This is a genomic window from Stenotrophomonas sp. YJH_SMC_29 (assembly GCF_059371235.1).
The window spans coordinates 56,734-113,899 of record NZ_JCAFUK010000001.1; the positions used below are offsets into that span (position 1 = coordinate 56,734).

At 67.4% G+C, this 57,166-nt stretch carries 50 protein-coding genes and 1 pseudogene (2 of these 51 running past the window's edge); 21 read left to right on the forward strand and 30 right to left on the reverse strand.

Features of this window, described 5'->3' with window-relative positions; translation table 11 throughout:
• Positions 1-565, forward strand: the 3' portion of a protein-coding gene (locus AC5P9I_RS00275) for a serine hydrolase domain-containing protein (protein WP_495217329.1). Its footprint begins 872 nt before the window's first position; only the last 565 of its 1,437 coding nucleotides appear in the window; its start codon lies off the left edge, out of view; it ends in the stop codon at positions 563-565.
• 193 nt (positions 566-758) lie between these two features.
• Positions 759-2,867, forward strand: a complete 2,109-nt coding sequence (locus AC5P9I_RS00280; RefSeq protein WP_049469003.1) for a TonB-dependent receptor family protein — start codon at positions 759-761, stop codon at positions 2,865-2,867.
• 48 nt (positions 2,868-2,915) lie between these two features.
• On the opposite strand, the gene AC5P9I_RS00285 is transcribed toward AC5P9I_RS00280, so the two are convergent.
• Both AC5P9I_RS00285 and AC5P9I_RS00290 read right to left on the reverse strand, forming a co-directional pair.
• Positions 2,916-3,434 carry a hypothetical protein gene (locus tag AC5P9I_RS00285; RefSeq protein ID WP_088475934.1) on the reverse strand — a complete coding sequence of 173 codons (519 nt, stop codon included), beginning with the start codon at positions 3,432-3,434 and terminating at the stop codon, positions 2,916-2,918.
• A 425-nt stretch (positions 3,435-3,859) separates the two neighbouring features.
• Positions 3,860-4,435, reverse strand: a complete 576-nt coding sequence (locus AC5P9I_RS00290) for a TetR/AcrR family transcriptional regulator (RefSeq protein WP_049469007.1) — start codon at positions 4,433-4,435, stop codon at positions 3,860-3,862.
• Positions 4,436-4,504: 69 nt separating this feature from the next.
• Here AC5P9I_RS00290 and AC5P9I_RS00295 point away from each other — a divergent pair, with 69 nt between their 5' ends.
• Complete coding sequence (locus tag AC5P9I_RS00295; protein ID WP_049469009.1) at positions 4,505-5,050, forward strand: thioesterase family protein; 546 nt, start codon at positions 4,505-4,507, stop codon at positions 5,048-5,050.
• Positions 5,051-5,053: 3 nt separating this feature from the next.
• Here the strand turns inward: AC5P9I_RS00295 and AC5P9I_RS00300 are convergent, their stop codons facing one another.
• The 3 genes from AC5P9I_RS00300 to AC5P9I_RS00310 form a co-directional block, all read right to left on the reverse strand.
• Positions 5,054-5,776 carry a hypothetical protein gene (locus AC5P9I_RS00300; protein ID WP_231353103.1) on the reverse strand — a complete coding sequence of 241 codons (723 nt, stop codon included), beginning with the start codon at positions 5,774-5,776 and terminating at the stop codon, positions 5,054-5,056.
• A gap of 96 nt (positions 5,777-5,872) precedes the next feature.
• Positions 5,873-6,661: an SGNH/GDSL hydrolase family protein gene (locus AC5P9I_RS00305; protein WP_049465883.1), complete on the reverse strand. Its 789-nt coding sequence runs from the start codon at positions 6,659-6,661 to the stop codon at positions 5,873-5,875.
• A 47-nt stretch (positions 6,662-6,708) separates the two neighbouring features.
• The gene (locus tag AC5P9I_RS00310) at positions 6,709-7,674 is read right to left on the reverse strand and encodes a DUF2268 domain-containing putative Zn-dependent protease (protein ID WP_049465882.1); all 966 of its coding nucleotides are present in this window, start codon (positions 7,672-7,674) and stop codon (positions 6,709-6,711) included.
• A gap of 138 nt (positions 7,675-7,812) precedes the next feature.
• Between AC5P9I_RS00310 and AC5P9I_RS00315 the strand changes: the two genes are divergently transcribed.
• On the forward strand, positions 7,813-8,796 hold the full coding sequence (locus AC5P9I_RS00315; RefSeq protein ID WP_049465891.1) for a membrane protein: 984 nt from the start codon (positions 7,813-7,815) through the stop codon (positions 8,794-8,796).
• Between the two features lie 15 nt (positions 8,797-8,811).
• On the opposite strand, the gene AC5P9I_RS00320 is transcribed toward AC5P9I_RS00315, so the two are convergent.
• The 5 genes from AC5P9I_RS00320 to AC5P9I_RS00340 all read right to left on the reverse strand — a co-directional run bounded on the left by AC5P9I_RS00320 (position 8,812) and on the right by AC5P9I_RS00340 (position 14,699).
• The gene (locus AC5P9I_RS00320; protein WP_049465880.1) at positions 8,812-9,132 is read right to left on the reverse strand and encodes a hypothetical protein; all 321 of its coding nucleotides are present in this window, start codon (positions 9,130-9,132) and stop codon (positions 8,812-8,814) included.
• 79 nt (positions 9,133-9,211) lie between these two features.
• Positions 9,212-9,712 (reverse strand): hypothetical protein, encoded by a 501-nt coding sequence (locus AC5P9I_RS00325; protein WP_130767896.1) that lies wholly within the window; start codon positions 9,710-9,712, stop codon positions 9,212-9,214.
• Between the two features lie 34 nt (positions 9,713-9,746).
• Positions 9,747-11,579 (reverse strand): M3 family metallopeptidase, encoded by a 1,833-nt coding sequence (locus tag AC5P9I_RS00330; protein WP_088475932.1) that lies wholly within the window; start codon positions 11,577-11,579, stop codon positions 9,747-9,749.
• A gap of 164 nt (positions 11,580-11,743) precedes the next feature.
• Positions 11,744-14,206, reverse strand: a complete 2,463-nt coding sequence (locus tag AC5P9I_RS00335) for a S9 family peptidase (RefSeq protein WP_049465875.1) — start codon at positions 14,204-14,206, stop codon at positions 11,744-11,746.
• Positions 14,207-14,369: 163 nt separating this feature from the next.
• Complete coding sequence (locus AC5P9I_RS00340; protein WP_049465874.1) at positions 14,370-14,699, reverse strand: hypothetical protein; 330 nt, start codon at positions 14,697-14,699, stop codon at positions 14,370-14,372.
• Positions 14,700-14,937: 238 nt separating this feature from the next.
• On the opposite strand from AC5P9I_RS00340, the gene AC5P9I_RS00345 reads away from it, so the two are divergent.
• Together AC5P9I_RS00345 and AC5P9I_RS00350 are read left to right on the forward strand one after the other, a co-directional pair.
• The gene (locus AC5P9I_RS00345; RefSeq protein ID WP_049465873.1) at positions 14,938-15,714 is read left to right on the forward strand and encodes a HipA family kinase; all 777 of its coding nucleotides are present in this window, start codon (positions 14,938-14,940) and stop codon (positions 15,712-15,714) included.
• Positions 15,692-16,093: a DUF3037 domain-containing protein gene (locus AC5P9I_RS00350; RefSeq protein ID WP_049465870.1), complete on the forward strand. Its 402-nt coding sequence runs from the start codon at positions 15,692-15,694 to the stop codon at positions 16,091-16,093. The genes AC5P9I_RS00345 and AC5P9I_RS00350 overlap by 23 nt, the downstream gene beginning before the upstream one ends.
• A 124-nt stretch (positions 16,094-16,217) precedes the next feature.
• Here AC5P9I_RS00350 and AC5P9I_RS00355 read toward each other — a convergent pair.
• Together AC5P9I_RS00355 and AC5P9I_RS00360 are read right to left on the reverse strand one after the other, a co-directional pair.
• A pseudogene (locus AC5P9I_RS00355) lies at positions 16,218-17,647 on the reverse strand (serine hydrolase domain-containing protein).
• A gap of 130 nt (positions 17,648-17,777) precedes the next feature.
• Positions 17,778-18,683 (reverse strand): LysR family transcriptional regulator, encoded by a 906-nt coding sequence (locus tag AC5P9I_RS00360; RefSeq protein ID WP_053460798.1) that lies wholly within the window; start codon positions 18,681-18,683, stop codon positions 17,778-17,780.
• Positions 18,684-18,801: 118 nt separating this feature from the next.
• Here AC5P9I_RS00360 and AC5P9I_RS00365 point away from each other — a divergent pair, with 118 nt between their 5' ends.
• On the forward strand, positions 18,802-19,092 hold the full coding sequence (locus AC5P9I_RS00365; RefSeq protein ID WP_231353105.1) for an alcohol dehydrogenase catalytic domain-containing protein: 291 nt from the start codon (positions 18,802-18,804) through the stop codon (positions 19,090-19,092).
• 24 nt (positions 19,093-19,116) lie between these two features.
• Positions 19,117-19,791, forward strand: coding sequence for a zinc-dependent alcohol dehydrogenase family protein (locus AC5P9I_RS00370; protein ID WP_231353106.1), 675 nt, complete (start codon positions 19,117-19,119; stop codon positions 19,789-19,791).
• A 51-nt stretch (positions 19,792-19,842) separates the two neighbouring features.
• Here AC5P9I_RS00370 and AC5P9I_RS00375 read toward each other — a convergent pair whose 3' ends face one another.
• The 9 genes from AC5P9I_RS00375 to ligA form a co-directional block, all read right to left on the reverse strand.
• Complete coding sequence (locus AC5P9I_RS00375; RefSeq protein WP_049465867.1) at positions 19,843-21,474, reverse strand: peptidoglycan-binding protein; 1,632 nt, start codon at positions 21,472-21,474, stop codon at positions 19,843-19,845.
• Positions 21,475-21,521: 47 nt separating this feature from the next.
• On the reverse strand, positions 21,522-22,610 hold the full coding sequence (locus AC5P9I_RS00380) for a lysozyme inhibitor LprI family protein (RefSeq protein WP_049465865.1): 1,089 nt from the start codon (positions 22,608-22,610) through the stop codon (positions 21,522-21,524).
• Between the two features lie 123 nt (positions 22,611-22,733).
• On the reverse strand, positions 22,734-25,262 hold the full coding sequence (locus AC5P9I_RS00385; protein ID WP_495217325.1) for a membrane-bound PQQ-dependent dehydrogenase, glucose/quinate/shikimate family: 2,529 nt from the start codon (positions 25,260-25,262) through the stop codon (positions 22,734-22,736).
• A 131-nt stretch (positions 25,263-25,393) separates the two neighbouring features.
• Complete coding sequence (gene gyrA, locus AC5P9I_RS00390) at positions 25,394-28,108, reverse strand: DNA gyrase subunit A (protein ID WP_049465861.1); 2,715 nt, start codon at positions 28,106-28,108, stop codon at positions 25,394-25,396.
• 215 nt (positions 28,109-28,323) lie between these two features.
• Positions 28,324-29,388, reverse strand: a complete 1,065-nt coding sequence (mtnA, locus tag AC5P9I_RS00395) for an S-methyl-5-thioribose-1-phosphate isomerase (RefSeq protein ID WP_049465858.1) — start codon at positions 29,386-29,388, stop codon at positions 28,324-28,326.
• Between the two features lie 47 nt (positions 29,389-29,435).
• Complete coding sequence (locus AC5P9I_RS00400; protein ID WP_049465856.1) at positions 29,436-30,167, reverse strand: DUF3011 domain-containing protein; 732 nt, start codon at positions 30,165-30,167, stop codon at positions 29,436-29,438.
• Positions 30,168-30,305: 138 nt separating this feature from the next.
• Positions 30,306-31,262 carry an EF-P lysine aminoacylase EpmA gene (epmA, locus tag AC5P9I_RS00405; protein ID WP_049465854.1) on the reverse strand — a complete coding sequence of 319 codons (957 nt, stop codon included), beginning with the start codon at positions 31,260-31,262 and terminating at the stop codon, positions 30,306-30,308.
• On the reverse strand, positions 31,259-31,744 hold the full coding sequence (locus tag AC5P9I_RS00410; RefSeq protein WP_040007425.1) for a GNAT family N-acetyltransferase: 486 nt from the start codon (positions 31,742-31,744) through the stop codon (positions 31,259-31,261). Before AC5P9I_RS00410 ends, epmA begins: the two co-directional genes overlap by 4 nt.
• Positions 31,745-31,794: 50 nt before the next feature.
• On the reverse strand, positions 31,795-34,266 hold the full coding sequence (gene ligA / locus AC5P9I_RS00415; protein ID WP_176422006.1) for an NAD-dependent DNA ligase LigA: 2,472 nt from the start codon (positions 34,264-34,266) through the stop codon (positions 31,795-31,797).
• 132 nt (positions 34,267-34,398) lie between these two features.
• On the opposite strand from ligA, the gene AC5P9I_RS00420 reads away from it, so the two are divergent.
• Positions 34,399-35,523: a pyridoxal phosphate-dependent aminotransferase gene (locus tag AC5P9I_RS00420; RefSeq protein ID WP_049465848.1), complete on the forward strand. Its 1,125-nt coding sequence runs from the start codon at positions 34,399-34,401 to the stop codon at positions 35,521-35,523.
• Between the two features lie 102 nt (positions 35,524-35,625).
• On the opposite strand, the gene zipA is transcribed toward AC5P9I_RS00420, so the two are convergent.
• The 6 genes from zipA to AC5P9I_RS00450 all read right to left on the reverse strand — a co-directional run bounded on the left by zipA (position 35,626) and on the right by AC5P9I_RS00450 (position 41,947).
• A complete protein-coding gene (gene zipA / locus AC5P9I_RS00425) occupies positions 35,626-36,366 on the reverse strand; it encodes a cell division protein ZipA (protein ID WP_049465847.1) in 741 nt (246 codons plus the stop codon).
• Positions 36,367-36,412: 46 nt separating this feature from the next.
• Positions 36,413-39,916, reverse strand: a complete 3,504-nt coding sequence (gene smc, locus AC5P9I_RS00430; protein ID WP_049465845.1) for a chromosome segregation protein SMC — start codon at positions 39,914-39,916, stop codon at positions 36,413-36,415.
• Positions 39,917-40,175: 259 nt separating this feature from the next.
• The gene (gene rplI, locus AC5P9I_RS00435; RefSeq protein ID WP_043398478.1) at positions 40,176-40,625 is read right to left on the reverse strand and encodes a 50S ribosomal protein L9; all 450 of its coding nucleotides are present in this window, start codon (positions 40,623-40,625) and stop codon (positions 40,176-40,178) included.
• 105 nt (positions 40,626-40,730) lie between these two features.
• Positions 40,731-40,961 (reverse strand): 30S ribosomal protein S18, encoded by a 231-nt coding sequence (gene rpsR / locus AC5P9I_RS00440; protein WP_002804494.1) that lies wholly within the window; start codon positions 40,959-40,961, stop codon positions 40,731-40,733.
• 11 nt (positions 40,962-40,972) lie between these two features.
• Positions 40,973-41,410: a 30S ribosomal protein S6 gene (gene rpsF / locus AC5P9I_RS00445; protein WP_006452997.1), complete on the reverse strand. Its 438-nt coding sequence runs from the start codon at positions 41,408-41,410 to the stop codon at positions 40,973-40,975.
• Positions 41,411-41,608: 198 nt separating this feature from the next.
• Positions 41,609-41,947 (reverse strand): HesB/IscA family protein, encoded by a 339-nt coding sequence (locus AC5P9I_RS00450; protein ID WP_049428383.1) that lies wholly within the window; start codon positions 41,945-41,947, stop codon positions 41,609-41,611.
• 129 nt (positions 41,948-42,076) lie between these two features.
• On the opposite strand from AC5P9I_RS00450, the gene asnS reads away from it, so the two are divergent.
• From asnS to AC5P9I_RS00510, 12 genes are all read left to right on the forward strand, one after another.
• Positions 42,077-43,471, forward strand: coding sequence for an asparagine--tRNA ligase (gene asnS, locus AC5P9I_RS00455; protein ID WP_049465844.1), 1,395 nt, complete (start codon positions 42,077-42,079; stop codon positions 43,469-43,471).
• A 30-nt stretch (positions 43,472-43,501) separates the two neighbouring features.
• Positions 43,502-43,801 carry a hypothetical protein gene (locus AC5P9I_RS00460; protein WP_005417403.1) on the forward strand — a complete coding sequence of 100 codons (300 nt, stop codon included), beginning with the start codon at positions 43,502-43,504 and terminating at the stop codon, positions 43,799-43,801.
• A 7-nt stretch (positions 43,802-43,808) separates the two neighbouring features.
• On the forward strand, positions 43,809-44,123 hold the full coding sequence (locus tag AC5P9I_RS00465; protein WP_049465843.1) for a hypothetical protein: 315 nt from the start codon (positions 43,809-43,811) through the stop codon (positions 44,121-44,123).
• Between the two features lie 7 nt (positions 44,124-44,130).
• Positions 44,131-44,769, forward strand: coding sequence for an FMN-binding negative transcriptional regulator (locus tag AC5P9I_RS00470; protein ID WP_049465841.1), 639 nt, complete (start codon positions 44,131-44,133; stop codon positions 44,767-44,769).
• Positions 44,770-44,843: 74 nt separating this feature from the next.
• The gene (can, locus tag AC5P9I_RS00475) at positions 44,844-45,506 is read left to right on the forward strand and encodes a carbonate dehydratase (protein WP_049465839.1); all 663 of its coding nucleotides are present in this window, start codon (positions 44,844-44,846) and stop codon (positions 45,504-45,506) included.
• A gap of 19 nt (positions 45,507-45,525) precedes the next feature.
• Positions 45,526-46,047, forward strand: a complete 522-nt coding sequence (locus AC5P9I_RS00480; protein ID WP_049465838.1) for a 3-hydroxyanthranilate 3,4-dioxygenase — start codon at positions 45,526-45,528, stop codon at positions 46,045-46,047.
• A gap of 162 nt (positions 46,048-46,209) precedes the next feature.
• Complete coding sequence (gene kynU, locus AC5P9I_RS00485; protein WP_049465834.1) at positions 46,210-47,484, forward strand: kynureninase; 1,275 nt, start codon at positions 46,210-46,212, stop codon at positions 47,482-47,484.
• Positions 47,485-47,515: 31 nt separating this feature from the next.
• Positions 47,516-48,883, forward strand: a complete 1,368-nt coding sequence (locus tag AC5P9I_RS00490; protein WP_049465833.1) for an FAD-dependent oxidoreductase — start codon at positions 47,516-47,518, stop codon at positions 48,881-48,883.
• Positions 48,883-50,322 carry an exodeoxyribonuclease I gene (gene sbcB, locus AC5P9I_RS00495; RefSeq protein WP_049465831.1) on the forward strand — a complete coding sequence of 480 codons (1,440 nt, stop codon included), beginning with the start codon at positions 48,883-48,885 and terminating at the stop codon, positions 50,320-50,322. Before AC5P9I_RS00490 ends, sbcB begins: the two co-directional genes overlap by 1 nt.
• A complete protein-coding gene (locus tag AC5P9I_RS00500) occupies positions 50,319-51,005 on the forward strand; it encodes a DUF2461 domain-containing protein (RefSeq protein ID WP_049408575.1) in 687 nt (228 codons plus the stop codon). The genes sbcB and AC5P9I_RS00500 overlap by 4 nt, the downstream gene beginning before the upstream one ends.
• Positions 51,005-51,997 (forward strand): aldo/keto reductase, encoded by a 993-nt coding sequence (locus AC5P9I_RS00505; protein ID WP_049465829.1) that lies wholly within the window; start codon positions 51,005-51,007, stop codon positions 51,995-51,997. The genes AC5P9I_RS00500 and AC5P9I_RS00505 overlap by 1 nt, the downstream gene beginning before the upstream one ends.
• 42 nt (positions 51,998-52,039) lie before the next feature.
• Positions 52,040-52,591 carry a DUF2939 domain-containing protein gene (locus tag AC5P9I_RS00510; protein ID WP_235644261.1) on the forward strand — a complete coding sequence of 184 codons (552 nt, stop codon included), beginning with the start codon at positions 52,040-52,042 and terminating at the stop codon, positions 52,589-52,591.
• A gap of 51 nt (positions 52,592-52,642) precedes the next feature.
• On the opposite strand, the gene AC5P9I_RS00515 is transcribed toward AC5P9I_RS00510, so the two are convergent.
• The 3 genes from AC5P9I_RS00515 to AC5P9I_RS00525 form a co-directional block, all read right to left on the reverse strand.
• Positions 52,643-53,587 carry a 5'-nucleotidase gene (locus AC5P9I_RS00515; protein ID WP_019660382.1) on the reverse strand — a complete coding sequence of 315 codons (945 nt, stop codon included), beginning with the start codon at positions 53,585-53,587 and terminating at the stop codon, positions 52,643-52,645.
• Positions 53,588-53,634: 47 nt separating this feature from the next.
• Entirely contained in the window at positions 53,635-54,408 is a 774-nt protein-coding gene (locus AC5P9I_RS00520) for an NAD kinase (RefSeq protein ID WP_049465824.1), read from the reverse strand.
• Between the two features lie 191 nt (positions 54,409-54,599).
• Positions 54,600-57,166 carry the 3' portion of an NAD-glutamate dehydrogenase gene (locus AC5P9I_RS00525; RefSeq protein WP_049465822.1) on the reverse strand. Its footprint extends 2,410 nt past the window's final position, so 2,567 of the gene's 4,977 nt are visible here — the last part of the coding sequence; the start codon falls outside the window, past its right edge; it ends in the stop codon at positions 54,600-54,602.

Consider the following 57,166-nt stretch of genomic DNA (forward strand, 5'->3'; position numbering starts at 1 on the left):
GAAACTGAGCGGTGGCGGCAGCAATTTCTTCTCCACTGGCTGGGACACCACCCGCAGCGACGGCTACACCCAGGTCGGCCACGATGGGGGCACCCGCGTCAGGGCGCGGCTGGCCTACAAGGACACGCTGGCCAGCGGTTATTGGGTGTTCGTGTACCTGACCAACGGCAGTGCCCGCAACGTCTGGTCCAGCACGCTGGCGGAGAGCACGATGGCTGTGGCTGCGCCGAAGACGTTTCCGCATGCGGTGCTGTCCGAACGTTTGATCGCTTACGCGCTGGATGATGACGCAGCCGCTGCGCAGGCGATGCGCGCCTGGTTGCGCGACGACAGCCGGGTGACGGGCGACGGGTTGGAACGTGCGATCAACGCCGGTGGTTATGCCATCCGCGAGAGTCTGGGGGCCGGCAGGGCGCTGAAGGTGTTCACGCTCAACACCGAGCTGTATCCGGATTCGGCCAACGCGTGGGACAGCCTGGCCGAATGCCATGCGGCATTGGGTGAGAAGGAAACTGCCGAGCGGCTGTATGCGAAGTCGAGGACGCTTGCGAAGCCTTCGCGATAGCCCGTTCTGTAGAGCCGCGCCCATGCTCGGCTGCTCTTCGTCGCGATGGCAGACAACCCGCGCTGCGCGCGATAGCCGAGCGTGGGCTCGGCTCTACAGGAACACGGCGGGCGGCCATACGCCGTCGGTGGGTGACGTGGCGCCGCCGACCTGTTAACTTGCGCGCCAATTTCTTGGTTTACAGCACTTCTGCATGTCGCTCTCGCCGTACCGCCCCACCCCGTCGCTGCTGTTCCTGGCCGTCTGCCTCGGCCTCGCTTCCACCGCCGCGGCCGCGCCGCAGGCCACCACGCTGGATGCCGTGCAGGTCACTGCTGCCGATGCCAGCGCGCAGGCGCGCGAGGCGTTGAAGCGCGTACCCGGCGCCAGCAACGTCATCGACGTGGCCAAGGCCGACAGCCGACTGTCCACCAGTGCGGATGTGCTGGCCTACCAACCGGGCATCAGCGCGCAGTCGCCGGGCAACGAGGGCACCAAGGTCTCGATCCGTGGCTCGGGCATCAACCGGGGCCCGGGCGCGCATGCCTCGGGCATCGCCGTGTCGATCGACGGGCTGCCACTGACCGGCCCGGGCGGCACGCCCTACGAGCTGCTGGAACCGCTGTGGCTGTCGCGCGTGGAAGTCCTGCGCGGCGCCAACGGTTTCGAGCGTGGCGCGCTCGCGCTGGGCGGTGCCATCGACTACGTCAGCCGTAGCGGTCGCGATTCGGCGGGCGTGCAACTGCATTACGAAGCCGGTAGCCGTGGCTACCAGAAGCGCGGCGTCAGCTGGGGCGGCGTGAGCGGCGATGTCGATTACTTCGTGGCCTACACCGATACCGAGTTCGACGGCTATCAGCGCCATGCGCGTGGCGATGGCAAGGGTGCGATGGCGAACGTCGGCTGGCAGATCACGCCCGACCTGCAGACGCGCTTCTTCGTGCGCTACCGCGAGACCAATCACGAAACGCCCGGTCGCTTGACCCGCGATCAGATCCGCAACGATCCACATGCCGCGAATGCCGCCAACCTGGCCATCGATGCGCGCCGCCCGCAGCCGGGCAGCACCTGGGTGGGCAATGTCACCACGCTGCAGCTCGATGAGGGCTCCTCGCTCCAGGCCGGGCTGGTCTACCACACGTACCCGATGGACTTGAACGAGAGCCTGTACCGGCAGCAGCTGGACTACGCCAACCTCAATGCCACGCTGGACTACCGCCATCGCCACCAGCTGTTCGGCCTGGACAGCGAAACCACGGTCGGCCTGCGCGTCACCCATGACCTGGATGCCGATGTGCGCGAGTCGCTGCGCTTTGCCAGCAACGGCTATGCCGCCGGCACGCGCACGCGTGACTTCCGCCACCATGGCACCGACAGCACGCTGCACGTCGGTAACACCCTCGCCTTCAACGACCGCCTGCGCATGCAGACCTCGCTGGCATTGATCAACACCCGCCGCGATGTTCAGGTGACCTGGCCAAGCAGCGGCGGCCGCCTGCGCGATCACGACTGGGACTATGCTCCGCGACTGGGCTTCACCTGGCGCCACAGCGCCCAGACCCAGTGGTTCGGCAACCTCAGCCGCTCGGTGGAGGCGCCGCATCCATGGTCGATGATCTGGGGCTCGAACCAGTACTTCGGGCCAGGCAATGGCCCGTCTACCGGCCGCCAGCGCGCGCCGGTGCCGATGCAGAACCAGACCGCCACCACGCTGGAAATGGGTGCGCGCGGTGATGCGGCGCTAGGTCGCTGGGAACTGACCGGCTACTACGCGCACGTGAACCACGAACTGCTGAGCGTCGAACTGCAACCGGTGCCGAACCTGTTCATCGCCGAGAACAATGCCAGCCCCACGGTTCACCGCGGCATTGAAGCCGGATTGGACAGCACGCTGTGGCAGGCAGCATCGGGCCGTCTGTCGCTGCGCCAGGCCTACACCTTCAGCGACTTCCGCTACCGCCACGATGCACGCTTCGGCAGCAACCGCCTGCCCGGCCTGCCCCGCCACGCGTATCAGGCCGAGCTGCGCTTCGATCACGCCTCGGGCCTGTACGCCGCGCTCAATACCGAATACGCCTCGCGCATTGCCGTGGACTACGCCAACAGTTACTGGGCTGACAGCCATGTGATCTTCGGCAGCCGCATCGGCTTCGACGCACCCGGTGGCCGCTGGCAGGCCTGGGCGGAGATGCGCAACCTCGGCAACCGCCACTATGCCGCCACGGTCACGCCGGGCTATGACGATGCCGGCAGGGATGTGGCCCGTTCGACACCCGGCGAAGGCCGTGGCGTCTACGCAGGTGTGCGCTGGCGATTTGACTGATTCCCGCAGGCGGCGCCGGGTGTAATCCGGCGCCGTCGCTCCCCGGGGTCAGCCGATTCGCCAGACCGGCAGGCGCTCGCTGCGCTTCCAGATGGCAGGCGCAACGCCGATCAATACCAGTGCCGCCAACCACTTCGGTGAGGTATTGAGCAGGGTCGAGGTGAGCGAGCCATCGACGGGGGCGGCCACTTCCTGCCACGGGTTGTAGCCCAGGTAGAGGATGCTGCCGGCCCACCACAGCAACGCTGCGCTGATACCGAGCAGCAGCAGGGCCAGGGCGCGACAGGTCCAGCGCTGCGAGGTGGTACCCCATTCCCGCGACGCCGCGACCAGCAGGCCCACCACCAGCAGCGATACCAGGGCCACCAGGCCGATATCGACCTTGTGCCCGATACGCTCGTAGGTGCAGGCGCGGCATCGCGCCTCTTCCGCGGCAGTGGCGGCTTCGGCGCCGTCGGCCTGCCCGGCTGCGGGCTGTGCCAGTGCTGCAAACGGCAACAACACCGCCAGCAACGTCACCATGATCCAACGAAACAGCGTCCTGTTCCTGCGTGCAGCGACATCCATGCGCTTGTCCTTGTCAGGGTTGGTTGAAGCCGGGCCACGTTCCGGGGCCCCTGCGCCGATCATAGCGCAGGGCCGGGGAGGAACGAAAACCGCGAAGAGGGCCGTGGGCGTTTTCCGAACCGGCCAGAGCCACGATCAGCGCCATCTGCAGGCGTGGCCACCTGCGCCGCTGCAGGTGCCGGCGCGCACGCACGGCTTCGCTGCCGCGGTTCATCGGCAATGCCAGTGGGCTGGGTGAAAAGCGGCACGAGCGCTTCATGCAGCCGCCAGGGGGCGGGAGGCATTGCGGCCAGGAACGCCGGGAACCTGATACTGCATGCGGACATCCTTGCCGGGCACGCGTAGGTGGTGATGGGCGGAGTCTAGCGCGATGGTAATGATCTTCCGCTGACCTGCTGCGCGTCTCCCGCACGCGGATAGCCGGATCAAGGACGCGCCGCCGCCTTCAGCAGCTGCGCGGCCACCTGGTCGAACGGGCCGATGTCCTGCACTGCACGGCACATCGCCACCGCACCCTCCACGCTGGCGATCACCAGGCTGGCCAGCTCACCCGCCGCTGCCGGGGCATGGCCTTCGGCGACGAACGCCGAGGCGAGGTGGCCGTGCCAGCGCGCGAACACCTCGGCGGCCGCGGCACGCGGTTGGCTGGCCGTGGACTCCACCGGCTCTTCCACGGCAGCGGCCAGCACCGGGCAGCCGGCGCGGAACTCTGAGCGCAGCAGACGCTCGCGCCACATCGCCAGGAACTGCTGCAGGCCCTGCGCCGCCCCACCCTCCAGCAGCGCCACCAGCAGCGCCTCGACCTTGTCGCCGGCCATGTGGGTGGCGCGCGCCAGCAGCTCCTGCTTGCCGCCGGGAAAGTGGTGGTAGGTGGAGCCCAGCGGCGCGTCGGCCAGCTTGGTCACTTCACGGATGCTGGTGGCATTGAGACCCACCCGTGCCAGCATCTGTGCCGCAGCATCCATCACGCGTTGGGGCGCATCAGAGGGTCGCGGGCTCACGGCGGGCTCCTTGCTAAGACAGTCGTCATAGACTAGCGTACCGGCCGTTCTATAACAGTCGTCATAGCCATGAATCTCTGGTTCCGCCTGCTCCATCTGCTGCTGCGCAGCCTGTTCCGGCCGAAGCTGGAGGCCCCGTTCGGGGTCTCGCGCCTGCAGTTCCGGGTACTGCCCAACGATCTGGACAGCAACCTGCACATGACCAACGGCCGCTACTGGAACATCTTCGACCTGGGCCGGCTGGACCTGATCCTGCGCATGGGCCTGGGCCGGGTGGCGCTGCGCGAGAAGTGGGCACCGATCGTCGGTGCCGGCACCATCCAGTTCCGCCGCGAGCTCAAACCGTTCCAGCGCTTCACTCTGGAAACGCGCCTGGTGGGCTGGGTCGGCTCCCGCGGCATCATGGAGCAGCGCGTGCTGATCGGCGCCGAGCAGAAGATCGCCACCCGTGCACTGCTGGTCACCGGCATCTACGACCGTCGCGCTCGCCAGTTCCTGGGCATGCCGAAGATGATGGAAGCGATCGGCGTGGTCGCGCCGCCGTCGCCGCCGCTCAGTGCGGCCGCCGAGGCACTGCTGGCCGCCGATGCGGCGTTGAAGCAGGACGACGCCTGAGCCTCAGGGAGCTGCCACCGGCATCGTGCGTTGTCCGCGCGATACCACCTGGGTGCGCCCTCCCACGTGCAGCACGTACTCGAAGGACTGCCGCATGCGACTGTACGCGCCGCCCTCCGGTACGCCGTAGTTGGCGCCCACGCTGAGGGTATGCCGGCCCGGCGGCAACGGCTTGAGCATCACCCAGTAGCCGTCAGCGGCGGCCAGCCGTGAGTGTTCGTCATCGGCATCCATGCGGAAGCAGCCTTCGCTGCGGACCCGATGCCTGCGCATGTCGCCCAATGGCTGGCCATCCAGCAGCACCACCGCGCTGATCAGGTAATCGTTGTTGACCGCCGCCCCGGCCTGCAGCTCCTTGCAGGACACACGCTCATCCATCTGGTAGTGCGCCATGTTGATGATCGGCAGCAACAGGTACTTGCCCGCCGGCACCACGCATTCGCGGTGTGGACGGAAACGGCCATTGGTGCCGGCCAGGTTCCAGACCGGTCCTTCCTGGCCCAGGTCACACACACGGCCATCCGGGTCGAGGTAAGGCGCGCCACCCTGGCCGTCGGCCCACCGCCACCAGCGGGCAGTCCATTCGGCCAATGAAACACCGGCCACGGGTTCACGCGTCAGCGGCGAAGGCGCCGCCGTGTCTGCACTGAACGCCGGCACGGCGGCCAGCAGCAAGGCCATCGTTGCGCCGCTGCGGCGCAGCCACCCCTGGAATTCCTTCCGCATCACCCACCCCATCGTCCCTGGCGGCCACGCTGCGTGGCCGGCTTCGGCGCCACTGTACCTTGGCGGGCTGGATCCTGTGCAGTGCGGGTGCTGTGCCTACTCCAGCGCCATTGCGCGCTTGATTGCCGCCTCCGCCAGCGGCGCCATCACTGCATAGCCCTTCGCAGTGGGATGCACGCCATCCGCGGCCAGCGGCGGATCGAGGCCACCGGCCACGTTGGCCATCGGCGCGTAGTAGTCCAGATAGACCAGATGCTGTGCATCGGCATAGCGCTTCAACGCGGAGTTCAATGCACGCACCTTGGGCGCAGGCGTGATCCCCGGCATCCAAGGGTACTCGCTGACCGGCAGCACCGACGCCAGCACCACGCGAATGCCGTGCGCGCGTGCCAGGTCCACCATCGCGTGCAGGTTGTCTTCGATCATCGCCTGCGTGGCCGGACCGGTGTTGCCGGCAATGTCGTTGGTACCGGCCAGGATCACCACCACCTGCGGCTTCAGGGCCAGCACGTCCTGTGGGAAACGCACCAGCATCTGCGCCGTGGTCTGGCCGCTGATGCCGCGGTTGAGCCACCCCTTGCCGGGGAAGAACGCGGCACTGCCTTCCCTGCCCCAGCCTTCGGTGATCGAGTCACCGAAGAACACTACACGCGGTTGCCCCGGCACAGCGGGGGGCACGCGTGCGTTGGCGTCGCGATACCGCTGCAGCTGCGGCCAATCAGCCAGGCGCTGCTGCATGAAACGAATCTCGTCAGGTTGCAGCTGCGCTACCGGCTTGAGCAGCAACGGATTGACCGCGCTCGCTTCAGCGGCCACGGCCGGACCGGTCACGCCGATCCCCAGGGCAAGGGCGAACGTTCTGGCAAGCACGACAGGATTACGCATGCAGACTCTCCCGATTCACGCTGACAGTCTAGCGCTTCGACCTGCGATCAACGTGCCGCTGAACGTGCCGCCACGCCGGTCACCTTGGCCGGCATCCACATGCCGGGCGTCCAGCCGCTGGCGGCCAGGATCGCCTTTGGATTGTCCTGCTGGATCAGCGCACGCACCGCATCGCGCTTGTCCTTGGCCTGCAGGTAATAGGCCTTGGCAATGCGGTAGCCCACCCAATAGCCCAGGTCATAGGGCTCCTGCGAACCCGGCTTGTAGTTGTACAGCCACGGCGACAGATCGGTGCTGTCCACATCCAGCGCAAAGGCGCTTTCAACATGCACCTCGCGGCCGCGCGTCCACGCCGCATGGCGACTGTTGCCGACGTTGCCGGAAATCAGCTCGGCGATGAACTCGGCGATGCCTTCGCCCAGCGACACCCGCAGCACCGTCGCGCGCGGATCGCCCGGCTCGAAGTCGGTGAGGCCGGTCTGCTGGATATGGACGTACTCGTGCGCGATCACGTGCACGAACCGATCCTGCACATCGGGATTCATGAAATCCGCCGCGCACAGCGCTTCCAGGCCGATGATCACCCCGCTCTTCGAGGTCAACCCGACCGGCCGGCCACGGCCGACCGCGATGGTCACGGGCGGAAACGCGGCCTGCGGATAGATGGCCTGCAGGTTGCCAAACACCTGCACCAGGCGCTGCTTCACCGCTGGCAGCTCCGCCAGGCAACTGCGGCCGTGCGCATACACCTCGGGCTGGCTGGCAATGGCTTCGGCAATACGCTCGGGCGTGACCCGGCGCGCCTTTGCCAGTTCATCCAGGCCCGTACTGCCGTCGGCCAGGTAGCCGGCCAGCTGGGCGACACTGGGCCTGCCGCTAGTGCTGTCGTAGAGCGCGTAGAAGCGGCTGGCATCGGTGGTGAGGATCTGCGGCCCCGGCGGGGTATCCGCCTCTGCCATGCCGACCGCCCCGGCACAGGCCAGGGCAAGCAGGCAACGCAGGAAACTGGACATCGCTCCGTCCTTGGTGGAGTGCATGCGAAGCGCGCAATCTACCACTCCGCCCGCGCCTCCGCAGCGGGCACATGCAGGCCCTGCGGGGCTGTGCCAGACTGAATCTGGCACCTGCCATGGATGATGGAGCACCGCACGATGATGATCGTTCCCGCGTACTGGGCCGAAGCCCGCCTGCAGGCCCGTTTTCGTGGCCGGCCGGTGGTCGTGCGCCGCTTCGGCTGGTCCGACGAGGGCCCTGCAGAGGCGCAGGCGCATGCCGACCGCCGCGCCAACGAGGCACTCAACGCGATCCTCGCCGGTCAGGCGCTGCCGCGACGCGAAATCCGCAGCAACTACGGCGTGGAGGGCGTACCGATCCGCGAGCAGATCGTGCAGCGCGATGGCGATGCCATCATCACCCGCAACAGCTACGGCGCACTGTGCCTCAACAGCCCCGACGTGCTGTTCGCCGATATCGATCATGCGCAGCCACCGGCCGGTTGCGTGATACCGGCGATCGTCGCTGCGGTCGTGCTGCTTGCCGGTGCGGTCATCGGCACCCTGCTCTGGCACTGGCTGGTGGGCCTGGTCCTGGGCGTGGCGGCAGTGCTGCTGGTCAACGCGGCAGTGCTGATGCGGCGGAAGCAACGCCTGGCCGCCGCCGGCGGCGTTGAAGGACTTGCGTTGAAGCGTGTGGAGGCCTTCAGCGCACAGCACCCTGATTGGCACCTGCGCGCCTACCGCACGCCGGCCGGGCTGCGCGTGCTGGCGATGCATGCCACGTTCTCACCCGAAGACACGCTGCCGCAGGATTTCTTCAGGGCGCTGGGTACCGATCCGCTGTACGCGCGCATGTGCCGGTTGCAACATTGCTTCCGTGCACGGCTGACACCGAAGCCGTGGCGCGTCGGTCTGCGTTATCGCATCCGGCCGCCAGTGGCCGCGTGGTCAGCCGAACAGGCCAACAACCCGGACCGCTTGGCCTGGATTGCCGACTATGAAAAGAAGAGTGCCGGCTTTGCCGCGTGCACCTACCTGCGCAGCTTCGGCGACACTGCCCGCGTGCACGCCAAGGCCGAGCATGTGCGTGACCTGCATGATCGGCTGTCACGCGCGCAGGACCGGTTACCGCTTGCCTGAGCGCAACGGGCGCGCTCAGTCCGCGCCCTGCACGAACGGCTGCCCTGCCAGGGTGGTGCCCAGCCGCACCGCGACCTCTTGACCGTCCTTTCTGAAGGTCGTCGCACACTGCCTTCCGCCCTTCTGGCATCCGACTTCCGGAAAGCCTTCGAGCGACTCAGGCGCGTCCTGAACCGGACCCGCCTGCCACCCTGCCGCATCCATCAGGCGCTTGGCCTTGGCGTAGGGCATGCCGGCGACGATGCCCAGCTGCGCCAGTTCGGAGGGGAGCGACTGAGCATGCAGGCTCGGCGTCATCACCAGCGCCAACACCGCGGCAACACGTTTGGATTTCATTGGTGAAACCCATGGCAGACAACGAAGGCCTGCAGCGTATCGCAGCTTCCGCACGCCTTGGCACCCGCATCACATACGGTTACGCAATCGCAACGGCCAATGACACGAGGTCACCCTTCGGATCAGTCAGGTGCTGTTGAGAACGGCCACGGGGGCCTTGCGCGCCGCCCGTCGCGCCGGCACTCAGGCAGCCAGCTGCGCCAGGGCGACTGCCAGCCCGCTCCCTGCCGTGTCCTGGGCCCTGCACCGGCACGTTGGTAAAACCGACGGTTAAGTTGTGCTGGCTCAGCGGCAGCGACTCGGCCGCAACCACGGCCTGGACCCGGGCCACATTGCGCAGCACCTGCATGTCTGCCTTGACCGCGGCGGCGGCATTTGCAGCTGCGCTGCCGACGAACTCGGTTTCGATGATGCCAAGCCCCTGCTCCTGCAACCCGGTGGCGTAGGCAAGTGTCTCCAGGCGCTGCGCAAGCAGAAAGGCGATACTGGTGACGCAGGCGGTGGCGACGATCACCTGCAGCAACAGGATGCCGGCCACCAGCCGGTTCTTCTTCATCGCACGAGCAAAACGCAGATGCATCGCATTCTGTGAAGCCTGCGCCTCTCTCGCTTGTTCAGCGACCGCGCTGGCGCTCGATTTCCGCGTGCAGTCCCTGCAGCTGCGCCAGGTACCGCTGGAAAACGCCCAGATCCTCCTCGACCAGGCGTGACCAGTCGGGCTTCGCATTCAGCAACTGCTCGACCTGCTGCTGCGGCGGGCGATCAAACCCCTCGCCCAGGACTGCCAGGTAGCGCTCCCTGAATCCCTCCGGATCCTGCTGGTCCTGTGCGAAGAGCTGCACCGCAATCAGTCCGGCATGCAGGTAATTGGCCAGGTAAAGCGGATCCTCATACATCAGCCGCTTGGATACCCAGGTGCTGCGCAGCTCGGGATACTGCTCCGATGCGCCCCCGTACCTGCCCAGTACCTTCATCGTCAGCGCATCAAGCGCGTCTGCGTTACCAACCTCATCGGCGGCCACTTCCTGATAGATGGACTGTTCCAGATCGGCCTCTTCAGACGATACGAACAGCTGCAGGATGATGTCATCGAGCAACGACTTCAGGTAATACGCCTTGGCACGTGGATCACTGGCCTGCCGGTAGAGCTGATCGCGGAACTTCAGCTCGTTGTAGATGGCGAAGGCCTCGGTCAACCACTTGTTGCCGTTGCGCTGGAATGATGATGCGCCGCCGCGCTGCATCCACTGGCCATGCATGGCATGGCCGGCTTCGTGAGCGATCTGGACATCCCCCTCCAGATCGCCTTGGCGATGGCCGACGAACAGCAACGAAGGCACGCCGGGGGCGCTGATCGAAAACGCATCCATCGCGCGCCGCCCTGCCGATCCGCCCAGATCCATGCGTCCACCCGCCGGATCGAGCAGCCCGCGCAGCCCTGTCACGTAGTCCGGCCCCAGCACCTGCATCGATGCCGCCGCCGCATCACGCAACTGCGCCAGGTCAAGCGGCGGAGGGATATAGCCCGCATCAGGCAGGTCCATGTCCCAGATCTGCGGAGAGGCCTGGCCCATGTGTTCCAGATGGGTCAACTGCATCTGCTGATAGTTCCGTCGCAGCGGCGCGTGGCGCGCTACCGCCGCCAGTGTCGTGTCGACGGCGGCCTGATCCAGGCCCATGTGCCGGTAGCTGCGGTCAGGCGCAGTTCCATCGCCCTGCAGTTCAGACGCTTGCTCGTTGAGGCGGGCCAGGCCCAGCAGCACCGTTGCCATTTCGCTGCGCCGCGACGCCATTCCCTGCCAGTAGGCACGCCATGCCGCTTCGCGCACTGAACGATCCGGCAGGCGGGAAAGGGCTCGCGCGTCGGTGCGACTGTCGAGCGTGCGGCCTTCATGTTCGAAGCGCGCAAAGGGCGCCGACTGCAGCAGCTGCCGATGCAGTCGCCCGAAGCTGTCCAGCGCCGGGTCGGCCAACGTGTCAACTGCATCCACCAGCGCTGCATTGGCCGGCTGCACATCCTCCCGCAACGCCCGTTCACGCAGGTCGGCATGCGGCTCCATCCAGGCAGCGTGCGCGGGCGCATCACGCAATGCCTGCTTGGCAATCGCCGCGATGCGTCCACATGAGCTGGCGACTTCGCCCTGGGTGTTGGCCAGCCGGGCATCATCGGCATTGCGCGCGGCCTGAAGATGCAGGTAGCCATGGTGCCGGAGGCACTCGCCATACAGCTGTTCGGCCTGGTGGAACCTCACGTCTGCCGGCGCATGAAGGGCCTTGAGGGCAAGGGTCCTGCGCTCAAGGTTCTGCCATGCCTCACGTTCAATGGAGGCGCTGCCAAAGTAGCTGCGGTCATCTGCCCGCAGGGCCTGCGCTTCCACTCCGTGTGTCATCCCGGCCAACAGCGTCGCGATGACGAAAGTGATGGCGCGCATCCCATTGCGATGCATCGATGTCTCCTGGTCTGTTCCCATTCCCAGCTTATCAGCCTGGGTTGACCCGGATGCCGCTTGGCACGTGGCTTCCCGATTCCCGATTGCGCTTCCGGATCGAGCCCGTCTGCCCACTCACATACCGATACAACAAGGCCGCCCGGAGGCGGCCTTGGCGTTCTTCACTTGGCGTTCTTCACGTAGGTATCGAACCAGTGCAGCATTTCCGCAACCAGCTGTTCGTTCGATTCCAGCGCGGTATACCAGTGCGGCTCATTCGGCAGCATCACCAGGCGGGTGGTACCGCCGTTGCCACGGATCGCCTGGTACAGCTTGCGCGACTGGAACGGCTCGGTGCCCGGGTTGGCGTCGTCCTCGCCGTGGACCAGCAGCAGCGGCAGCTTGATCTTGTCGGCATAGAAGAACGGCGAGGCCTTCAGGTAGACATCCTGCGCCTGCCACACCGAGCGACGCTCGTTCTGGAAGCCGAACGGGGTGAAGGTCTTGTTGTACGAACCGCTGGTCGCCACGCCCGCCTTGAACAGCGTGGTGTGCGCGATCAGGTTGGCGGTCATCAGGCCGCCGTGGCTGTGGCCGGTCACGCCGATGCGGTTGCGGTCGACCACGCCCATGTCCACCGCCTTGTCGACCGCCGCCTTGGCATCGGCTTCCAGCTGCTCCAGGTAGGTATCGTAAGCGTTCTTCGGGTCACCCACGATCGGGAACGAGGCATTGTCGATGAGCGCGTAGCCGGCCAGCAGCATCAGGCGGTACGGCTGCAGACGGGTAAAGGTCTGCTGCGAACCGGACACCTGCCCCGCCTGCGCGGCGTTGGCGAAGTCGGCCGGATAGGCGTACAGGATCGCCGGCACGCGCTGGCCTTCCTTGTAGCCCGGCGGCGTGTACAGGGTGAACGACAGGTCCACGCCGTCGGCGCGCTTGTAGGTCACCAGCTGCTTCTTGATCTGGCGCACCTCCGGGGTCGGGTCGATCAGCTTGGTCAGCGCGGTCGCGGTGGACGCGAACTGCGCCTCGCCGGCCTTCGCGTCGGCCACCGCATCACCCTGCTGGCGGATGAAGGCATTCGGCGGATCGATCACCGACTGGTGCCAGGTCAGGTAGCGGCCCGGCGTGTTGCTGAAACCGAGGAACTGCTCGTAGGCATCGGCGCTGCTGCGGAACAGGCGCTCGCTCTTCAGCGTGCCCAGGTCCAGGCGGTCGAGGAACGGGCGGTCGCCCTGTGGCGACGCACCGCGGCCACTGAGGAACACATGGTTGCCCTCGCGGCGCACGACCTGCGCGCCATTCGGCAGGCGGGTGAACACCAGGTTGCCGGGGTTGGCGTACAGCTCGTCGCTGGACATGTCCCACAGCAGGCGGCCCTCCTGCTTCGGCCGGTCCACATCGACGATGCGGGTCTGCATCCAGTGGCGGTTCTCGTCGTTTTCGTACTGGAACGCCACGGCCGGATCGGCGGTCCACGCGAAGCCTTCGAAGCGCTGTGCGGTACGGGTGATCTCGACCGGCTTGCCGTTGAACGGCGCCTTCAGCATCAGCACGCGATCGCGATGCGGCACGTTGACCTTCCAGTCGCCCTTGTCCAGCGCTTCGGCATAGACCAGGGTGGCCGGATCAGTGGCGCGCCAGTCGAAACCACGCGGACCTTCCGGCACCCCATGCACCGGCACGCGGTCGGCCAGCGGCAGGCTGGCAATCGGCGCGCTGCGGCCATTGCTGATATCCAGCACGGCCACGTCATTGGCGAAACGCTGGTAGGTCACCGCGTGCGAATACGGTGCCTTGATCGATTCGGTCAGCACGTGCACGCCATCGGGCGCGGCGCTGACTTCGTTGAACAGTGCCGGCTGGCCGACCGGACGCACGCTGTTGGCGGTGGTATCGACCACGGCCAGCTGCGACGCAGCGTAGTAAGCGAACAGCTTTTCGTCATGCACGCTGGTCAGCGTGTCGCGGGCTTCGTAGGTACTGCTTTCGCCGCTGCTGCCCAGCGACTCCTGCGCGTCCGGGCCGGTCGGCACGCCGCCATTGGAGGGCGCCGGGCCCTGGTTGGCCGGCACCAGCTTCACCAGCAGGTTGCGGGTGCCGCCCAGCCACTGCACGGTGGAACCGAAGATCGGGTTCAGCTGCACGTTCGGCACCTGCTTCACCCGGCCGGTCGCCGCATCGCCCACCCACAACTGCACGCTGGTATCGACCGCGTTCTGGAACGCGAACTGGCTGCCATCGGCCGACCACAGCGCACCGGTGGCGCAGCCCTGCGGCAGGTTCACCTTGGTCTCCTTGCCAGTGCCGATGTCGACCAGGGTGAAGTCGGCCACGCAGGCCGGAATGCCATAGCCGCCGGGGGTGTCATGGCGGCTGCGATTCTTGGGCTCCAGCCGCACGCCCGCCAGCTTCAGGTACGGCTGGGCAACGCGGCTGATCGATGGGTAGGTCTGCGCGGTGGTCAGCAACAGGCGCTGGCCGCCCGGAGCCACGTTCGGCGTCGGCGGCGGCGGTGCCTTCAGCACCTTGAGCAGGTGCTCCGGCGGCTTCGCGTAGTCGGCAAACGCCGGGCCAGCGGCCAGCAGGCCGACGGTGGCAACGGCAACGGCCGCCGCCAGAGAGGTTCGACGGATCAGCATCCTTATCCCCTGGGGTGTGAATGGGTACCCGGAATCGGGCATGAACCCGAATCTAGCACCGCAGGGGTTGTGGTGAATGGGCCGGAAGGGCTAGTGGCCGGATGGGGCAAAGCACCACACCGGCAGGCGCCGGCCGCAGGCGCCTGCCAGGCATGGCCTGGCACTACTGCTGGGCATGCAGGTCCCAGGTGGCCAGGTAGTCGGGGTCGACCACGATCATGCCGCTGCTGCGCATGCAGTACTCGCCCGGCTCGGCGGGGAGGTAGTGGTCGAGCATCGGCGGCAGATAGCGCTCATGGCCGTCATTCTCGTCCGCCAGCACCACGCCTTCGTCGGCGCTGATGCGCAGCACGGTACCGGCGTACTGCTCCAGCCCCTGCACCTGGCCGTCACCGCCATAGCGGGTGACGCCCACCAGCACCACCTTGCCGATCATTTCCTCGACCTTGGCATCGTCCAAGGGCGGCAGCATGGGAGTGAATTCATCGCTCATCGGTGCACCTCCGTAGCCTGCTGGACATCGTGGATGAGGTTTCCGCTTCGCAGTGCGGGCATCGCTGGCAGCGGGGCACCTGCCCTGCCTGGACTACCCGCATGGGGAGCGCCAGCACGCCCTGAACCCGAGGGTTCGTGACACCGATGCTGCCACCACGGACGGAACGGACAGGTGAAGGCCGAGCCCGCTCGATCGGGCCGCCGGGTTGCCCCTGCACCCACGCTAGAATGCAGGCATGCGCACCGTACATGCCCTCCGCTATATCACCCCGCTACGCGAAGGCGGCTCCCTGCCCGCCGTGGTCGAGACCGACGACGACGGCATGGCCGTGCTGAAGTTCCGCGGCGCCGGCCAGGGCCCGAAAGCACTGATTGCCGAACTGATCGCCGGCGAAATGGCACGCACGCTGGGCCTGCCGATTCCGGAAATCCTGTTCGTCGAGCTGGACCGCGAATTCGCCCGCACCGAGCCTGACCCGGAGATCCAGGAACTGATCCGTGCCAGCGAAGGCCTGAACCTGGGCCTGGACTACCTGCCGGGTGCGATCAACTACGATCCGGCGGCGATGCCGGTGGACGCCGACCTGGCCTCGCGCATCGTCTGGTTCGATGCGTTCACCAGCAACGTGGATCGCACCACGCGCAACCCCAACCTGATGGTATGGCACCGCAAGCTGTACCTGATCGACCACGGCGCGGCGATGTACTTCCACCACGACTGGGCCAATGCCGGTGACGCCTGCGAGAAGCCGTTCGTGTTGATCCGCGACCATGTGCTGCTGCCGTTCGCCAGCCGTATTGCCGAGGTGGATGCAGAACTGGCTGCGCGCCTGACCGATGCCGAGATCGAGCGCATCGTCGGCCTGGTGCCGGACAGCTGGCTGGTGGACGAACCAGCGTTCGACAGCCCGCAGGACTATCGCCAGGGCTACATCTCCTATCTCAGGCACCGATTGAAAGTGCGTGCAGTGTTCGTGCAGGAGGCCATCCGTGCCCACGCTGCACACGTATGACTATGCGGTCATCCGCGTGGTACCGCGGGTGGAACGCGAGGAGTTCATCAACGTCGGAGTGATCGTCTCCTGCCCCGGCGCGCGCCATCTGGAAGCGGCCATCGATATCGATCCCGGGCGCCTGCGCGCCTTCGCCCCGGCGTTGGACCAGGAGGCATTGCAGCCGTGGCTGGATGCGATCGTGGCGATCTGCCGCGGCGATGCCAGCGCTGGGCCGATCGCGCAGCTGCCGGCGCGCGCACGGTTCCACTTCCTCACCGCCAAGCGCAGCTCCGTCGTGCAGATGTCGAGCACGCATGTGGGGCGCACGGCCGATCCGGCCGGCGTGGTGGAACACCTGATGACGAAGATGGTGCGGGTCCCGGCACCATCCGAGTGACATCGATCGGGTAGAGTCGACCGCTGGTCGACTGCCGGTCGCGGGAAGATCGAAGAGCCTGCGTTCCGCGAGATGGCCGACTGACAGTCGACTCTACCAAGCCGCTTCGAGCCATGCACCTTCGCTACAGTGGCAGCCGTCGAGCGATGTAGTTGACCACATTGCCGATCGCATCCGGATCGACATTGGCCAGGCCGACGACCACATAGCCCTGCGCGGGCAGCACCACGATGGCGCTGTTCGATCCAGGCGCACCGCCTTCGTGGCCGTACTGATGTTCCCTGCCCTCGCCCTGCACCACGAAACCAAAGCCATACCAGCCCTTGTGGTTCTGCGCCGTCGTAGCCTGCTGCAGCAATGCAGGTAAGACCAGCTTCCCGCTCTGCAGTGCCTCGGCGAACTTCATCATATCGGCCACCGTGCTGTACCCACCACCGGCCGACATGCCGCGCCAGGGCAGCGACTTCATTTCACGGACCCATTGCCCATCGTGCTTCGTGTAGGCGATGGCACGCTTTGGAACGCACGCTGTTTCCGGTTCGAAGCCGGTGCCGGTCATGCCCGCCGGGCGCAGGATGTGCTCCTCCACATAAGCGTAGTACGACTGCCCCGAAACCACCTCAATGATGCGTCCCAGTACGATGTAGCCATAGTTGGAATAGCTGTCCTGGCTGCCCGGCGTGAACTGCGGTGCATCCTTGGCGAAGCGCTGCACGTAGTCATCCAGCGTCTTCAGCGACGCGGAAGACTGTTCGAAGTCATCGCCGAAGAAATCGCCCAGGCCACTGGTGTGCGACAGCAGTTGACGCACGGTCACGGTGTTGGCGACGGCCTTGTTCGGATAGTCCGACAGGTACTTGCCGATCGTTTCATCGAGACTGAGCCTGCCGGTCTGCATCAGCTGCAGGATGGCTACGGCGGTAAACATCTTGTTGGAGGACGCAAGGCGGAATTGCGTATCCACGCCCACTGGAATTCCAGCGGCACGATCGGCATCACCACCGCGCCAGTCCAGAAGGACCCTGCCGTTCTGTGCGACCCGCAATGCCCCCGACAGCGCGTCCTGCTCCCGCAGCGCCTCCAGCCTCGTCGCGGCATCGGCCATGAGGGCAGGCACTGCAACCCGTGCCGGCTTGTACTTGTCCGGCGTTTCAGTTCCCTCGATCTGGAACTGCTTCAGGTGCGGCGGATTGGCCGGGTCCATGACGGCCGTCACCCACCCGCACGTTCGCTCAGCTCGCCCATCACCAGCAGCTTCGCTTGGCCGGGGGCGCTCTCGATTGCTTCCAGCACGCGCAGCGGGCCTGTGCTCCCGCGGAATTCGAGATAGTCCCCAGGACCGCTGCCATCCTTCTTCGCATACCTGTCGGCGAAGGCTTGCAATGCCTCGAGGCTGCCTGCGTTGAAGGCCGCAAGCCAGTCATCGATGGCCTCCTGCGCACGTGGTTGTTGGCGCTCGGAAGACGCTGCGCCAACTGCCGGAAACGCCGATGTGGCAACCAGGACCAAACAGGCCAGCGCATTGCAGAGAAACAGGCGTCCAACAACCCTCATGGCAGTTCCTTTGCGGGTATCCTGGGCGCATCCTAGACGATGGATCGGCCCGCCGCATCCACGCCAGGGACTCTGCCGCAACACCTCGACGGTGACGCATGGGAACACGGGAATACTGATCGATGCCACGCTATCGCCTTGCCATCGTCTGCTCAGTGAATCGCGCCACGCAGAAGTCCAGGAAGCTGCGCAGCTTGGGCGTCAGCTGGCGGTCGCGCGGGTACACCAGGTTGATCCACGTTGATACCGGCACATGGTCTGGCAGCACTTCCACCAGTTCACCACGCACCAGCGCAGCGGCAAGCATTTCGTAGGGCTGCAGGATCAACCCCAGACCACCCACGGCCGCTGTCAGCAGCGGCTCGGCTTGGTTGACCATGAATCGGCTGGACACCGGGACGGTCAGCACGCTGCCATCGGCATCACGGAAACTCCAGCGCGTGCGGATGATCGAATGCGCGAAGCCCAGGCACTCGTGCCGGCTCAGGTCATTGGGATGGGTGATGGCCGGGCGCGAAGCCAGATAGTCCGGCGAGGCACACAGGACCAGCGGATAGGGTCCCAGCCGCCGTGCCACCAGCCCGCTGTCGGCCAGATCACCGGTACGGAACACCAGGTCGTAGCCGTCCTCGACGATGTCCACCAGGCTGTTGGACAGGTTCAGATCAACCTGCACGTCCGGGTACTGCTGCATGTAGGCCACCACCGCCGGGCCCAGTGCGTGCACGCCGAAGGTGACCGGCGCGCTGATGCGCAAGCGCCCCATCGGCCGTCCACGCGCCACTTCTGCCAATTGCTCGGCGCCCTCCACTTCCTCCAGAATCACCCGTGCCCGCGCCAGATAGGCCTGGCCGAAGTCGGTCAGGCTCTGCTTGCGCGTGGTGCGGTTGAGCAGGCGCACGCCCAGGTGTTGTTCCAGCGATTGCACGTGTTTGCCGACCAGCTGCGGCGACAGGTCCAGCGCCTCGGCGGCAGCAGCGAAGGAACCGACCTCGGCCACTTTGACGAAGGTCCGCAGGGGAGCGATCAGGTCCATTGCAAACAATTGGTTTTCAATGAAACACCAGATTACCCCTTATTCTGGAGGCAGGCCACGCGCACAGTAGCGTCCACCTTTCTGCCGGCCCCAGCGCCGGCCTTGCCGAGGAGCCCCCATGAGCCAGGTTGTCCGCATCCATGAATATGGCAGCGCCGATGTGCTGCGCATTGACGACATCGATGTTCCCGCCCCCGCCGCCGACGAGGTCCAGATCCGGGTCAAGGCCATCGGCCTGAACCGTGCCGAGGTGATGTTCCGCAACGGCGCCTATCTGCAGGAGGCGCAGTTCCCCAGCCGGCTGGGCTATGAAGCGGCCGGTGTGGTCGAGGCGGCCGGCAGTGCGGTGAGCGGGTTCGCTGCTGGCGATGCGGTGAGCGTGGTGCCGCCGCTGGATATCGCCCGCTAGGGCACCTATGGCGAGCTGGCCAACGTGCCGGCACGACTGGTAGTCAGGCACCCGCAGGCGCTGGGCTTCGAAACGGCCGCCGCAGTGTGGATGCAGTACGTCACCGCCTGGGGCGCACTGCTGGAACAGGCGCAGCTGACCGCCGGGGATTTCGTCATCATCACCGCTGCCAGCAGCAGCGTCGGCCTGGCCGCGATCCAGATCGCCAATGCGGTAGGTGCCACGCCGATTGCGGTCACCCGTGGCCCGGGCAAGCGCCAGGCGTTGCTCGATGCCGGTGCCGCCCATGTCATCGCCACCCAGGAGCAGGATCTGGCAGCCGAGGTGGCGCGCATCACCGGCGATGCCGGCGCCCGCGTGGTGTTCGACCCAATCGGTGGCCCGCAGTTCGTGCCGCTGACCGAGGCGATGGCCCGTGGCGGCATCCTGCTGGAATACGGCGCGCTGAGCAGCGAACCCACCCCGTTCCCGTTGTTCAACGTGCTGGGCAAGTCGCTGACGCTGAAGGGCTACCTGTACTCGGAAATCGTCTCCGACGATGCCGCGCTGGCACGCGCCAAGGCGTTCATCGTCGATGGCCTGGACAAGGGCATGCTGGCGCCGAAGATCGCGAAGGTGTTCCCCTTCGCACAGATCCAGGACGCCCACCGCTACCTGGAATCGAACGAACAGATCGGCAAAGTGGTGGTGACGCTGTAGACACCCTTCCGGCAGCGACGGACCCACAGCGGGCACGTCGCTGCCGCAGGCTCAGGCCATTGAAGGCCCGCGGTTCTCATGCTGGCGGCTTTCGAGGGCGAGCTGGTGCTCGCGCTGCCGATTGTCACCGGCCAGATCATTCACCGATTCCTCCATCGAGCGCGCGGGTTGTGCCGTATCCACACTGGCGCGCTCACCGGGAATCAACCCGGCAACCCACAGGCGATCTCCGGCCATCATCACCCGGTCGACGCGCGCGGCATCATCGATGCCGTTGCGCTTGGACTCCAGCACTGCCTGCATGACGTGCTCGTCGCCGATGGTGCCAGGTACCCCCTGGCGGATGCGCTCGAACAGCGCTGCGTCCCTGGGCGACAGCGATTCCACGCCATTGGGCTGCGGTGCGGGCTCCGGCGCGGCCGGACCAGCGACCGGTGGATTCGCCGCTGCCTGCTGCCGCGCCCGCACCTGCTCCGGCTGGAACTCCGCCCGCGTATAGGGCGGACGCTGCGGCGGCCAGTTCTCCGCGCGGTCGAACTCGGTGGTCGGCGCATGCTCGCGAGCGACGGTGGCATCGTTCAACTGCCGGCGCGCGTCCGCGTCGATGACGCCGCCGGGGCGCAGCGGCAGGCCATAGTCCTGCTGGAAGTTGCGCATGGCCGCCTGCATGCCGGCATCAAACGTGCGCGCATCGCGCTCGGCACGCGGGTTCGGTTCGGTCAGGTACCCCAACGCTTCCAGCTGGCGGCGCATCTCGAACACCGGCTCGCCCTTCTCACCAGGGCCCAGGTTGCCGTCGGCCAGCGGCCCGGTCAGGTCGGTCACCGTCCGGCGCTTGAAGTCCGGATCGACCGCCAGCGTGTCGCTGCGCATGCGTTCCAGCAACGCATCATCGATGCGGCCATTGGCCGGATCGATGCCGCGCTCGGTCTGGAAGCGGCGCACGGCCTGCTCGGTGGAGGCGCCGAAATCACCGTCGGGCTTGATCGCGGCATTGGCGTTGTTGCGGATGTCCAGCCGCTGCAGGTACTGCTGTGCCTCCAGCACCTGCTGGTTGGCGTCGCCCCGGTGCAGGTCCATCGCCCCGGCGGGCGCCTGGAGGGTCGGCACCGGCATCTGGAAGCCTGGTTGCTGCACACGCTGGACCAGGCCGGCGACCTGCGATTCCCATTCAGTGGCCCGTGCGGCGATGGCGTCTGGATAGGGACTGCCGTTGTTCAGCTCACCGCCATTGACCGAGGCCCGCGCCTGCCGGTAGTCGGCATGGTTGGCGTTGACGTGGTCGGACAGCCGCGCACCGAACATGCCATCGCGCATCCCCACCACCAGCACCTTGGTGGCGATCTCCGCCTGCGCGGCCCGTTCTGGATGCTCGACCAGCTCGCGGCCCATTCCCAGCGCCTCGCCCAGCCGCTCGTAGTTGTTGACGTGGGTGAGGTGGGCAAAGCCCCGGCCGAAATACTCTTCGCCGCCGAAGTAGCGCAGATCCACCGCCTGCTTCCTGCCCCAGTCTTCCTCGGGCGCGGCGAAATCACGCGATTCGTGCTGCGCCGTGGCCAGCACGTAGGCAATCTGCCGATGGTCGGTAATGCCGTTGTCGATGCAGGTACGCACGATCATCTCGACCGACTGGTCCCGGGTCAGGCCGAAGCCTGACCCACCTTTTCCATAGCCTTCGCTCATCCTTCAGCTCTCCAGTTCCGGAACGCATCCGTTCGTCGGGGGAAGACCTACTTCAGCAGGTCCGATTCGGTCGGGGCTTCGCCCTTGCAGGTGTCATAGCGGCGCTGCAGCAGCGTGCGCGGCTCCGTTCCGCGCAGCTGGATGACCTTGTCCTCGCGCTCGCACGGGCTGACCTTCGCGCGCAGCACGAACCGCCCATTGTCGATATGGTCGATGTCGCGTCCACCGATGGCCGCTTCCAACGCCTTGGCACGCACATAGCGGTTGCGCTTGGCATCGAACAGATAGAACGCATGCACCGGAACGTTGTAGACACCGTTGTTGTCCTGCCACACCTGCAGGTCCGGCACGCCATCGCCATTGAAATCCGAAACGGCCAGCAGCCCGGCGGTCGCACCCTGGGCACCGGTGCCGGCGCGGGTCAGGCGCGGCTGCACGTCCGTGACCGCCACGTTGCGCCCACCACGGGTCACGCCCATGCTCCGCACCTGGCAGGTCGTCACGTTGTCGGTGCCGCTGCAATCGGTCACCTGGAAGACCACCTGCAGTGCAGGCGTGATCCTGCCCTCGCCGGGCCGCAGGACGATCCTGCCCTGTGTGTCGGGCGCGACATCGGCGGTATGCACAGCGACCTGCGCCGGCGCCGGGGCCGCCTTGGCTTCCGCCACCAGCACCGCCGCACCGCCGCCCTGCAGCTGGCGGGCACGCAGCAGGGTCATGTGCGTGCGGCATTGCTGCGAATCCAGCTGGGCAACGGCCGTGCCGCCTTCCGGGCACCGGCTGTCGCGCTGGCGCAGCCATTGCCGCTGCAGATCGCGCAGCACCTGCTGATCACTGGCGGTCAGTGTGGCGCGCGCCGCGCTGTAGGCGGCATTGAGTGCATCGTCGTGCACCTTGAATTCAGCGTCGGCACAACGACGACGGGCGTCCAGCGCGGTGCCTGCGGCCGCCATGCAGGGCGCATGGGCGGGGCTCAGATAGCGCGCATCGCCCGCGATCAGTTCGGCACCACTGGGCACCTTGCGTGCGGCGGGCTGCGGCGACGCCTGCGCGCTTGCCCACAGGCACGGGCCAAGCAGAAGCAGTCCTGCCAGCAACCGGGTGGCACGCCCCGGCAGACGTTCGGAGTTCAGCATGCGTTTCCTTCCCTGGGGGCGTTGGCCGGCCCCGTCCTGTTCCGATGATGGATGCTGCCCGGTCGCCAGCGCAACTTCAGCGACAGCGGTCACAGCCCGCATGCGTGTTCAGGCCGGCGATCGCTAGTTCGGCAGGGCGAAGGCCATCACGTAATCGCCGTTCGGGGTTTCCATGAAGTGATGGCCGCCGGCCATCATCACCACGTACTGGCGCCCACCCTGCTCGTACACCATCGGCGTGGCCTGCCCGCCGGCAGGCAGCGTGGCATGCCACAGCTCCTTGCCCGTCTTCAGGTCGATGGCGCGCAGCAGGTCATCGGTAGCGGCGGCGATGAAGATCAGTCCGCTGGCGGTGACCACCGAGCCGCCATTGTTCGGCGTGCCGATCTCGATCGGCAGGCCGGAACGGATGCCGAACGGTCCATTGCCGCGTGCACTGCCGAACGGACGGTCCCACAGCAGCTTGCCGGTACGCAGATCGATGGCACGGATGCCGCCATAGGGCGGCTGCTTGCACGGCAGGCCGGTGAACGGCAGCCGCCAGCCAGCGTTGACCTGGATGCCGTACGGCGTGCCCAGCTGCGGATCGCCGGCACCCTCGCCACCGCCCCTGTCGGCACGGACCTTCTCGCGCGGCAACCAGCTCAACCGGTCGGCTTCAGCACGTGGCACCAGCCGGTTGTAGTTGGGCATGTCGTTGTAGTTGGCCACGATCACACCGCGACGCGTGTCGATGGACACGCTGCCCCAATCCGAACCGCCGTTGTAGCCGGGGTATTCGATGGAATGGCGATCACTGCTCGGCGGCGTGTAGATGCCTTCGTAGTACGCCTTGCGGAACTGGATGCGGCAGACCAGCTGGTCGATCGGAGTGATGCCCCACATGTCACGCTCGGTCAGGTTTTGCTCCCGACGCAGCGTGTGGTACAGCGAGAACAGTTGCGTGGGAGAACGCTGTTCGGGTTCGACGCCGCCCACCGGTACCTTGCGCTCTTCGGCGGCGGTCAGCAGCTGGCCGTTGCGGCGGTCGAGGATGTACAGGTCCCCCTGCTTGGTCGGCAGCAGGATCGCCGGCACCTTCCCGGCCGCTGTCGGATAGTCGATCAGGCTGGCCTGCGAGCCCAGGTCGTAGTCCCACACGTCCTTGGGCACGGCCTGGAAATGCCAGACCGGCTTGCCGGTGGCCACATCGAGCGCCACCAGCGAGGTCGAATAGCGATTCTGGCTTTCGGTACGCGAGCCGCTCCAGTAGTCGCCTGCGGAATTTCCCAGCGGCAGATAGACCAGCCCCAGTGCTTCATCACCGGTGGCAGAGGTCCACATGTCCGGCGTGCCGCGCGTGTAGGTCTGCTCGCGCGGCGGCAGCCCGCTGCGCTCTGGCCGGTCCATGTCCCATGTCCAGCGCAGCTTGCCGGTGATCGCGTCGTAGGCCTGGATCACGCCCGAAGGTGCATCCCGGCGCTGTCCATCCAGCACCTGGTGGCCGGTGACGATCACGCCGCGCACGATGGCCGGCGGCGAGGTGATCGACACATAGCCCGGTGGCACCTCGCCCATGCCCAGGGTGATGTCGACCTGGCCGTTGTTGCCGAAATTTGCACAGGGGTGGCCACTGTCGGCATCCACCGCGATGATGCGGCCATCCAGCGTGCCTTCGATGATGCGGGCCGAACAGGCCGGACGACTGCCCGGTGCGGCGCTGCGGCTGACGCTGGGCGGCGGCTCGGGCAGGGCCAGATCGGCAGCGACGTCGGCCAGCACCGCATCGGCGAAGGTCGGTGTGGCGGGTTGCTCGTAATAGCTCACGCCGCGACAGGCGGCGGTGTAAGGAATCGAAGCATCCCGCACCTTCGGGTCGAACCGCCACAGTTCCTTCCCCGTGGCGGCATCGAGCGCGATCAGGCGATTGCGCGCGGTGCACAGATAGAGGCGGTCACCGATCTTCAGCGGCGTGGTTTCCGCGCCCCAGCGCTTCTTCGGCAGGTCACCGGTGCGGAACTGCCAGGCCGGCTGCAGCGTAGCCACGTTGGCCGGAGTGATCTGCTGCAGCGGCGAATAGCGAGTGGCCGCATTGCTGCGGCCCCACGCCGGCCAATCGCCCGCGGCAGGCTGGTCGGCCGGCTGCAGGCCGGTGGTATCGCGCGTGGGTTCCAGTCCGGCGCTGGCCGCGCCTTCGGGGAACGGCTGCTGCCCGTCCACTTCGCCGTGCGGCGCGAAGGCCAGGCCAAAGGCGCACACGAACACCAGCATCAGCACGCCGGCCACGCTGCGCGACAGGCGCCTGGAGACCGGTTCGCGCAGGGTCGGCGCCAGCAGTGCCAGCACGATGCCGAGCACCGTCACCAGGCCCAGCCGCGGCACCCAGCGCCAGTAGTCACTGCCCGCTTCCCACCAGGTCCACAGCAGTGTTCCGATGAACACCAGCGCATACAGCAGCGCTCCGCTGCGACGGTTGCCAAACAGCAGGAGGCCACTGGCCAGGAGGCCGAGTCCGGCGATGGCGTAGTACGCCGAGCCGCCAAGGCTGAGCAGCCACGCGCCGAGCCCGCCGATGACCAGGCCGAGCAGGACCAGCAGCAGCGACAGCACGGTGACCAGGGGATGCCGGGAGGCACGGACGGGAGCGGGAGCGGACTGCGGCGTGGCGGACATCGTCGATCTCCGGGGGCAGCATGCGCCGTTATCCCACCGCCAACGTGAAGCGCGCGCGCACGGGCGGCATCCGGATACGACGACGCCGGCACAGGGCCGGCGTCGTCGGGTACCTCAGGCTCGCGGCAGGATCAGTCCTGCGCGGCGTCCTCGCTGCTGGCAGCGGCCGGGGCGCCGTCGGTCGTGGCCGGGGCCGCCACGGCCACCTCGTCCTCGTCCTCGTCGATCGAGGCGTCCATGCGCTCCACCGCCTGCAGCTTCTCGTCCTTGGACAGGCGGATCAGGGTGACGCCCTGGGTGTTGCGGCCGACGCGGCTGATTTCCGAACCACGCGTACGCACCAGGGTCCCGCCATCGGAGATCAGCAGGACTTCGTCGCTGGAGCCCATCAGCACTGCGGCGACCAGCTTGCCGTTGCGCTCAGTGGTCTGGATGCCGATCACACCCTGCGTGCCACGCCCCTTGCGCGGGTAATCCGGCAACGGGGTGCGCTTGCCATAGCCGTTCTCGGTGGCGGTGAGGATGTACTGCACGCTGCTGTCATCGGCGCCGTCGATCACCGCATCAGCGCTGGCCGCGGCGTCCTCGACACCATTGTCGTCCTCGTTCTCGTCCTCGATGCCACCGGCACTCTCGGCCACGATCAGGCTGACCACTTCCTCGCCCGGCGGCATCTTGATGCCGCGCACGCCGGTGGCGGTACGGCCCATCGAGCGGACCTTGTCCTCACCGAAGCGCACGGTCTTGCCGTTGGAGGCGAACAGCAGGATGTCGCGCTCGCCGTCGGTCAGGCCGACGCCGACCAGGGCATCACCCTCGTCGAGGTTGATCGCGATCTTGCCGCGGGCCAGGCGGAAGGCGAACTCGCCCAGCGGGGTCTTCTTGACCGTGCCGTTCCGGGTGGCGAAGAACACGAACTGGCCATCGGCGTATTCGCGCACCGGCAGCACGGCCTGCACGCGTTCGCCCGGCTCCAGCGGGATCCAGTTGATGATCGGACGGCCGCGGGCGTTGGAACCGGCTTCGGGCAGCTGGTAGACCGGCAGCCAGAACACCTTGCCCGAACTGGTGAAGGTCAGCAGCGTGTCATGCGTGTTGACCAGCCACAGCTGTTCGATGAAGTCCTCTTCCTTGGTCGCCGCCGCGCTGCGGCCACGCCCGCCGCGGCGCTGTGCGCGGTAGGCACTGACCGGCTGGCGCTTGACGTAGCCGGCGTGCGACAGCGTGACCACCACGTCTTCCGGCGCGATCAGGTCGAGGATGTCCAGGTCCTCTTCGCTGTGGCGGATCTCGGTGCGGCGCTCGTCGCCGAACTCGGCCTTGACGTTGACCAGTTCCTCGCGGATCACCTGCAGCAGGCGGTCGGGATCTTCCAGGATGTGGATCAGCCCGGCGATCACTTCCAGCAGCTGCTTGTACTCGTCGGTCAGGCGGTCCTGCTCCAGCCCGGTCAGGCGGTGCAGGCGCATTTCCAGGATCTGGGTGGCCTGGATCTCGGTCAGCTGGTAGCCGCCCTCGATCAGGCCCACGCCCTTGGGCAGGTCTTCCGGACGCGAGGCTTCGGCACCGGCGGCACCCAGCATCGCACCGACCAGGCCGGGCTCCCACACGCGTGCCAGCATGCGCTCGCGCGCTTCGTTCGGGTTCGGCGAGGTCTTGATCAGTTCGATCATCTCGTCGATGTTGGCCAGCGCGACGGTCAGGCCTTCCAGCACGTGGGCACGGGCGCGCGCCTTGCGCAGCTCGAACACGGTGCGGCGGGTGACCACTTCGCGGCGGTGGCGAACGAACGCCTCCAGCATCTGCTTGAGGTTCATCAACTGCGGGCGGCCATCGACCAGCGCCACCATGTTGATGCCGAACACCGATTCCATCTGCGTCTGCTGGTACAGGTTGTTCAGCACAACCTCGGCAGATTCACCGCGCTTGATCTCGATGTAGATGCGCATGCCGTCCTTGTCGGACTCATCGCGCAGCTCGCTGATGCCTTCGATCTTCTTTTCCTTGACCAGCTCGGCGATCTTCTCGATCAGACGCGCCTTGTTCACCTGGTAAGGAATTTCAGTGACGATGATCGACTCGCGGCCGTTGTCGGCCACTTCGATATCGGCCTTGGCACGGATGCGCACGCGGCCACGGCCGGTGCGGTAGCCGGCGACGATGCCGGCGGTGCCGTTGATGATGCCGGCAGTCGGGAAATCCGGGCCCGGGATGTACTCCATCAGGCCATCGACATCGATGTCCGGGTTGTCGATCAACGCGATGCAGGCATTGATCGACTCGCTCAGGTTGTGCGGCGGGATGTTGGTCGCCATGCCCACCGCGATACCGGCCGAACCATTGACCAGCAGGTTCGGGAACCGGGTCGGCATGACCGTCGGCTCCAGTTCCTTTTCATCGTAGTTGGGCTGGAAATCGACGGTTTCCTTGTCGATGTCGGCCATCAGCTCATGCGCCAGGCGCGACATGCGCGCCTCGGTGTATCGCATCGCCGCAGCGGAGTCGCCGTCGATCGAACCAAAGTTACCCTGGCCGTCGACCAGCATGTAGCGCAGCGAGAACGGCTGTGCCAGGCGCACCAGCGTGTCGTACACCGACTGATCGCCATGCGGGTGGTACTTACCGATGACGTCACCGACGATACGCGCCGACTTGAAGTAGGGCTTGTTGCTGTGCGCGTTGAGTTCGTTCATCGCGTACAGCACGCGACGATGCACCGGCTTGAGGCCGTCGCGCGCATCCGGCAGCGCGCGCCCCACGATCACGCTCATCGCGTAATCGAGGTAGCTCTTGCGCATCTCGTCTTCCAGGTTGACCTGGATGATTTCCTTGGCGGTTTCTGCCATTCGGGTTCCGTTGTCTGGTAGCGGTCCAGTCCGGCGCAGCCCTCTGCGGGAGGGGGTCGCGCCGGAACCTCGATTCAACCTGTGGATACTACCACAACGGGCTGTTTTCCGCCTGCCTTTACGGGGATTTTACCGGCACAAATCAGGAACTTAGGGGGTTGCCGGCCAGCGGCCGGCACTACCGGGGCGGCGGTCGCGCCGCCCTCCCCTGCGCCTCAGCTGCCGAAGGCGGTGCGCATGTTCTCGGCGGTCGGGTTCAGGATCACCCCGCGCTCGGTCACGATGGCGTCGATCAGCTCGCCCGGGGTGACGTCGAACACCGGGTTCCAGGCGGCAATGCCCTCGGCGACGGTGCGGGTGCCGCCCACGCCGTACAGCTCGCCCGGATCACGCTGCTCGATCTCGATCTGGCTGCCGTCCACGGTCTCCATGTCCACGGTCGAGGACGGAGCGACCACCATGAACTTGACCCCGTGGTGGCGGGCGGCGATCGCCAGCTGGTAGGTGCCGATCTTGTTGGCGGTGTCACCATTGGCGCAGATGCGGTCCGCGCCCACGATCACCCACTGCACGGCGCCGGTCTTCATCAGGTGCGAGGCGGCCGAATCGGCGATCAGGGTGGCGTCGATTCCATCCTGCTGCAGCTCCCACACCGTCAGGCGCGCGCCCTGCAGCCACGGCCGGGTCTCGCCGGCGAAGACGCGGGCGATGCGGTGCTGGGCCATGCCGGCACGGATCACGCCCAGCGCGGTGCCGAAGCCTGCGGTGGCCAGCGAGCCGGTGTTGCAATGGGTCAGCACGCCGCTGCCGGCCTCGATCAGGCCGGCGCCCAGCGCGCCCATGTGGCGGTTGGCGGCCAGGTCTTCCTCGGCGATGGCCTGCGCTTCGGCCTCCAGCAGTGCCTTCCAGTCGGCGCCGGCGGCGTGCAGGCAACGGCGCATGCGCGCCAGCGCCCACGCCAGGTTGACTGCGGTCGGGCGCGAGGCATTGAGCCGCTGCAACGCCGGTTCCAGCTGCTGCAGGGCGTGCGCACCGTCGGCGGCCTGCACCCCGCGGGCGGCCAGCACCACGCCCCAGGCGGCGGCGATGCCGATGGCCGGCGCGCCGCGCACGGTCAACGCATGGATGGCGCTGGCGACCTCGTCGCTGTCATGGCAGACCACATGCTCGACCACGAACGGCAGCCTGCGCTGGTCCAGCAGTTGCAGGGCATCGCCGGTCCACAGGATCGGGCGGATGTGGTCATAACGGGCGTAGTCGATGTCGGAGGCAGTGTTCATGGGCCCATTGTAGGGCCACGCCCGGCAGCGTTGGAGCCCGCCCGGGCTCAATTCACCGAGAATTCGGCGCGGCAGCCGCCGTCCACCCAGATGCCGTTGCGGCTCCAGCCCCAGGTACTGCCTTCCTCGCACGGCGTGCTCGACAGCTGCTCGGACACGACCGCGCCAACGGAGATGCTGGCGCCGCAGAAACGCCGCTTCTTCGATTTCGATTCGCAGGTCAGGCGACGCGGCATGTCGACGAAGCGGCCATCATCGTCGGCCACTTCGAAATCGCCCTGGCAACCGCGGCTGGTCCAGATCTCATTGCGCTTGTAGCCCCAGCCCTGCCCCTCGCGGCATGGCAGCACCGACAGCTGGCGCAGCAGGCGCACGGGGGCGCCATCCAGGCGCACCGGGCAGCTCTGCGGACGGCCATTGGATTCGCAGCGCACCACGCGGCGCACCAGCCGCTTGCCGGCGCTGTCCGCAGGCGGGGCCGCGCCCGCTGCGCGCCGGGCGCGGAACTCGGCCCGGCAGCCCAGGGTGACCCAGACGCCACTGCGGTCAGTGCCCCACTCGCTGCCACGGATGCAGCTGTTGCTGGACAGCTGGCGCACCAGGTCGACGCCGTTGGCGACCTCGATATCGCAGTGCACCCAGCCCATGTCTCGCGATTCGCAGGTCACCACTTCGCCGTCGTAGCCCACCTGCTGGGCCGACGCCGGCGACGGCAGCCAGGCACCCCAGAGCGCAATGGAGTACACCGGTGCCGCAACAACCGCGAACCACTTGACCAAAGCCTTCCCCACCAGGAATGGATGAACTGCATGCCAGTGTCCGGCATTGGCCGTGATAAGAGCATCATCCTGCTTACCGACGCAAGCGCGCAGGAGCGTCGATCCGTTCAGCCTACGGTGTTCAGAAAGGCGCGACGGTCACGCGTGGGCGAAGTCGAATGCCAGCACGTCGGCAATGCGCGGCGTGCGGTTCATCGCCATCAGCAGGCGATCGACACCCACCGCCACGCCGGCACAGGCGGGCATCGACGGCAACGCCGCCAGCAGCGCCTCATCCAGCGCCGGCTGCACCTGCCCGCGCGCATGGCGTCGCTGCTGGTCGCGCAGGAAACGGCTGCGCTGCTCGTCGGCATCGTTCAGTTCGTGATAGCCGTTGGCCAGCTCCACGGCGCCCAGGTACAGCTCGAAGCGTTCAGCCAGCGGCGGCGTACCCTCGCGGATGCGTGCCAGTGCCGCCTGGCTGGCCGGCCAGTCATGCACCACGGTCATCACCGCGTCATCGAACTGCGGCTGGATGCGATGGGTCATCAGCAGGTCCAGCCAGTCATCGCGGGTCAACCCGACCGGGTCGATATGCACGTCGCCGAGCGCGGCGCGCAACGCAGCCTCGTCGGCCTCGAACGGGTCCACGCCGACATGCTGCTGGAACAGCTCGCGATAGCTCAGCACGCGCAGGGTTGCACGGTGCCCGACCAGGGCCAGCGCCTGGCCGACCAGCTCGGCGGTCTCCTGCACCAAGCGGTGGTGGTCCCAGCCGACCCGGTACCACTCCAGCATGGTGAATTCCGGATTATGGCACCCCCCCGCTTCGCCGTTGCGGAACACGCGGCCCAGTTCATAGCAGTCGCCAACGCCAGCGGCGAGCAGGCGCTTGAGCGGATACTCCGGGGACGTGCGCAACCAGCGACGGCGGCCACCGGCGTCGACGTGGCCGCTGAAGTCGGTATGGAAACTGTCGATGTTAGGCTCGGTGTTGCCCGCGACCGACAGGATCGGCGTTTCCACTTCCAGCACATCACGCTCGGCGAAGAAGCGGCGCACCAGCGCATTGAGCGCGGCACGCTGCCGCAGTGCACGCAGCAGGGCTTCGCTCACAGGATGCCCTCCGGGCGCGGATGGTCCAGTGGCAGGGTCAGCAGGTCACGGGTGTCGTCGATGTAGCCGCTGGCCAGGTACAGGCGGCGGGCCAGTTCGTTATGGTGGTTCACCTCCAGGCGCAGGCGGCTGACCCCACGCCCACGTGCCCGCTGCTCGCAGATCGCCAGCGCCTGCTTGCCACGTCCACGCCCACGTGCGCGATGGCTCAGGTACAGCTCGTCCAGCAGCATGAAATGCCCGCCCTGCTCCAGGCTGAAGCCCATCGCGATCACCGCATAGCCGACCACCTCGGCCGCCTCGTCCAGCCACAGCAGCACTTCACCGTTGCGCGGGTCGGCCAGCAACGCATCCACGCCGCGGCGCACGCGCGCGTCGTCGAAGTCGATCCGGTCTTCGGCGTAGAACTCGCGCATCAACGCGATCAGCCGTTCCTCGTCGGCACGGGTGGCCAGGCGGAAATCGAGCGGGGCGGTCTGCATGGGTACTCCTTTGTATTTCATGCCGGGTGCACGGGCGCCCGGCGGAATCGTCATTCGTGTTCGGCAAGGTAGGCCAGCAGGCGATCCTCATCCCAGACCGGCACGCCCAGTGCTTGCGCCTTGTCCAGCTTGGAGCCGGCCTCGGTGCCTGCAACCACGAAGCTGGTCTTCTTCGACACGCTGCCGGAGACCTTGGCGCCCAGTGCCTCCAGGCGCTCCTTGGCCACATCGCGGGTGAGCTGGGCCAGCGTGCCGGTCAGCACCACGGTCTGCCCATCCAGCGGACCCGCCACGATCTCCGCCAGCGCCGGCGCCTTGGCCAGGATCTCCTGCATCGCCTTCTCGGCGGCCAGCAGCATCGCACCGTGGCCCTCGGCATCCAGCCAGGCGGCCAGGCCGCGCGCGGTGTCGTCCGGCAGGCCGGCGTTGACGAACTGGCCGTGCTCCGCATCGAGCACGGACTGCGCGCTGGGAAGCGCCGCTGCCAGCTTCTCCGCACGCAGGCGGGTGATGCCGGGGATCTCTGCCTCGACCAGCAGCTGCGCCAGATCCAGCCCCTCGCGCAGCCGGGCGCTGGGCGCATGAACGTCACTGATGCGGACCTGGCCGACCTGCAGCAGGTCGTCGATGGCCTGCTGGTTGCCTGGCTGCTCGAAGAAATGGCCGAGCGAACGGGCCACTTCGCCACCGATGTCCGGCACGCGCTTGAACAACGGCCACGGCAGGTGGCGGATCAGTTCCAGGTCACCGAACCACTGCGCCAGCGCCTTGGCCGTGCTCTCGCCGACGTGCTCGATGCCCAGTGCGAACAGCAGGCGCTCAAGCGTGGCGGCGCGGCTGGCGTCGATTGCAGCGATCAGGTTGTCGGCCCACTTGGTGGCGATCTTCCTGGTGTTCCATTCGAAGCTGGCCGGCTGCGCCAACGCCTGTGCGCGCCAGCCCGGATCGTTGCCGTCCAGCCTGAGCACCGCCGTGAGCACTGCACCACTGCCCTCGGCAGGCAGGTGCGGCTTCAGCGCGGCCGCGAGCGCGGATGGGTCTTCAGCATCCAGCACCAGCTTCAGGTGCAGCAGCTGGTCGCGATTGAGGCGGTACAGATCAGCCACGCTGGTGACGATGCCGGCGTCGACCAGGGTTTCGATGTACTTGTCACCGAGGCCATCGATGTCCATCGCGCGCCGCGACGCGAAATGGGCGATGGCTTCCTTGCGCTGCGCCGGGCAGGACAACTCACCGGAACAGCGCCACGCCGCGGCACCTTCCTCGCGCACGATCTCCGAGCCGCACACCGGGCAGCGCGTCGGCATCTGCCAGGGCGTGGTGCCCTGCGGGCGGCGGTCGAGGATGACGCTGACCACTTCCGGGATCACATCGCCGGCGCGGCGCACGATCACGCTGTCGCCGACGCGCACGTCCAGGCGCGCGATCTGGTCGGCGTTGTGCAGGGTGGCGTTGGATACGATCACGCCGGCGACCGCCACCGGCGCCAGCCGCGCGACCGGCGTGGCAGCGCCGGTGCGGCCGATCTGGATCTCGATCGCTTCGACGGTGGTGCTCTGCTCCTGCGCCGGGAACTTGTGCGCGATGGCCCAGCGTGGCGCACGCGAAACGAAGCCCATCGCCTGCTGGCCAGCGCGGTCATCGAGCTTGTAGACCACGCCGTCGATGTCGAACGGCAGGCCGTCACGCTGTTCGCCGATCATGCGGTAATAACCGAGCAGGCCGTCGGTGCCTTCCACGACCTGGCACAGCGCGCTGACCGGAAAACCCCAGGCGCCGAGCTGGGCCAGCGTGCCCGAATGGGTGTCCGGCAGTTCGCCGCCCTGTACTTCACCGGTGCCGTAGGCGAAGAAGCTCAGCCTGCGCTGCGCGCTGATCTTCGGGTCGAGCTGGCGCAGCGAACCGGCCGCCGCGTTGCGTGGATTGGCCAGCACCTTGCCGCCCTGCTGGCGCGCACGTTCGTTGTAGGCCTCGAAGTCGGCGCGGGCCATGTAGACCTCGCCACGCACCTCCAGCACGTCCGGCCAGTCCTTGCCGTGCAGGCGCTTGGGAATATCGCCGATCTCGCGCAGGTTGGCGGTCACGTCCTCGCCGGTCGTGCCATCGCCGCGGGTCGCCCCGAGCACGAAGTGCCCATCCTCGTAACGCAGGCTGATCGCCAGGCCATCCATCTTCGGCTCGGCCGAGAACCGCAGGCTGCGACGGCCCAGGCGCTCGTCGATGCGGCGCACGAAATCAGCCACCTCTTCGTCGCTGAAGGCATTGGAGAGCGACAGCATCGGCACCGCGTGGCGCACTTCGGGGAAGCGGCCGGAGGGGCGTGCACCGACCTGCTGGGTCGGGCTGTCGGCACGGGCCAGTTCCGGGTGTTCGCGCTCCAGCGCTTCCAGCTCGCGCACCATCCGGTCGTAGTCGATGTCGGGGATCTCCGGCGCGTCCAGCTCGTGGTAGGCGCGGTTGGCCTGGGCGATCTGCCGGCGGAGGACGTCGGCGCGTTCGGCGGGGCTGGGGCTCATCGGGATCCGGTGGTTCTGGGATGGCCGGGGATTCTACCGCGCCCGGCCGTCAGGCCCTGTAATGCCGCCGCTTCTGCAGCTTGCCGCCCCACCCCTGCCGGCGCTAGCGTGCGACGGTCGCCCCTCGGAATCCTGCCCGTGACCCTGCCTGCTTCCCGTCGACGCTTCCTGCAACTGGCCGGCGCCGGCCTCGCCGTCGCCGGTACCGGGCTGGCGCAGCCCGGCCATGCCCAACCCGCGACAGCCGCCCGCACCGCTGCTGCCGAAGGTGCGGTGCTGCTGAATTTCAACGAGTGCCCCTACGGGCCCTCCCCCGCGGCCCAACAGGCGGCACGCGACAGCATCGCCGGGTGCGGTCGCTACCGCTTCGCGCTGGCCGGCCAGGTACGCGATGCCTTCATCGAACAGGCGCGCATCCCCGCTGATCACGTGCGCCTCTATCCGGGCTCCAGCGAACCGCTGAACCGTGCCGCCGTGCTGTGGACCGGCCCGCAGTCGGGACTGGTGGTGGCCGACCCGACCTTCGAGACGCTGGGCGAGGTGGCCGCCGCACGAGGCGCGCACGTGCAGAAGGTGCCGCTGCGCGACGACGGTGCACATGACCTGCGCGCGATGGTCGCCGCCGCACATGCCCGGCCGACCGGGCTGCTGTATGTGTGCAATCCGAACAACCCGACCGGTTCGATCAGCGCACCGGATGAGCTCGCCTGGCTGATGGCCCACAAGCCCGCCTCCACCCGCGTGCTGGTCGACGAGGCCTACCTGCAGTACAGCGAGCAGCCCAGCCTGATCGCGCAGGTGGCACAGCGCGACGACCTGATCGTGCTGCGCACGTTCTCCAAGCTGTACGGCATGGCCGGCCTGCGCCTGGGCGTGGCAGCGGCCCATCCCGACCGCCTGCGCGAGCTGGCCGGGCTGGGCGACAATCCGCTGCCGGTGCCGGCCCTGGCCGCTGCACTGGCCAGCCTGCGCGACCCGCAGCTGATCCCGCAGCGACGCCTGCAGAATGCAAGGGTGCGGCAGGCCACCATCGCCTGGCTCGGCAAGCGTGGCTTCAGCTGCGTGCCCTCGGAGGCGAACTGCTTCGTGGTCGATGTGCAGCGCGATGGCAGCGCGTTCGCCAAGGCCATGGCCGACAACGGCGTGGTGATTGGACGCAGCTGGCCGATCTGGCCGCAGCGCGTGCGCGTGACGGTCGGCACCGAAGGCGAGATGGCCGCGTTCCGCCGGGCGTTCGCCAAGGTGGCCGGCGTACCGGCGTGACCCTGATGGTGGGGGCGAACCTTGGTTCGCCCTATCCACGCATGGCGTGGATCGACGTTTGTGAGTGCCGACCGTTGTGGTCGGCACACCGAAGAAATGCCCTTACCAGCGCGGGGTCTTGGTCAGCGGCGGTGCCTGGTGCTGGCGGTCGTAGGCGCGCAGCTCGTCACGGATGTGTGCGATGCGCTGGCGCCCCAGGGCATTGCGGCTGTCGTCCAGCACCACGCCATCGAGCAGCTCGGCCATGCGCTGCACGGTGGGCAGCATCTTCTCCCAGGCGTCCAGCGCGGTCAGCGGCGCTGGGAGCGTCAGGAAGAAGGCAATGGCCGGGGTTTCCATGGCGCGGATGTTGGCCATGTCGAAGCTGCCCGGCTTCATGATGCTGGCCATCGAGAAGATCGGGCCGCGTTCGGGGTGGCCTTCCACCAGGCGGTGGAACACGTTCATGTGGCCGAACACCAGGCCGGTCTTTTCCGCCGCCACCACGATGTCTTCACCGCGCAGCTGCTCGCCGGCCCGGGCGGCCACGAACAGCGAGACGATCTTGTCGAAGTCCTGGGTGGCGCGCTTGCCAAGGTCGCTGGCCGCGGCCGGGTCGGTGTCGGCCAGGCCAAGCTCGGCCTGCTCCCCCTCCCCGGCCATGCCCGGCTCGACGCGGCCATCGGCCACGACGACGCCATCGTCGCCCAGCACCGGCTCACGGCGCTCGCCGCTGGTCGGCTCCGCGCTTTCCACGCGGCGCCCCTGGGGCTTCTTCTTCGGACGGCCAAACAGGAAGATCGCGGCGATCAACAGCAGGCCGGCGGCCAGGATGCCGATGCGCAACAGTGCCGTGTCGGACATTCGATAGGTTCTCCGGCTAGTTCATTCAGGTAACTAGGATGGCACGTCAGGCCGCGCCCGCCAATCGCGCGGCTTCTTCCAGGTCCACGCTCACCAGGCGGCTGACGCCCGGCTCGCGCATGGTCACGCCCGAGAGCTGGTGCGCCGCCTCCATCGTCGCCTTGTTGTGGCTGACGAACAGGAACTGCACCTTCTCGCTCATTTCCTTGACCATGTTGGCCAGGCGACCGACGTTGGCTTCGTCCAGCGGTGCGTCCACCTCGTCCAGCAGGCAGAACGGCGCCGGATTCAGCTGGAAGATGGCAAACACCAGCGCCACGGCGGTCATCGCCTTCTCGCCGCCGGACAGCAGCGAGATGCTGGACACGCGCTTGCCCGGCGGGCGCGCCATGATGGTCACGCCGGTATCGAGCAGGTCTTCACCGGTCAGCTCCAGGTAAGCATGGCCGCCACCGAACAGGCGCGGGTACAGCGCCTGCACGCCGGCGTTGACGCGGTCGAAGGTGTCCTTGAAGCGGCCGCGGGTCTCGCGATCGATCTTGCGGATCGCGTCTTCCAGGGTTTCCAGCGCGGTGGTCAGGTCCGCGTGCTGCGAATCCAGGTAATCCGAACGCTGCGAAGCCTCGCCGTACTCGTGGATGGCCGCAAGGTTGACCGGCTCCAGCCGGCGCATGCGTGCGTCGATCTGATGCACGGCCTGCTCCCAGTCGCCCAGGCGCGCATCCTCGGGGAGTGCGTTGAGCACATCCTGCAGCACGAAGCCGGCCTTTTCCACCGCCGCCTGCAGGGTGTCGGCGCTGAGCACCAGTGCCTGCTGGTCCAGCTTGCGCTGCGAAATCCGCTCGCGCTGGGCCAGCGCCTGTTCGTCGCGCTGGTGGCGGGTCTGCTCGTAGTTGCGCAGCTCGGCGTCGATGCCGTCCAGCAGCGTCCGCGCCTCGGTCAGCACGCGGTCGGCGCGCACGCGCTCTTCCAGCGCGTTCTGGTGTTCGGCCTGCAGCGCTTCGACCGGCGAGTCACCTTCGTCCAGCTGCGAGTGCAGCTCGCCCAGTCGCGAATCCAACTGCCCACGCTGGGTGCCCATGCGCTCCAGCGCCTGGCTCAACGAGGCCAGCTGCGCGCGCTGTGATTCCAGGGTCAGTGCCAGCGCATGCGAGCGCTCGCGCACCGCACGGGCGGCATCGCGGGCCAGGTCGCGGGCCTCGGTCAGCTGGCGGCGCTCGCCCTCCAGCCGCTGCCGGGTCGACTCCAGGTCACCCATGCTGCTGACCGCGTTCTCCAGCCGCGAGCGCGCTTCGCGCGCCTGCTCGTTGTTGGCTTCAATCGTTTCCTGCAGCTGCTTCAGCTCGCCTTCGATGCGGTCGATGCGCGTGCGTGCAGCCTCCACCTTGCCCTGCTGGCCCTGCAACTGGCCGGCCAGTTCGGACACCGCGCGATGGGCCTGGTACAGCGCGCGCTGCGCGTCCTCGCGCTGCTGTTCGGCCGCCTGCAGCTGCTCGCGGAAACCGGCCAGCTGGTCTTCCAGTTCGGCCTCGCGGTCCTGCAGCTGTTCGATCTGCTCGCGCAGTTCCTGGATCTCACGTTCGCGCAGCAGCGCGCCCTGCTCGGCGGCACCGGAGCGCGACACGCGCAGCCAGCCCCGGCCCAGGCGCTCGCCGCTCTGGGTGATGATCGAATCGCCTTCGGGCAGGCTGGCCTGCAGCGCCTTCGCCTCGGACAGGTCGCGGGCCGCATGCAGGTGTGCCAGCAGCCGACGGATCGCCACCGGGCCACGCACGCGTGCGGCCAGCGAGGTGGGTGCAACCTTCAGTTCGGCATCGTCGTTGGCGACCAGCGCGAGGTGACCGTCGCCCAGCTCGCCAAGCGCGTCGACCAGGCTGGCCGGGTCATCGACCAGCACGCCTTCGATCAACTGGCCGAGCGCGCTCTCCACCGCGTTTTCCCAGCCGGCATCCACGTCCAGGCGCTCGCCGACGCGCGCCGCCGAATCCAGCCCGCGCGCCTTCAGCCAGGCGACGGCCGCGCCCTGCTCCTGGCCCAGCGCGGCCTGCTGCAGGGTTTCCAGCGAGGCCAAGCGGCCGCGCAGGCCGTTGGCCTGCTTGCGCAGTTCGGCCAGTTCGTTCTGGCCATTGCGCTGCTGTTCCTGCACGGCCGCCACGCCCTGCTTGCGCAGCTCGACGTCTTCGCTCAGTTCATCCAGCGCGGCCTTCTGCGTGTCGTGCTGCAGGTGCAGCTGCTCGAAGGCTTTCTCCAGCGCGTCCACGTCCAGCCCGGCGCGCTCGGCGGCCAGGGCTTCACGACGCCGGTCGGCATCGAGGATCTGCTTGTCCAGGTAGTCTACGCGCGTGCGCTCGACATCGCCGGCGCGCGAGGCTTCCGAACTCTGCGAGGTGTGCTGTTCCCAGCGCTGCTGCCAGCTGGCCAGCCGTTCTTCGGCCTCGCGCAGGCTTTCCTGCTTGATCTCGTTCTCTTCCTGCAGGGCTTCCAGCTGCGGGGTGGCGGCCTCCACCGCCTCGCGCAGCACGCTCAGCCTGGCCTCGTCGCCGCTGATGTGCTGGCCCAGTTCGGCCAGCGCCTGCTGCGTTTCATCGCGCGCCTTGTGCAGGCGCTGCGACAGCTCGCGCTGGTGCTGGATCTGCTGTTCCAGGCGCGCCAGCGTACTGCCGACCTGGTAGACCGCCGCCTGCGCGGTATTGAGCGCGTCGGCAGCCTCTTCGCGCCGCGCGCGCGAGGTTTCGATGCGGGCTTCGGCATCACGCTGGTCGGCAATCAGCTGCTGCAGCCGCGTTTCTTCCTGCGACAACCCTTCGCGCAGCTTGGACAGGCGTCCGTCGAGGCCGCGGAATTCCAGCGCCTTCCACTCGGCGTCCTTGACCCGGCGCTCTTCCTGCAGGGCCTGGTACTGCTCGGCCTGCTTGGCCTGGCGCTTGAGGTGCTCCAGCTGCTTGCTGATCTCGTCGCGCAGGTCGCCCAGCCGGTCCAGGTTCTCGCGGGTGTGGCGGATGCGGGTCTCGGTTTCCTTGCGGCGCTCCTTGTACTTGGAGATGCCGGCTGCCTCTTCCAGGTACACACGCAGGTCTTCCGGGCGCGCCTCGATGATCTGGCTGATCATGCCCTGCTCGATGATCGAGTAGCTGCGCGGGCCCAGGCCGGTGCCGAGGAACAGGTCGGTGATGTCGCGGCGGCGGCACTTGGTGCCGTTGAGGTAGTAGTTGCCGGTACCGTCGCGGCTGACCGTGCGCTTGACCGAGATTTCGTTGAACGAGGCGTACTCGCCGGAGATCGTGTGGTCGGAGTTGTCGAAGATCAGCTCGACCGTGGCCTGCGACACCGGCTTGCGGGCATTGGAACCGGAAAAGATCACGTCGGTCAGCGAGTCGCCGCGCAGGCGGCTGGCCGAGCTCTCGCCCATGACCCAGCGCACGGCGTCGATGATGTTCGACTTGCCGCAGCCATTGGGCCCCACCACGCCGGTCATGTTGCTCGGCAGGTGAAGGGTGGTCGGATCGACGAACGACTTGAAGCCGGACAGCTTGATCGTGGAAAGACGCATAGGGGTTCCGGACTGGGGCCGGCAAGCGGCCTGCGTTTACCCTCCAAGTCATTGATCCTGCTGGGATCGATGCCCGTGGATCGGGTGTGACGCCCTGAGTATACCGATGTGGCCGTGTTCTACGAATGGGCGTGGAACATTGTCCAGCCCCACCCCGCCGGCCGGACGTGGCCCGACGCCACGAAACGGAGCCATAAAACAAAACGGGCACCCTTGCGGGCGCCCGTTCTGCGGTGATGCCAGGCCTTGCGGCGTGGGATCAGGCTTCGGCGACGACGACGACCTTGACGGTGGTCTCGACGTCGGCGTGCAGGTGGATCAGCACGTCGTACTCGCCGATGTTGCGGAAGGCGCCTTCGCCCAGGATGACTTCGCTCTTGCTGACCGGCAGGCCGGCAGCGGTGAAGGCATCGGCGATTTCGCGGGCGCCGACCGAGCCGTACAGCTTGCCTTCGGTCGAAGCGTTGGCCGGGATGGTCACGCTCGCGCCGTCCAGCTTGGCCTTGCGGGCGTCAGCTTCGGCGTGGATGGCCTGGGCCTTGGCTTCGTATTCGGCGCGCTTGGCTTCGAACTCGGCCTTGTTGCTCTCGGTGGCCGGCACGGCCTTGCCCTGCGGCACGAGGAAGTTACGGCCGTAGCCCGGCTTCACGTCGACCAGGTCGCCCAGGTTGCCGAGGTTGGTGACTTTCTGCAGGAGGATCAGCTGCATGGTATTGCTCCAGATAAGTTATTCGTTAGCGAGGCGATGCCCCGCAACAAAGGCTGTCCGAATAGCTGGCACAGCGGGGGCGGCACCGGGCCGCCCCGCCGGGCATCAGACGTCGTGGTTGTCGGTGTACGGGATCAGGGCCAGGAAGCGAGCGCGCTTGACGGCGGTCGCCAGCTGACGCTGGTACTTCGACTTGGTACCGGTGACGCGGCTCGGCACGATCTTGCCGTTCTCGGTCAGGTACTGGCGCAGGGTGTTGAGATCCTTGTAGTCGATCTCCTTCACACCTTCAGCCGTGAACTTGCAGAACTTGCGGCGACGGAAGAACTTGGACATGGGAAGGCTCCTTAGGCGGCGGAAGCGGCGTCGTCGCCGGCTTCGTTGTCAGCGGTGGTGGTGGACTCGCCTTCTTCGTCGTCACGACGACGGCGCTCACCGCGCTCCGGCTTGTCACCCTTCTCGTCCTTGCTCTTCATGATCAGCGACTGCTCGGTGTCAGCCTCGTCACGCTTGATGACCAGGTTGCGCAGCACGGCGTCGTTGAAGCGGAAGCTTTCGGTCAGTTCGTTCAGAACGGCCTGGTCGGCTTCGATGTTCATCAGCACGTAGTGGGCCTTCACCAGGTTCTGGATCGGGTACGCCAGCTGGCGGCGGCCCCAGTCTTCCAGACGGTGGATGGTGCCGTTGCCGTTCTCGACCAGCGACTTGTAGCGCTCGATCATGGCCGGGACCTGCTCGCTCTGGTCCGGGTGGACCATGAACACGATTTCGTAATGACGACTCATGTTTTTTCTACCTTTCGGATGTGGCCTTGCGGCCGGACAGCCCCCCGCCGTTGAGACCGCGGTGGGGCAAGGGTTCCCGCCAGGGAGGCAGGAAGCCGCGCATTATGGCGCAGATGGGGTTGCCGGGCAACCGGTGGGCCACCTGGCGCCCTGAACCGGGGGCGGGCGCCAGCAGAACGATCAGGTCCCGCCGGGCCCTCAGGCCTTGTCGGCGTCGGTGGTGAAGCTCTCGCCGCAGCCACACTCGGCGGTGGCGTTCGGGTTGCTGAACGTGAAGGTCTCGCTCAGGCCGTGCTTGCCGAAGTCGATCACCGTGCCGTCCACCAGCGCCAGGCTCTTGGCGTCGACGTAGATCTTCACGCCGTCCTGCTCGAACACGGTATCGCCCTCGCGCTCATCGCGGGCCAGGTCGGTCACGTGGCCCCAGCCGGAACAGCCGGTCTTGGTCACGCCGAAACGCAGGCCCAGCGCGCCGGGGGTCTGGGCGACGAAGCGCTGCACGCGCTCGAAGGCAATGGGGGTCAGGCTGACGGCCATGGGGGCTACTCCAGAGATACAGGGACATTATAAGGAGCCGTTGCCGCGAAAAATGCCTCGCAAGCGGAACGCTGCAACCGGTAAACTCCCGTGTTCACAGATCGAGTCGATCAGCAGAGGATTCAAGTCATGACGGTGGTCAGCGTTGAACATGCGCTTGCCGGGAAGATCCCGGAAGGCGGCGAAGTCACGGTACGCGGATGGGTGCGCACGGTGCGCGGTTCAGCGAATCTGGCCTTCGTGAATGTGAGCGACGGCTCCTGCTTCGCCCCGATCCAGGTGGTGGCCAACGACAGCCTGGGCAACTTCGACGAGATCAAGCGCCTGACCAGCGGCTGCTCGGTCATCGCCACCGGCACCCTGGTGAAGTCGCAGGGCAAAGGCCAGTCGTTCGAGATCCAGGCCAGCACGCTGGAGGTGGTCGGCTGGGTCGAGGACCCGCTGACCTACCCGATCCAGCCCAAGCCGATGTCGCCGGAATTCCTGCGCGAAGTGGCCCACCTGCGCCCGCGCACCAACCTGTTCGGGGCGGTCACCCGCATCCGCAACTGCCTGGCCCAGGCCGTGCACCGCTTCTTCCACGAGAACGGCTTCAACTGGATCAGCACCCCGATCATCACCACCTCCGACGCCGAAGGCGCCGGCCAGATGTTCCGCGTGTCCACCCTGGACATGGTGAACCTGCCGCGTGACGAGAAGGGCGCGATCGATTTCAGCCGCGACTTCTTCGGCAAGGAAACCTTCCTGACCGTGTCCGGCCAGCTCAACGTCGAGGGCTACTGCCTGGCGCTGAGCAAGGTCTATACCTTCGGCCCGACCTTCCGCGCCGAGAACAGCCACACCACCCGCCACCTGGCGGAGTTCTGGATGATCGAGCCGGAAATCGCCTTCGCCGACCTGGCCGAAGACGCGCGCCTGGCCGAAGAGTTCCTGAAGTACCTGTTCCGCGCGGTGCTGAACGAACGCAGCGACGACCTGGCCTTCATCGCCGAGCGCGTGGACAAGAACGCGATCACCAAGCTGGAAGACTTCATCAATGCGCCGTTCGAGCGCATCGACTACACCGATGCGGTCAGCCTGCTGCAGAAGTCCGGCAGGAAGTTCGACTTCCCGGTCGAATGGGGCCTGGACCTGCAGACCGAGCACGAGCGCTGGCTGACCGAGGAACATGTCGGGCGCCCGGTGGTGGTGACCAACTACCCGGAGCACATCAAGGCCTTCTACATGCGCCTGAACGACGACGGCAAGACTGTCGCCGCGATGGACGTGCTGGCCCCGGGCATCGGCGAGATCATCGGCGGCAGCCAGCGCGAAGAGCGCCTGGACGTGCTGGACGCGCGCATGGCCCAGTTCGGCCTGGACCGCGAGCACTACAGCTGGTACCGCGATTTCCGCCGCTACGGTTCGGTGCCGCACGCGGGCTTCGGCCTGGGCTTTGAGCGCCTGGTGGTGTACGTCTGCGGCCTGTCCAACATCCGCGATGCGATCCCCTACCCGCGCGCCCCGGGCAGCGCGGACTTCTAAGCCCCACACGACCACGGAGGTGCTGCCCCCATGACCCTGTTCTTCGCCCTCTGTTTCGTCGGCGTTGCAGTGGCCGGGTTCAGTGCCTTCGTGATCTTCTGGCCGCTGACCCTGGTGCACGTGCGCGACCGCCATCCGGCGCTCGCCGAGCGCTTTGGCAGCGGCGCCTTCCTCAAGCCCGATGCCCTGGCCTGGCTGCTGCGCCGTGATTATCGCCAGCAACCGGACCGCTCGCTGTCCGGGCTGGCGACGCCGGCCTGGGTATCGCTGCTGACCCTGCTGGCCGGACTGGGCATGGCCGCCCTGCTCTGGCTGGCCTCGCTCTGGTAACGCATCCATGAATGACATCTCCGTCTCGCGCGACAGCTGGTGGCTGGCCAGCCTCGGCAACACCTTGATCTGGGCGCGCCTGCGCGTGCGCCCGGCCGGCACCGCCGAAGTGCTCGACAGCGATGGCAATACGCTGAGTTATGACAGCGAAGACACCGCGCGTTCGCAGCTGTTCGACGCCGAATTCGTCGAGTACGACGGCCTGGACGAGGAAGACGCGCTGGTGCGCGGCTTCAGCCTGCACGAAGTGCAGCCGCCGCAGGCCGACAGCGACGAAGGCCTGCGTGGCCGCATGATCCAGTCGCTCGGCGGGCGCGCCTGACCCTGGCATGTTCACCCCGCGCGCCTTCGCCGAGACCGACCTGCTCTGGCTGGACCGCCTGCTGGCACGCGACCCGTTCGTCACCGTGCTCACGACCGGCGGCGATGGCCTGCCAGAGCTGACCCGGATGCCGGTGCTGTACCGGCGTGACGGCGATCGCATCGAACTGTGCGGGCATTGGGCCCGCGCCAACCCGCAGTCGCGCCACCGCGGCACCGCCAAGGTGCTGGTCGATGGACCGCACGGCTATGTTTCGGCCAGCTGGTACCCGGACAAGGAGCCTGCTGCGCGGGTGCCGACCTGGAACTATGCGGCTGCCGAGCTGCGCGGCCAGCTGCACACGTTCGACGATGCCGGTGCGCTGGCTGAACTGGTCGGCGCGATCAGCGACCGTTTCGAAGCCAGCGTCGGCCAGGCCTGGCGGTTCGATGCCGCGCGCGCCGAACACGGCCCGGAGCTGCGCGCCATCGTCGGCTTCCGCTTCCAGGTTGAACACGTACAGCTGAAGCTGAAACTCAGCCAGAACCATCCCGACGCCAACCAGCAGGCCGTGATCACCGCACTGGACGCGCTCGCCACCCCGTCCTCCCATGAGCTGGCGCAGTGGATGCGCTGGCACCGTGAACAGTCCGCCTCCAGCGGCTGATCACCTCAGCTTCCCGCGACAGCGCGACCAGAACGGCCGCGCCTTGCCCCCACCCGACGCCAGGGATACCGCACATGAAAGACATCCACCGCCTGCTGCAGAACAACCGCGACTGGGCCGACCGCATCGCCAAGGAGGACCCTGAGTTCTTCCAGCACCTGTCCAAGCAGCAGCATCCGGAATACCTGTGGATCGGCTGCTCCGACTCGCGGGTGCCGGCCAACCAGATCATCGGCATGGCGCCGGGTGAAGTCTTCGTGCATCGCAACGTCGCCAACGTGGTGGCACACAGCGACCTGAACTGCCTGAGCGTGGTGCAGTACGCGGTGGACCAGCTGAAGGTGAAGCACATCCTGATCGTTGGCCACTACGGTTGCGGCGGCGTGCACGCCTGCCTGCACAATACCCGCGTCGGCCTGGCCGACAACTGGCTGCGTCATGTCGGCGACGTGGTGCAGAAGCACCAGGGCATCCTCGACGCGATCGAGGATGACGAGCTGAAGCACGCGCGCCTGTGCGAACTGAACGTGATCGAGCAGGTCGCCAACCTGTGCCGTTCAACCATCGTGGAGGACGCCTGGGCCCGCGGCCAGAAGCTGATGGTGCACGGCTGGGTCTACAGCCTGAAGAACGGCCGGGTCAGCGAGATGGGCATCGACGTCGGTGCACCGGAAGAGTTGAAACCGGCCTATGAAAAGGCGCTGTCCTTCGTGCCCCGCCAGGGCCGGCGCGACTGAACCCCCACGGACCACGACCATGCTCGCTTCGCCGATCAACCTGCACGCCTGGATCGAAGAGAACCGCCACCTGCTGAAGCCGCCGGTGGGCAACAAGATGATCGACAACGGCGATTTCATCGTGATGGTGGTCGGTGGGCCGAATTCGCGCACCGACTACCACTACGATGAAGGCCCGGAGTGGTTCTACCAGCTCGAAGGCGAGATGGTGCTGAAGGTGCAGGAGGACGGCGCGGTGCGCGACATCCCGATCCGCGCCGGCGAGATCTTCCTGCTGCCGGCCCGGGTGCCGCACTCACCGCGGCGCCCGCCCGGCGGCATCGGCCTGGTGGTCGAGCGCAAGCGCCTGCCGCACGAGAAGGACGGCGTGATCTGGCACTGCGAACGCTGCAACCACAAGCTGCACGAAGAGTTCTTCGCGCTGCAGAACATCGAGACCGACCTGCCCAAGGTGTTTGCGCGCTATCACGCCAGCCTGGAGCTGCGCACCTGCCGCCAGTGCGGGCACGTGGATCCGCTGCCGGCGCCAGCGGCGGACTGAGCCAGCGAACGCTAGTTGCCAGCCTTGGTGGGCGCTTTCTTGTACGTGCGCCAACCAAGGTTGGCGACTACCGGATCACGCGGCGCTGGTGCCGGGTCGGCTGCTACCGGGCCATGCCCCAGGCGCTACACTGGCGGTCCCGTTGCAGCCTGTTGCCCGACCATGTCCGACCTGCTCAGCCGCACCCATGCCATTGCCCTGGACGCCGCCGATCCACTGCGCCCGCTGCGCAGTGAATTCCTGATTCCGCGCCATGGCGGCGGAGAGCAGACCTACTTCGTCGGCAATTCGCTGGGCCTGCAGCCGCGCGGCGCGCAGGCGGCGGTGCAGGAGGTGATGAAGCAGTGGGGCGAGCTGGCCGTGGAAGGCCACTTCACCGGGCCGACGCAGTGGTTGTCGTACCACCGCCTGGTCAGCGCGCAGCTGGCCCGCGTGGTCGGCGCGCTGCCCAGCGAAGTGGTGGCGATGAACACGCTCAGCGTGAACCTGCACCTGATGATGGTCAGCTTCTACCGGCCGAGCACGCAGCGCCCGGTGATCCTGATGGAAGCCGGCGCATTCCCCACCGACCGCCACGCGGTGGAAGCACAGATCCGCTTCCATGGCTTCGACCCGGCAGAGTGCCTGGTGGAAGTGCAACCGGACGAAGCCAACGGCACGATCTCGCTGAACGCGATCGAACGTGCCATCGCCGAGCACGGCCCGCGCCTGGCGCTGGTGCTGTGGCCCGGTGTGCAGTACCGCACCGGCCAGGCCTTCGACCTCGATGCGATCACCCGCGCCGCCCGCCTGCAGGGCGCGCGCATCGGCTTCGACCTGGCGCATTCGGTGGGCAACCTGCCGCTGCGCCTGCATGACGTGGCCCCGGATTTTGCCGTGTGGTGCCACTACAAGTACCTCAACAGTGGCCCGGGGGCGGTGGCCGGGGCGTTCGTGCACGAGCGCCACCATCGCGACACCACCCTGCCGCGCTTTGCCGGCTGGTGGGGGCATGAGGAAGCCACCCGCTTCCAGATGGCGCCGCAGTTCACCCCGGCGATCGGTGCCGAAGGCTGGCAGTTGAGCAATCCGCCGATCCTCGGCCTGGCGCCCCTGCGGGCCTCGCTGGACCTGTTCGAGCGCGCGGGCATGGACGCACTGCGCAGCAAGTCGCTGGCACTGACCGGCATGCTCGAAGCACTGGTGCGCGCGCGCCTGCCCCAGGTGCTGGACATCGTCACCCCGGCCGACCCGCAGCGCCGCGGCTGCCAGTTGTCGCTGCGCGTGATCGGCGGCCGCGAACGGGGGCGTGCGCTGTTCGAACACCTGCGCGGCATCGGCGTACTGGGCGACTGGCGCGAACCCGACGTGATCCGCATCTCGCCCACCCCGCTCTACAACCGCTACCTGGACGTGCACCACTTCGTCGAGGAAGTGGAAGCCTGGGCAGGCCTTTGAGTCGGCCCCTTTCCTGCTGCTGGACAGTTCGTTGATCGCACACGCTTCCCGCTCGTTGAGCATTATCGGTGCCGGCCTCGCCGGGTCCCTGCTGGCCATCCTGCTGTCACGGCAGGGCTGGCGCATCACCCTGTACGAACGCCGCGGTGATCCGCGCGTGGCCGACTACGAGAGCGGCCGCTCGATCAACCTGGCGTTGGCCGAGCGCGGGCGCAATGCACTGCGCCAGGCCGGCGTGGAAGACGAAGTGATGGCCCGCGCGGTGATGATGCGCGGCCGCATGGTGCACCCGCGCGACGGCGCGCCGCAGCTGCAACGCTACGGCCGCGACGACAGCGAGGTGATCTGGTCGATCCACCGCCGTGACCTGAACACCACGCTGCTGGAGCTGGCCGAACGGGCCGGCGCCACCGTGCACTTCCACCGCCGCCTGCACACCGTTGATTTCGATGCTGGCCATGCGCGCTTCATCGATGATCGCGACGACAGCCCGCACGACATCCACTTCGATACCCTGATCGGTGCCGACGGCGCAGGGTCGGCGCTGCGCGCGGCGATGAACCGGCGCGCGCCGCTGGGCGAGGATATCGCCTTCCTCGACCACTCCTACAAGGAGCTGGAGATCCCGCCGGCCGCCGACGGTGGCTTCCGCATCGAGCGCAACGCACTGCATATCTGGCCCCGTGGCCACTACATGTGCATCGCCCTGCCCAACCACGAAGGCACCTTCACCGTCACCCTGTTCCTGCCCAACCAGGGCGATCCCAGCTTCGCGACGGTCAATACCGGTGCGCAGGCCGAGGCGTTGTTCGCGCGCGAATTCGCCGATGCGCTGCCGCTGATCCCCAACCTGCGCGCCGACTGGGAGCAACACCCGCCGGGCCTGCTTGGCACGCTCACCCTGGAGCGCTGGCACCAGCAGGGGCGCGCCGTGCTGATCGGCGATGCCGCCCACGCGATGGTGCCGTTCCACGGCCAGGGCATGAACTGCGCGTTCGAGGACTGCGTCGCACTGGCCCGCCACCTGATGGACGCGGATGACCTGCAAGGTGCGTTCGCCGCGTTCGAAGCCGAGCGCAAGCCGAATGCACGTGCCATCCAGCAGATGGCGCTGGAAAACTACCTGGAGATGCGCGACCGCGTCGCCGATCCCGCATTCCTGCTGCAGCGCGAACTGGAGCAGGAACTGCAGCGGCGCTGGCCGACCCGCTTCGTGCCGCACTACACGATGGTCACCTTCCTGCACACGCCGTACGCCGAGGCGCTGCGCCGCACCGAACTGCAACGCGACATGCTGGTGGCCGCCACCACCGGCCATGATTCACTGGACAACATCGACTGGGCCGCGCTGGAAGCGCAGATCCACGCGCAGCTGCCGGTCCTGGAGGGCGCGCACTGATGGCCGACAGCTTCCTGTTCTACGACCTGGAAACCTTCGGCCAGGACCCGCGGCGCACGCGCATCTCGCAGTACGCCGCCATCCGCACCGACGCCGATCTCAACGAGATCGACACGCCGGTCAGCTTCTTCGTGCGGCCGGCCGATGACCTGCTGCCCTCGCCGATGGCCACCCTGGTCACCGGCATCACCCCGCAACAGGCGCTGGCCGAGGGCATCAGCGAGGCCGAGGCCTTCGACCGCATCAACGAACAGCTGTCGCGCCCCGGCACCTGCGCACTGGGTTACAACACGCTGCGGTTCGACGATGAGTTCGTCCGCTACGGCCTGTTCCGCAATTTCCATGATCCGTACGAACGCGAGTGGCGCAACGGCAATTCGCGCTGGGATCTGCTGGACATGCTGCGCCTGATGCGGGCGATGCGGCCCGAGGGCATCCAGTGGCCGCTGCGCGAGGACGGCGCGACGTCGTTCAAGCTCGAACACCTGGCCGAAGCCAACAATGTGCGCGAAGGCGATGCGCACGAGGCGCTGTCGGACGTGCGCGCGACCATCGGCATGGCGCGGCTGTTCAAGCAGTCGCAGCCACGGCTGTGGGACTACGCACTGAAGCTGCGCGACAAGCGCTTCGTCGGCGGCCTGCTGGACGTGGCCGCGATGAAGCCGGTGCTGCATGTTTCCATGCGCTATCCCGCCAGCCGCCTGTGCGCGGCGCCGGTGCTGCCGCTGGCCGTGCACCCGACCATCAACAACCGGGTGATCGTGTTCGACCTGGACGGTGACATCGACGATCTGCTGGCACTGCCGGCCGAGGTGATCGCGCAGCGCCTGTACCTGCGCGCCAGCGAGCTGCCCGAGGGCGTGGCACGGGTGCCGCTGAAGGAGGTGCATCTGAACAAGGTGCCGGCGCTGATCGCCTGGAACCACCTGCGCGCCGATGACCACGCGCGCCTCGGCCTGGACGTGGCCGCGATCGAGGCCAAGGTGGAACGGCTGCGCGCGTTTGCGCCGCAACTGGCCGAGAAGGCCCGCCAGGTCTACAACCAGCCCCGCACCGCCACCGTAGCCGACGTCGATGCCTCGCTGTACGACGGTTTCCTCGGCAACGGCGACAAGCCGCTGCTTGCCCTCGCCCGCACCACCGCGCCGGAGCAGCTGGCCGCGCTGGAGGGCCGCTTCCGCGACCCGCGCCTGCCGGAACTGCTGTTCCGCTACCGCGCGCGCAACCATCCCGGCAGCCTCGCGCCGGCTGAACGCCAGCGCTGGCAGGATTACCGCCGCCAGCGCCTGCTCGGCGACGGCGGGCTGGGCGAACTCAACCTGCCCCAGTACCGGCAGCAGCTCGATGCATTGGCCGCCGAAGCGCCCGACGATGCGCGGCGCCAGGCCCTGCTGCAATCGCTGCGCGAATGGGGCCAGCACCTGCAGGAGACACTGTGAGCACCTACTTCTCGGACGCCAGTTTCAGGTTCCTGCGCAGCCTGGCGCGGCACAACGACAAGGCCTGGTTCAACGACCACCGCCAGCAGTATGAAGACCACGTACGGCAGCCGTTCCTGCGCCTGCTGGGCGACCTGCAACCGGCCCTGGCCGAGGTCAGCGAACACTTCCGTGCCGATACCCGCGGCGTCGGCGGCTCGCTGTTCCGCATCCATCGCGACGCGCGCTTCTCCAACGACAAGTCGCCGTACAAGACCTGGCAGGGGGCACGCCTGTTCCATGAGCGCCGCCGCGAGGTGGCCGCGCCGTCGTTCTACGTGCACCTGCAGCCGGGCGAGAGCTTCGTCGGTGCCGGCCTGTGGCATCCAGAGCCGGAAACGCAGCGCCGCGTGCGCCACTTCATCCTCGACAACCCGGGCAGCTGGAAGGCCGCCGCGCATGCCCCGGCCCTGCGCAAGCGCTTCGATTTCGAGGAGAGCGAGAAGCTGGTGCGTCCGCCGCGTGGTTTCCCCGCCGACTTCGAGTTCATCGACGACCTCAAGCACCGCAACTGGGTGATGTGGCGCTCGCTGGACGACGCCACCATGACCGGCCCGCGCCTGCTGTCCACGCTGGGCAAGGACCTGGCCGCGCTCGGTCCGTTCGTCGACTACCTGTGCGCCGCGCTGGATCTGGAGTTCTGATGTCGCAGGATCTTCCGCTGGCCCGCCAGCGGCGCGTGCTCGGCCGCACCGGCCTGGCCGTTTCACCGATCGGCCTGGGCTGCTCCGGCTTCTGGGGCCATCGCCGCTTCCCGGAGCATGAGGCGGCCGCCGTGGTCGAACATGCGCTCGCCCACGGCGTGAATCTGCTCGATACGGGTCACAACTATTCCGGCTTCCATGCCGAGCCGCGCCTGGGCCGCATCCTGCGCCCGTTGCTGAAGCAGTACCCGCGCGACGCGCTGGTGATCTCCAGCAAGGGCGGCACGCTGACCGGCCAGGCCGGCATCAGCGGTGCCGAGCAGCGCAACTTCTCGCCCGCGGCCATCACCGCCAGCTGCGAGGCGTCGCTGCGCAACCTCGGCCTGGATCACCTGGACATCTACCAGCTGCATGGCGCCAGCGAGCATGACATCAACGACGATCTGCTGGCCGCGCTGCAGCGCCTGCGCGAGCGCGGCTTGATCCGGCACACCGGCATCAACACGCATTCGGCCTCGACCCTGCGCTGGATGATCGCCCATCCCGGCGCCTTCGATGTGGTGCTGCTGGACTACAACGCCCTGCAGCAGGACCGCGAACCGCTGATCGACCAGTTGCAGGCGGTGGGCATCGGCGTACTGGCCGGGACCGTGCTGGCGCAGGGCCACCTGCTGCCCGCACGCCCGCGGCTGCCACGGCTGGCCGATGGCTGGTACCTGGCGCGCGCCTGGCTGAAGCCCAGCAGCCGCCAGCTGATGCGCAGTGCCCGCCAGATGCGCCGGGCAGTGGCCGCGATCCGCAGCCAGCGTCCGGCGCAGACCGCCTTCGCCTATGCATTGGGGCATTCCGGCGTGGCCAGCGGCATCCTCGGCACCACCCGCATCCGCAGCCTGGACGAGGTGCTGGCAACACGCGTGGAAGCGCTGGGCCCGACCGAGCGCCGACAGCTGGTGGAGGCCTTCGGCGACGGACAGGGTTCGCCCAGTCAGTAAGTCTTCACCCGGTACTGCCGCGGTTGCGGCAGTCTGGTCGCCATGAAGAAACTCTCCGCGCTTGTGGTGCTGCTGGTCCTGGCCTTGGCGGCCTGGTGGTTCGGCGGCCCGTACCTGACGGTCAACGGCCTGTCCAAGGCCATCGAGCAGCGCGACACCGCGCGCCTGGAACGTTACGTCGACTTCTCGCGCGTGCGCAGCAGCCTGCGCGCGCAGCTCAATGACTACCTGGTGCGCCAGGCCGGCCCCGAGGTGGCGGCCAGCCCGTTCGGCGCCCTGCTCTACGGCCTGGGTGATCAGCTCGGTGGCGCTGCGGTGGACACCCTGGTGACCCCGACCGGGATCGGCGCGATGCTGCAGGGCCACGTGTTGTGGAAGCGCGGCCGCAATGAGCTGCAGGGCGGCGATGCGTTCGGCCCGACCGAGCCGGCACAGCCCCTGAAGCAGGCCGAACACCATTTCGAGTCATTCGACCGCTTCGTGATCGATGTCGATCGCGGCCCCGGCCAGCCGCCGTTGAAGGTGGTGCTGGAGCCGCAGGGCCTGCGCTGGAAGGTGGTGGACCTGCAGCTGGGGCTGTCCGCCAGCCCCTGACCGGACCCGTGGACTGACGGCAATGCCGACCAGGGTCGGCAACGACAGCCCCTAGCCCTCGTTGGCGACGCCGTGCGGCACGTGGCCGGCGGCCACATGCTCGCGGGCGCTGTCGATGTTGTGCTGCGAATCATCGAAGAAGATGTCGGCACCGAACGCCTGCAGGAACGGCCCCTTGTGGCGGCCGCCGAGGAACAGCGCTTCGTCCAGTCGCACGCCCCACTCGCGCAGCGTGCGGATCACCCGTTCATGCGCCGGCGCAGAACGCGCGGTCACCAGCGCGGTGCGGATCGGCGCGCTCTCGCCAGCCGGGAACACTTCCTGCAGCGTATGCAGGGCCGACAGGAAGCCCCGGAACGGGCCCCCGCTGAGCGGTTCGCGGGCCCGTTCGCGCTCATGCCGGCCGAACGCTTCAACGCCCTGCTCGCGCGAAATGCGCTCACTCTCGTCGCCGAAGATCACCGCATCACCGTCGAAGGCGATGCGCAGCTGCCCGGCCGGGCGACCGATGTCGATCTGGTCGGCTGCTGCGGCCGCGGTCTCGCCCGGTGGCTTGGGCAGGATGGTTGCCGCTGCGATGCCATGGCGCAGCGCGCTGCGCACCGATTCCGGGTTGGCCGACAGGAACAGATCGGTGCCGAACGGCTTCACGTAGGGCCAGGTCGGCTCGCCGGCGGTGAAGGTCGCGCGGATGATGCCCAGGCCGTAGTGCTGGATCGAGTTGAAGATGCGCAGGCCGGTGTCGGCCGAGTTGCGCGACAGCAGGATCACCTCGACCCGGGGATTCTCCGGGCTGGCGCCCTGGTTCAGCGCCAGCAGCTTGCGCACCACCGGGAAGGCCACGCCGGGGCCGAGGATGTCGTCCTCGTGCTGGCGCTGGAACTCGGCGTAGGCCGCCACGCCATCGCTCTCGAACAGCGCGTGGCTTTCTTCGAGGTCGAACAGCGCGCGCGAGGTCACCGCGACGGTCAGCAAACGGGGGGAGTTGTCGCCCATCGGTGGGGGTCCTTCAAGCGGTCGGCACGGCCGGCCGCCTATTGTCCTCAAAAAACGAACTGTTCGCTCAGGATCCGGTCTTCCAGGTTGTGCTCCGGGTCGAACAGCAGGGTCACGCGGCGGTCCCTGGACTCGCGGATGGTCACCTCCACCACGTCGCGGGTCTCGTGCGAATCAGCGGTGACACTGACCGGACGCTTGTAGGGATCGAGCACGCGGAAGCGCACCTCGGTATCCGCCTTCAGGATCGCCCCGCGCCAACGCCGCGGGCGATAGGGCGCCAACGGCGTCAGGGCGATGGTATGCGAGCCCAGTGGCAGTACCGGGCCATGCGCGGAGTAGTTGTACGCGGTGCTGCCGGCCGGGGTGGCCACCAGCACGCCATCGCCGATCAGTTCGGCGACGCGCTCCTGGCCATTGAGGTCGATACCGATATGCGCGGCCTGGCGCGTCTGGCGCAGCAGCGAGACATCGTTGTAGGCCAGTGAACCGGTGCTGGTGCCCGATTCGGTCAGCGCCACCATTTCCAGCGGGCGCAGGTTGGCCGGTTCGGCGCGCGCAATGCGGGCCTGCACGTCGTCGTCGCCACGGTACTGGTTCATCAGGAAGCCGACGGTACCCAGCTTCATGCCGAACACCGGCTTGCCGAGGTGCCCGTGCCGATGCAGGGTCTGCAGCATGAAGCCGTCGCCGCCCAGCGGGCACAGCACGTCGGCCTGCTCCGGCGTGTGATCGCCATAACGCGAAATCATCGCCGCGCGGGCCATCTGCGCAGGTTCGGTGGTGCTGGCCAGGAAAGCGATGCGGGGGGTGTCGCTCATCGGTGGATCCGGGTGGGGTGTGCCAGCAAGAGCATACCCGGTAGTGCCGGCCGCTGGCCGGCAACAGCAGCCGGTTGCGGTTCATGCGGTTGCCGGCCAGCGGCCGGCACTACCCGGCAATGCAGAACGGCCCCGCTTTCGCGGGGCCGTTCCGGTTCACGCATGCCAGGCATGGCCTGGCACTACTTCACTTACGCACCATGCGCGGCCAGCTGGCCCAGGCGCTGCACCGCGACCGAGACGGTCGGGTAGTCCAGGGTCTTCTGCTCGGCCAGTTCGGCCAGCATCGCCAGGGTGAAGCGCAGGCTGTTGTCATCGCGACCCATCCAGGCCGCCACCTTGGCTTCGGCGCTGCCACCCTTGGTGCCCAGCACCTGGCCTGCCAGGTTGCGGTGGTTGGCCGCCAGTTCGTCACGCAGCACGCCACGTGCCACCGCATGCCAACGGCCGTTGACCTCCAGCGCGTCGACCTGCTCGAACAGCCACGGCAGCTGCAGGGCATCGCCCAGGCGGAAGTGGACCTTGGACACGTCAACCGGCTTCAGCTTGCGGGTACGGGCCAGCTCGATGATGTCGAACGCCGGCTCCAGGAAGTGCAGTTCGGCCAGCTGCTGCGCCAGCGCGGACGGCAGGCCCTTTTCCTTCCACTCGGCCACCAGGGCTTCGTAGGTCGGACGCTGCGAATCCGGCAGCACGCCCGAAGCAACGCGGATGTCGTTGAACGGACCCTGGTAGCGGTTGACCGCCTCGGTGATGCCCGGCATCGCGCCCGGGCGCGACAGCAGCCAGCGCACGAACGAACGCTGCAGCTTCCAGATCACTTCCAGTGCGTCGATCTGCACCGACTCCGGCACCTTGCCGTCGAGCGCGTCGATCTGCGCCCACAGTGCACGTGCATCCAGCGTTTCACGGCTGATGGTGTAGGCCTTGGCAACCTCGGCGATGGAACGGCCGGTGTCTTCCTGCATGCGCATCAGGAAGGTGGCGCCCATGCGGTTGATGGTCTGGTTGGTCACGGCCGTGGCGATGATTTCGCGCTTCAGGCGGTGACGCTCCATCGCGTCGGCGTACTTCTTCTGCAGCGGGGTCGGGAAGTAGCGCTGCAGCTCCTTGGACAGGTACGGATCTTCCGGAATGTCCGAATCCAGCAGCTGGTTGAACGCCACCAGCTTGGAATAGGACAGCAGCACCGACAGCTCCGGACGGGTCAGGCCCTGGCCGCGTGCCTTGCGCTGCGACAGCTCGGCATCGGACGGCAGGAACTCGATCTGGCGGTCGAGCAGGCCCTGCTGTTCCAGGGTGCGGATGAAGTGCTGCTTGGACCCCAGGCGCTTGACCGCCATCCGCTCCATCAGGCTCAGCGCCTGGTTCTGGCGGTAGTTGTCGTTGAGCACCAGCTCGGCGACCTCGTCGGTCATCGACGCCAGCAGCTTGTTGCGCTGCTCGACGGTCAGCTTCTTGGCCCGCACCACATCGTTGAGCAGGATCTTGATGTTGACTTCGTGGTCGGAGGTATCGACGCCGGCCGAGTTGTCGATGAAGTCGGTGTTGAGCAGCACGCCGGCCTGGGCAGCCTCGATGCGGCCCAGCTGGGTCATGCCCAGGTTGCCACCCTCGCCCACCACCTTGCAGCGCAGCTCGCCACCGTTCACGCGCAGCGCGTTGTTGGCGCGGTCGCCGACATCGCTGTGCTGCTCGCTGGCGGCCTTGACGTAGGTACCGATGCCGCCATTCCACAACAGGTCGACCGGAGCCTTCAGGATCGCGCTCATCAGATCGTTCGGCGACAGCGCCTTGACGTTCTCGTCCAGGCCCAGCGCTTCGCGCACCTGCGGGGTGATCTCGATCGACTTGAGGCTGCGCGGGTACACGCCGCCGCCCTTGCTGATCAGCTCGGTGTCGTAATCAGCCCAGCTGGAACGCGGCAGGGTGAACAGGCGTTCGCGCTCGACGAACGACGTGGCCGCGTCCGGGTTCGGGTCCAGGAAGATATGGCGGTGGTCGAATGCAGCCACCAGGCGGATGTGGCGCGACAGCAGCATGCCGTTGCCGAACACGTCGCCCGACATGTCGCCGACGCCGACTGCGGTGAAGTCCTGGCTCTGGCTGTCACGGCCCAGGGCGCGGAAGTGGCGCTTGACCGATTCCCACGCGCCGCGCGCGGTGATGCCCATGCCCTTGTGGTCGTAACCCACCGAGCCACCCGAGGCGAACGCATCGCCCATCCAGAAGCCGTGTGCGATGGCCAGGCCGTTGGCGATGTCGGAGAAGGTCGCGGTGCCCTTGTCGGCCGCCACCACCAGGTACGGATCGTCCATGTCGTGGCGCACGACATCCACCGGCGGCACGATCTTGTTGTTGACGATGTTGTCGGTGATGTCCAGCAGGCCCTGGATGAACAGCTTGTAGCAGGCCACGCCGTTGGCGAAGATCGCATCACGGTCGCCGTTCACCGGCGGGGTCTTGGCGAAGAAGCCGCCCTTCGCGCCGACCGGCACGATGACGGTGTTCTTGACCATCTGTGCCTTGACCAGGCCCAGCACTTCGGTACGGAAGTCCTCACGACGGTCCGACCAGCGCAGGCCGCCACGGGCGACCGCGCCGAAGCGCAGGTGGGTACCTTCCACGCGCGGGCCGTAGACGAAGATCTCGCGGTACGGGCGCGGCTTCGGCAGGTCCGGCACCAGCGCCGAATCGAACTTGAAGCTGATGACATGGCCGTGCTGGCCGTTGGCATCGGTCTGGTAGTAGCTGGTAC

Excerpts from the sequence above, each read along its gene's own strand:
- AC5P9I_RS00280 (WP_049469003.1), top strand. The coding sequence starts at position 759 with ATGTCGCTCTCGCCGTACCGCCCCACCCCGTCGCTGCTGTTCCTGGCC.
- AC5P9I_RS00285 (WP_088475934.1), bottom strand. The coding sequence starts at position 3,434 with ATGGATGTCGCTGCACGCAGGAACAGGACGCTGTTTCGTTGGATCATG.
- AC5P9I_RS00295 (WP_049469009.1), top strand. The coding sequence starts at position 4,505 with ATGAATCTCTGGTTCCGCCTGCTCCATCTGCTGCTGCGCAGCCTGTTC.
- AC5P9I_RS00300 (WP_231353103.1), bottom strand. The coding sequence starts at position 5,776 with ATGCGGAAGGAATTCCAGGGGTGGCTGCGCCGCAGCGGCGCAACGATG.
- AC5P9I_RS00305 (WP_049465883.1), bottom strand. The coding sequence starts at position 6,661 with ATGCGTAATCCTGTCGTGCTTGCCAGAACGTTCGCCCTTGCCCTGGGG.
- AC5P9I_RS00310 (WP_049465882.1), bottom strand. The coding sequence starts at position 7,674 with ATGTCCAGTTTCCTGCGTTGCCTGCTTGCCCTGGCCTGTGCCGGGGCG.
- AC5P9I_RS00315 (WP_049465891.1), top strand. The coding sequence starts at position 7,813 with ATGATGATCGTTCCCGCGTACTGGGCCGAAGCCCGCCTGCAGGCCCGT.
- AC5P9I_RS00320 (WP_049465880.1), bottom strand. The coding sequence starts at position 9,132 with ATGAAATCCAAACGTGTTGCCGCGGTGTTGGCGCTGGTGATGACGCCG.
- AC5P9I_RS00325 (WP_130767896.1), bottom strand. The coding sequence starts at position 9,712 with ATGCATCTGCGTTTTGCTCGTGCGATGAAGAAGAACCGGCTGGTGGCC.
- AC5P9I_RS00330 (WP_088475932.1), bottom strand. The coding sequence starts at position 11,579 with ATGCATCGCAATGGGATGCGCGCCATCACTTTCGTCATCGCGACGCTG.
- AC5P9I_RS00335 (WP_049465875.1), bottom strand. The coding sequence starts at position 14,206 with ATGCTGATCCGTCGAACCTCTCTGGCGGCGGCCGTTGCCGTTGCCACC.
- AC5P9I_RS00340 (WP_049465874.1), bottom strand. The coding sequence starts at position 14,699 with ATGAGCGATGAATTCACTCCCATGCTGCCGCCCTTGGACGATGCCAAG.
- AC5P9I_RS00345 (WP_049465873.1), top strand. The coding sequence starts at position 14,938 with ATGCGCACCGTACATGCCCTCCGCTATATCACCCCGCTACGCGAAGGC.
- AC5P9I_RS00360 (WP_053460798.1), bottom strand. The coding sequence starts at position 18,683 with ATGGACCTGATCGCTCCCCTGCGGACCTTCGTCAAAGTGGCCGAGGTC.
- AC5P9I_RS00365 (WP_231353105.1), top strand. The coding sequence starts at position 18,802 with ATGAGCCAGGTTGTCCGCATCCATGAATATGGCAGCGCCGATGTGCTG.
- AC5P9I_RS00375 (WP_049465867.1), bottom strand. The coding sequence starts at position 21,474 with ATGAGCGAAGGCTATGGAAAAGGTGGGTCAGGCTTCGGCCTGACCCGG.
- AC5P9I_RS00380 (WP_049465865.1), bottom strand. The coding sequence starts at position 22,610 with ATGCTGAACTCCGAACGTCTGCCGGGGCGTGCCACCCGGTTGCTGGCA.
- AC5P9I_RS00385 (WP_495217325.1), bottom strand. The coding sequence starts at position 25,262 with ATGTCCGCCACGCCGCAGTCCGCTCCCGCTCCCGTCCGTGCCTCCCGG.
- gyrA (WP_049465861.1), bottom strand. The coding sequence starts at position 28,108 with ATGGCAGAAACCGCCAAGGAAATCATCCAGGTCAACCTGGAAGACGAG.
- mtnA (WP_049465858.1), bottom strand. The coding sequence starts at position 29,388 with ATGAACACTGCCTCCGACATCGACTACGCCCGTTATGACCACATCCGC.
- AC5P9I_RS00410 (WP_040007425.1), bottom strand. The coding sequence starts at position 31,744 with ATGCAGACCGCCCCGCTCGATTTCCGCCTGGCCACCCGTGCCGACGAG.
- zipA (WP_049465847.1), bottom strand. The coding sequence starts at position 36,366 with ATGTCCGACACGGCACTGTTGCGCATCGGCATCCTGGCCGCCGGCCTG.
- smc (WP_049465845.1), bottom strand. The coding sequence starts at position 39,916 with ATGCGTCTTTCCACGATCAAGCTGTCCGGCTTCAAGTCGTTCGTCGAT.
- rplI (WP_043398478.1), bottom strand. The coding sequence starts at position 40,625 with ATGCAGCTGATCCTCCTGCAGAAAGTCACCAACCTCGGCAACCTGGGC.
- rpsR (WP_002804494.1), bottom strand. The coding sequence starts at position 40,961 with ATGTCCAAGTTCTTCCGTCGCCGCAAGTTCTGCAAGTTCACGGCTGAA.
- rpsF (WP_006452997.1), bottom strand. The coding sequence starts at position 41,410 with ATGAGTCGTCATTACGAAATCGTGTTCATGGTCCACCCGGACCAGAGC.
- AC5P9I_RS00450 (WP_049428383.1), bottom strand. The coding sequence starts at position 41,947 with ATGGCCGTCAGCCTGACCCCCATTGCCTTCGAGCGCGTGCAGCGCTTC.
- asnS (WP_049465844.1), top strand. The coding sequence starts at position 42,077 with ATGACGGTGGTCAGCGTTGAACATGCGCTTGCCGGGAAGATCCCGGAA.
- AC5P9I_RS00460 (WP_005417403.1), top strand. The coding sequence starts at position 43,502 with ATGACCCTGTTCTTCGCCCTCTGTTTCGTCGGCGTTGCAGTGGCCGGG.
- AC5P9I_RS00465 (WP_049465843.1), top strand. The coding sequence starts at position 43,809 with ATGAATGACATCTCCGTCTCGCGCGACAGCTGGTGGCTGGCCAGCCTC.
- AC5P9I_RS00470 (WP_049465841.1), top strand. The coding sequence starts at position 44,131 with ATGTTCACCCCGCGCGCCTTCGCCGAGACCGACCTGCTCTGGCTGGAC.
- can (WP_049465839.1), top strand. The coding sequence starts at position 44,844 with ATGAAAGACATCCACCGCCTGCTGCAGAACAACCGCGACTGGGCCGAC.
- AC5P9I_RS00480 (WP_049465838.1), top strand. The coding sequence starts at position 45,526 with ATGCTCGCTTCGCCGATCAACCTGCACGCCTGGATCGAAGAGAACCGC.
- kynU (WP_049465834.1), top strand. The coding sequence starts at position 46,210 with ATGTCCGACCTGCTCAGCCGCACCCATGCCATTGCCCTGGACGCCGCC.
- sbcB (WP_049465831.1), top strand. The coding sequence starts at position 48,883 with ATGGCCGACAGCTTCCTGTTCTACGACCTGGAAACCTTCGGCCAGGAC.
- AC5P9I_RS00505 (WP_049465829.1), top strand. The coding sequence starts at position 51,005 with ATGTCGCAGGATCTTCCGCTGGCCCGCCAGCGGCGCGTGCTCGGCCGC.
- AC5P9I_RS00510 (WP_235644261.1), top strand. The coding sequence starts at position 52,040 with ATGAAGAAACTCTCCGCGCTTGTGGTGCTGCTGGTCCTGGCCTTGGCG.
- AC5P9I_RS00515 (WP_019660382.1), bottom strand. The coding sequence starts at position 53,587 with ATGGGCGACAACTCCCCCCGTTTGCTGACCGTCGCGGTGACCTCGCGC.
- AC5P9I_RS00520 (WP_049465824.1), bottom strand. The coding sequence starts at position 54,408 with ATGAGCGACACCCCCCGCATCGCTTTCCTGGCCAGCACCACCGAACCT.